This is a genomic window from Methanoculleus sp. 10 (assembly GCF_913757945.1).
GTDB lineage: Archaea > Halobacteriota > Methanomicrobia > Methanomicrobiales > Methanoculleaceae > Methanoculleus.
In genome coordinates this window covers 221,968-276,700 of record NZ_CAJYDP010000004.1, presented here as the reverse complement: position 1 = coordinate 276,700, position 54,733 = coordinate 221,968, and the positions used below count along the sequence as shown (strand labels likewise).

Genomic DNA, 54,733 nt, shown 5'->3' with positions numbered 1-54,733 from the left:
TCCTCGTCCTCGTTGTCCTCGCGACGCTTGGGATCGACGTCTCCTCTGTGGTGCTCGGGCCTCGGCGGTGATAGGGCTCATCCTCGGCTTCGGCCTCCAGGACACCATCACCAACCTCGCCGCCGGGGTCTGGGTGGCGGCTCTCCGCCCCATCGACAAGGGCGAGTTTGTCGAGATCAAGGGCATCTCCGGGACGGTCACATCTGTCGGGATCATGGCGACCGAGCTCGTGAAGGCCGACAACACCTACATCACCATCCCAAACTCCCTTGTCTGGGGAAGCCCGGTGATCAATTCCAGCCGGATGGATACCCGTCGTGTCGAGGTCAAGGTCGGGATCGCCTATAACAGTGACCTTGACCTGGCAATCAGGGTCGCCACCGACCTGATGGCAGCCCACGAAGCGGTACTCCCATCGCCAAAACCGGCGGTCGTCGTCAGCGAACTGGCTGACTCTTCGGTGAACCTCTCCCTGCGGGCATGGACAGCAACGCCGGACTTCTGGCGGGTGCGGGGTGACCTGACCCGTGACGTCCTCCGGGCATTCCGTGGGAATGGGGTTGAGATTCCCTTCCCGCAGGTGGACGTTCACCTGGATAGGATGCAATAGATCTCTTCTTTTTTGCGAATTCGCTACCGGGGTCCTCTCGGTCCGGCGGGACCTCCCATGGGCATCGTCTCCGGGATTTGAGGGGTCTCTCTCCCTCCAGGCAGGGGTTCTGACGACCCCTGTTCCCGGTATGGAATGCCTGTCACCGGGACATTATCTGAACAGGTCCATTCCTGCCTGCTTTGTGGGATGACGGACCGGGTTCAGGGTGCGGCGACCTGGACACCAAGCCGGGGCTGAAAAAACCCCTGGTCGCCCCCGGTGTGAGGGGGTGAAGTCACATATAGTTCCGTCTTCCAAAAGTTAAGCAGGCAACACCTGTTAGGAAAAGGAGCAATAATATTTGTTAAATTATCATAAAATGCTCTAAATTTATTTAATTAAAAGGAGGTTATTTATAGTGAAAAGGTGTAAATAGGTATAATAGAGGTAGATTTGTGGCAATAACCGCGATAATGAACATAATCGGTGGACTGGTACTGTGTGCAGGAATTATAGGGGCCCTGCCTGTTCTCGGTGGCTTCCTTGAGAAGGCAGGCAAGTTCCTGGGCGGTTTCCAGGTCATCATAGGGATTATCATGATGATCCTCGGACTGCTGGGGATCGCCTCACTGCAGGGCATAGTTGCCTTCCTGGTAGGGGTCATCCTCCTGACTGGTGCGTTCCACGTGATCCCGGGTCTCGGTGTGTATCTCGAGAAGTTCGGTACGTGGCTGGGCGGCTTCCAGACGATCATCGGTGTTATCGCAATAATCATCGGTATCCTGGGGCTTCTCTGAACGGTTCCACCTTCAGGAGTAGAAGGGGGCAGGGCGGGAACTCCCCGGGCTGAAAGCCCCCGGTTGAACGCTAAACCCTCCTTTTCGTATGAAAATGCCCCACCCTTTTTCATCCGGTATGCATGTGGCCCTGTGGGCATCATGTGGTTTTTTCAAGACCGGCATCGTCTTTGACGCTATTTTCTTAGTAGATCTAAATGGAGTGCCGGTCTTGAAGAGAGATGGGACACTATCATCGTGAATACTCGCCGCCCGGCCCCGACCAGGCCCCGGGAGGCCCCTCCCTCACCCGGCGCGTTCGAAGTCGATGAACCCCCGGTACGGGTCCGTCGCCACCAGGCGGACCCGCACTCTCTGGCCGACCCGCAGCTCGTGCTCGCCGAGCACGACCTTCCCTTCCGCCGGCGGGTCGATCAGCCTGACGTAGGTCCCCTTCTCCGAGGCACCGGTGACGAAGGCCTCGAACGTCTCGCCGATCCTGTCCCGGAGCAGGACCGCGGCGGCTGCCTTCCGGACGAAACGCTCGACCTTCTGAGAGGCTTTCTCGCGGTCGGTCATCCGGAGGGCGAGGTCGTCGAGTTCGGCGGGCGTGTAGGGCGGGTAGCGTTCTTTGCCGACGACCGATTTTATCAGTCGCTGGATGATGAGGTCGACGTAGCGCCGGTTCGGGGCGGTGCCGTGGGTATAGTCGGTGACGGCGAGGGCGAAGTGGCCGACCGGGATATCCCCGGGCCGGAACGCCACGTACTCGCCCGCCCCCATCAGTTTCACCACCGTGAGGGAGAGGTCGGGGAAGCGGTCGGGGTCGGCCGCCTTCTGCCGGATGAGGAACCGCGTGAGCGCCCCCGCATCCGGCCCGGCAGGGAGGATCTCGCCGCGTTCCGCCGCCTCCCTCGCGATCCCCTCCCAGTTCTTCGGTGTGCGGACGACCCGGTGGATCATGGGGAGGCCGGCTTCGCTCAAGAACACCGTCACGGTGCCGTTCGCTGCGACCATGAACTCCTCGATCAGGCACCGCGCCCGGTTCTGCTGCTGGATGGCGAGACCGCTGACCCGTCCGTCCGCCATGACCGGTTCGGCCTCGATCGTCTCGAGGGCGAGCGCTCCCTGCTCCGTCCGGCGCCTCTTCATGCGCATCGCGGCCCTGTCCTGGAGGAGGACCTGCTCCGCGAGGCCCGGCGTCTCCCTGACCGCCCGGGGGATAGGGCCGGTCCCTTCCAGCCAGTCCCCGACCTCCTCGTAGACGAGTTTCGCCCGGTTCGTGACGATCGCCCGGTAGATGTCGCCGGATTTTACGCTCCCGTCCGGGAGAACGGTGTACTCGATGACGATTGCCATGCGATCCTCTCCTGGGAGGAGCGAGGTCGCGCCCGCCGAGAGGCGGTCGGGCAGCATCGGGAAGGTCTCGACGCCGGTGTAGACCGAGGTCCCGTTGTGGGCGGCATGCCGGTCGACCGCCGATCCTACCGGGACGTAGAGGTCGACATCGGCGATCGCGACCCTGACCTGGATCTCGTCGCCCGGCCCTTCTTCGCAGACTTCTATCTGGTCGAGATCCCGGGAATCGTGGTTGTCGATCGACGACCAGAGGAGGGACCGGAGGTCGCGGGGGTTGCTGGGGGTGTCGGGAAAGACTCTCTCGCCAAGGGCGCCGACTTCGCGGAGGACGGACGGCGGGAAAGCGGGGATAAAGCCGTACTGGTCCATTGCCGCCCACGCGATGGCGTTCAGGTCGACGTAGGGATGGTTCTGCATCTGGTGGAGAGGTTCATCTGAGGGCTTATAAAGTGTCCGGGAACGTGAGCCCCTCCGGGAGAACCGGTCTGCCGTTTCATGAGCCTCTCCGGTGTCAGGGCTGCGAAGTGTCCCGGAGGTGCAAAGACTGTGGACGGTGGAGCGAAGACGCGTTCTCCGACGCTGATCGCTATCGGCCGGTCATCTCTTCATCCTTTACCCACCAGACCGCGGCGCTCGGCCTTACCGTCGTCTCGACGTACTTCCCGGACTCGCTCCGGGAGAGACCCGATCGAAGTACTCCCGACGGGCGTGAGGTCCTCCTGGTCGGGGCTGTGCCTCGCTGCCCAGGTCCGGGCGGCCTCTTCAGGGGAGTCGTAGACCGCGTCCCAGACGGCGTGGTAGATCCGGACGTTCGGATAGATCCTGGCGTCGTCGAGGATGTTGACGGGATGGATGTAGTCCGGGTACCCCTTCCGCATGGCTGCTTCTTCCCCGAGGATCGCCCGGTACAGCGCCATCTCGCCGGGGCCCCGCCACTCGCCCGCGTGCCAGAAGAGGTAGACCGCCCGGAGCGCCGCGGCGGCGAGGTCGTAGAAGTCGAGCGAGAACGCCGCGATGACGACGCCGTGCGGCTCGACATCTCTCCCGATCACGGCGTCCTCCCAGCGCATCGTAACTGTGGAGTAGTTGGTCAGCCCTGCGGCGGCCATCTGCTCCCGGATGACAGCGGGCGTGCCTCCCGAGGGGTCGAAGGCCGTCACGTTGGCGGCGGTGCAGGCGATCGGTGCGGCAAGACATCCCGTCCCCGCACCCACGTCGGACACGGTGTCGCCGGCCGCGAGGTTCAGGAGTGCGAGTTCCTGCTCCGCCGCCCGCTTCTCGCCGCGGGTGGCCCGCCGGTAGGCGGCGGCGCGTTTATCCCAGACGGCGGCGGGATCGCGATCCCTTGCGGCATGTTTGGGCGAGCTCGCATGGATCGCTTTCCAGAGCTCGTTCCAGGCGATGATCCGATGCATAACAGTTCCTCTCGCCCCGGAATGTTATAAGCGCTCGCCCGCGGCAGCGCCGGGAGCCAGGGGGGATGCCCATGGCTGTCGGGGATACGGGACTGCAATGTTCCATGCGGCCCTGGGAGTATGTTCATATCGGATGACGGTATTCTGTCGTGCGAAGGACCGCGTATGCCCCTCGCAGATTATATCGGCAGGTACTGGACGGGTGCCGAGGTCATGTACGGCGTGATCATCGCCATGACGTTCACCAGCGTGCTGCGGGGATATCCGGAGATATCCGGGCTTATCGTCGGGAGAGTCGTAGTTGCAGCCCTCTTCTGCTGCATCGCCTGGGGTATTGCGGACGGGATGTTTTACATCTGGGAGCGGAGCTACATCATCCGGCAGGAGAACCGCATCATCGAGTATTCGCGATCCGGTGAGCGGAGAGGTCCCGCCCTCTCCCTTATAGGAGAACAGCTGGATGATACGGTCCTCCGGAATATACCCGAGGGTGACCGGCTCCAGTTCTACGAGAGGCTCTCCCAGTTCCTGTCCGGCGTGGAGAACCGGAAGAAGATGTCTCCCCGTGAGGCGGCGACGATCATCCTCGGCACCTTCCTCCTCTCCGCGGGGGCCGGCGTGATCGTCGTCTTGCCGTTCTCTGTCATAGGTGATGTCGGGCAGGCCCTGGCTGTCTCGAACCTTGCAGGGATCTTCCTGCTCTTCGGTATCGGCTACATGAGGACGCTTGATCGGAATTTCTTCTCGAAAGTGCTGTACGGGTTCGGGTCATCGTCCATCGGGATCATAATCGCAGTGATAACGGTTGTGCTGGGCGGCTAGAGATGCCCGGGAGACAGTGAGTGCGGCTTCCTGTCGGGAGCAGGGATGCGATTACGTTGGCGAGTCTTCCCTGGTATTCCAGACATCTCTTCCGCGATCGGTGATCTTTCCCGGCAGATCTACGAGTTCGGCGGGGTATGGAGCGAAGAACGATTGGTGCATCAGGTATGGTTCCTGGAACCGGATCACCCACGAACGTAGCAGGTTGCGGGGTTCACTCAGCTTGGCGTGGCCGTGCCTGTAGCGCTCAATCAGTCTGATACGATACGCTCTCTCCTCATCTGAGATTCAGCCCCTGAAATATCCGGGGGTATGCCGGAGGACGTTGATGTTGCCGGTATAGCGGGGGACCCGCGCGAGCGCCGCCCAGAGCATCACCAGCGCTGCTGTGGGTTCGAGGTTGGCAGGTTCCGGCATGGTCGATGATAAGGCGAGGCGTGCTGTCGGTCCAGGGTTTGGTGGAGAGCGTCGACGTGCCGCCGGAATTTGGGAAAAAGTGGACCGAACCTCCTGCAATCAGTTCTTAAAACTGTGAATCGGCGCGGGGATCCGTCCGCCGCGGTTTATGAAGTCGGCGCAGCCGAACCTGTTTATCCTCTGGACGGGTGCATGCCCGAGCAGTCCGCCGAACTCGACGGTGTCGCCGACATCCTTTCCTATCACCGGGATCAGCCGAACAGCGGTCGTCTTCTGGTTGATCATCCCGATTGCAGCCTCATCCGCGATGATACCGGATATGGTCGAGGCGGGTGTGTCGCCCGGAATTGCGATCATATCGAGGCCGACCGAGCATACGCAGGTCATCGCCTCGAGCTTCTCGAACGTGAGGGCGCCACGGTTCACCGCATCGATCATCCCCTGGTCCTCGCTGACCGGGATGAATGCACCCGAGAGCCCGCCGACAAAGGAACTCGCCATGATCCCTCCCTTCTTCACCTGGTCGTTTAAGAGAGCAAGAGCGGCCGTCGTCCCCGGTGCACCGACCGACTCGAGCCCCATCTCCTCGAGGATCCCGGCGACACTATCCCCGACGGAGGGTGTGGGGGCAAGAGAGAGATCCACGATCCCGAACGGGATCCCGAGCCTCTCCGATGCCTCCTGGGCGACGAGCTGCCCTGCGCGGGTGACCTTGAAGGCCGTCCTCTTGACTGTCTCGCAAAGGACCTCGAAGTTCTCTCCCCTGACACCCTCGAGTGCATGCTTGATGACGCCCGGGCCGCTTACGCCCACGTTAATAACTGCATCGGCCTCGGAGACACCGTGAAAAGCCCCGGCCATGAACGGGTTGTCGTCGGGGGCATTGCAGAGGACGACCAGTTTCGCACAGCCAAGAGAGTTATGCTCCTTCGTCGCCTCGGCTGTCTCCCGTACAATCTCCCCCATCAGTTTTACGGCATCCATGTTGATCCCGGTCTTTGTCGAGCCGACATTTACCGAGCTGCAGACCCTCTCGGTCGAGGCGAGAGCCGCCGGGATTGAGCGGATGAGGGCTTCATCGGCCGGGGTCATTCCCTTCGAGACGATGGCCGAGTATCCCCCGAGGAAGTTGACCCCTGTATCCCTTGCGGCCCGATCAAGCGTCTTTGCAACCTCTACGAAATCCTCCGGGGACTTGCAGGCTCGCCCGCCGACAAATGCGATGGGGGTTACGGATATTCTCTTGTTTACAATCGGGATCCCGTAATCGAGTTCAATCTCCCTCCCGGTCGAGACGAGATCCTTTGCCAGCCGGGTGATCTTATCGTATATATTCCGGTTTAAGGTATCGAGATCGGGGTCGCAGCAGTCGAGAAGGCTGATGCCGAGCGTGATGGTTCTCACATCGAGCTTCTCCTGCTCGATCATCTTGTTCGTCTCGTTTACCTCGAAGATAGTGATCATAAATGTCCCTCAGATACGGTGCATTTTCGTAAAAATGTCCTCCCGCTGGCACCGGACTTTAACGCCGATATCATCGCCGAGGTCTTCAAGTTCGATCACCATTTCGGCATACGGTTTTGTTGATCCGCTGGTATCGACGATCATCATCATATTGAAGTACCCCTGCACGATCGTCTGCGAGATATCCTCGACATTGACTCGGTTTTCGGCAAGATACGTGCAGATCTTCGCGATAATTCCCACTGCATCTTTCCCGACGACGGTGATGATTGTCTTGCTCATGCTCTCTCCTGTCCTTGTGCTGGTTATTGATTGAATGTGCCGGTGATTCAAGGTTTGCCGGGGAGCATCGTCGCAAGATCGTTCACCCGCAGAGCCCTGACCGCGGAGCGGTGTTATCCGGCTTCTTCCGGTGCCCGCCGGGCCCGCCCGAAGACGATCGCGAGAAGGAGGAAGACGGCCCGGGCCGCCGTTCTTCTGAACAGGCGATGGTGCCGGGTGAAGCGTTCATGCACCATAATTCAATCCCTCTGCGGCTGCAGCTGTGGGGGATCGGGTGCCCTGTAGGAGGGCCTGCCTGTTCTGCGGAGCGGCGCTCGTACGTGAGGGCGGGTCCGTGTAAGTCAACTCGCGTTGACTTAGAAGAGGGGTGTCGGTGCTATGTCAACATAGGTTGACGTAGCCTTCCCTGTGGTATCTCAAAATACTGGAGGCTCATACCACCTGCTTGTGAAGAAGTACAGCAGAGAGGATCAGATGACGATGGCAGCCTGGGCCGCGGACTGCGCCGAGCGGGTGCTCCCGCTCTTCGAGACGGCGTATCCGGAGGATAACCGGCCGCGAAACGCCATCGAAGCATGCCGGGCGTGGGTCAGGACAGGTGTATTCAGGATGGCTGAGATCCGCGGGGCGTCTCTCGCCGCCCATGCCGCGGCCCGCGGCGCGAAGGATAACGATGCGGCCTGCTTTGCAGCGCGTGCAGCAGGCCAGGCGGTGGCGACCGCCCACGTCCCCCAGCACGCCTACGGGGCGGCCTACTATGCGCTTAAAGCCGTCGCGGCGGCGGACCAGGCCGGTGCTGCGGCTAAGGCTGCTGCGGAGCGGGAGTGGCAGGCAGGAAGACTTCCGGAGGGGTTGAGGGAGGAGATCATGGAGAGGATTGCCGTTCAGGTACGCGGGGGAAGGGTTTCTATCAAACTGAGGAAGGATGAGGGGTTTTGAGGATTTTGTTTTTGTTAATGATATGGGGACCGTTTTCCTGCGGTGAGATCGTGAGGGGAACGATACCATAGCGTTCTTTCTTCCTTTTCAGTGGTGCATTGCGAGGGAGGTTGTCCCAAAACACCGTTACTAGGAGGAGGGGTGTTCCCTCCCGGCCCCTCTTCTGAGTGGTGATACCCAATGGGAAGCCGTTTCACCCTCCTTGCCCTGAATATGGTTCAGATGGTAGAATCCTCGGAGGTGAGTGTCTCGATCAGGGTGTGCTGAAGGTTTATAGATCTTTTTGGGACGACCTCAGGTGTACCGTTGACCTTAGACCCGGCAAACGGCCTGAACTAAACGTTCTACGCGGTTGAACCCTCGTGTATTACTCTTATCTATGTGTGGGTTAATTGAGATTCATGGCGCAAGAGGAGCTCCCGAGGGATCAAGGGACTGATACTGCAAATGATGAGGTGGGGAATATCGATGTAGAAGAAGATCTTGAAGAATTGTCGATGACCAGAGTTTTGTACGAGGATTATGGGAACGAAGTGATTAAATTTTCAGAGTTGTTTGATTACTATTGTAGGACCGAAGAGGATCCCAAAGAAGGGGAGTATTTTGCCCTTTGTAATCTCTGTATTCATTTGTCTCCGCTTTTTTCAAATGAAGATATCCCATGGTTCATAGGAGGAGGGACTGACTATTTTGAAGCATGCAAAACGCTGGGGATCCCCCCCGATTCACCGAAACCCTTTCAGAAGCATTATCGTGTCATAGTCGACGACTATGATCTGGATGAAGATATGTTAATCCTTTACCTGCTTCGATAATTTTTAGGCAGGGCCTGCCTCTCCATCATGGATGGCGTCCAGGATCTCGAATTTCTGGTATGTCGAAGCGTCATGACCGTAGATGAGGGATGATCACCCGGACAACCTTCATCTTCCTCGGAATCCCACAGAGATATCAACGAACCCTCTGTCCCTCGGGTTCCGGGAGCAGTATGCATCACCACAACATCATTCTCATCGGCATGCCCGGTGCAGGGAAGAGCACCGTGGGCGTCATCCTGGCAAAATCCCTCGGGATGCAGTTCATCGATACGGATATCCTGATCCAGGAGCGGACCGGGAGGATGCTCCAGGAGATCCTCGACGGAGAGGGGCCGGATACGTTCAAGCGGATCGAGGAGGAGGCGATCCTCTCCCTGCATCCCTGCCGTGCAGTGATTGCGACGGGCGGCAGCGTGGTCTGCAGCGGGGCTGCGATGGCACACCTGAAGTCGGCAGGGGCGGTCGTATACCTGGAGATCGCGTACGAGGAGATGAAAAAGCGGCTCAAGAACATCACGACCCGAGGGATAGTCCTCCTTCCGGGCCAGAGCCTCCAGGGGATGTACGACGAGCGTGCGCCGCTCTACGAGAAGTATGCCGATCTCACCATCGCGTGTTCGGGTGAGGGTCTTGAGTCTGTGGTCGGGAACGTGATCGAAGCGCTGTGAAGAGTCCGGATGGCGCCCGGATTCCGGTCAGTTTGTGTACGACGTCAGAACAGGAATAGGCCGAGATTGTCTCGTTTCAACGCAAAAGCCGTTAAGGATGGGCTCGTCGAGATTCGAACTCGAGATCTCTGCCGTGTGAAGGCAGCGTCATAACCAGCTAGACCACGAGCCCCATGCATCGACCGGGAATTGAACCCGGGCTATTGGCTTGGAAGGCCAAAGTCATACCACTAGACCATCGATGCGTACTGGTATGTCTATACACCTCTGGCGCTATGCGTTATTAAGATATCCCTGAATGCAGGGGCCCCGCCCACCGCCGCGGAACCCGGCGCCTGCTCCCTGCAGCCCCCCGGCCGGTCTGACGGTAGTCCGCCCGGCGTGCCGCAGGCTGCCGGGCGGTTGGGCGGTTGGGCGGTTGGGCGGTTGGTTCACCCGGCCACCCCGGGTGCTGCAGGCGCGAGCGGGGGCGTCCCGTTCGCCGCGGTGCCGGCGGACCGGTTGCCCGCCTCCTCCGATACCGTCAGGACGAACGCCCCCCGGTCCTCAAGGGGCGAGACGACGATGACCGCCTCCCCGTCCCTGTTGACGACCTTCTCCATCCAGAAGCCCCGGTCGTTCGTGTACGAGACCAGGCCCGGGTCGCGTGTACCCACCTCGTAGTAGGCGGCAGACCAGGGCAGGAGTTCCTGCTCGGGGAACGAGTGCGACGACACGGTCTGCGTGCTGAGGTTGACCCACCCGGCCCCCTGTGGGTACCGAGTGATATCGATGCCTGCATACCCGAACGGTGGATTGGCCCCGTCTGCATCGAGGTAATTGGCGACCACCCAGCGTTTGAAGACGTCCTCAAACGACTCTGCAAACCCGTATCCCGCAAGCGTCGTGGTGACCCCCTGCATCCCGGGGAGTTCGTTTGCCACGAGGTCCTTTAAGAACACCTCGTGGCCGGGATACCCCGAACGATCTCCGTAGTTCTCCGCAAGGTAGAGGATCCAGAGGAAACTTGCCCCGTAGTGCGCCCCGGTTGTCTCGTCATCCGAATGGTGCCACTGGCTATCGGTCACCACGAGAGGGGTGTCGGGGAGACGGGTGAAAGACCGGACGTTTGCCCGGTTCTGGGTGCCGAAACAGAGGAGTTCCGCATACTCGCTGCATCCTTCGCTGATCCACGTCCTCTCATGGGCGTCGTGGGAGTGATGGATGAGGTGCTGGTACTCGTGAGCGAGCGTCGACTTCCTCTTGGTCCCCCACTGGTCGATATCCAGGAAGACGACATCTATCTTGTTTTTGGTGCTCCCATCAAAATATCCTGCCGTGGCGGCACTCGTGCTGTTGTAAAGGCTGTCGTCACGGATGTCGAGCAGCACGATGTACACCCTGGGATCCCTGTCGACGCCCGTCTCGTTGCCGAACGTCGCCGTAACCACGGGGTATATGGTATGATCGAAGGCGTTCATGAGGTCCGCAGCCTCCCTCTGTGCAAGAGGCCAGCCTTCCTCGACAAACACGTAGCAGTGCTCTCCGATCCCTACACACGTTGCGTTGACGATGTAGTCCTCGTTGGTCACAAAATTAGTGCAGATAAAGGTCCTCCGGTCGCCGGGCGTGTAGTTATATGCCACTCGCACGTCCCCGCTACTCCCGTTCACCGTATACGGAAACGGGTCTCCCTGGTCCTCGTGGACCGCACTGATGAGAGAAACTCCGTCAGGCCATACGGTATCGTCCGGATCAGGCGCCTGTTTGCTCCCGGATACAGTTCCAGCCAGACAGAGTACCAGAATACAGGTTATGATTATCGTCCATCTCCTGACGCCGCTCATCCCGCATCACCACCCTCAGCCGTTCTACCCGGCGTACCGCTCAAAAAGATACGGATCTCTCTCCTCCAGCATACCGTTGCGGAGCCCGGGTCCGCCTACCCCTGCCCGGCCCGGTATGCCATCTTCCTCCTGCAGCCCCGTGGCGGGGATCCCGGGGTTTGCTGGTGCCAGATTGCCGGACGATCCCGAGAAGCCCCCGGAAGGCATCCGGATCGGGCGCCATCCCGGGCCGGAAGACCTGTCATACCCCATCGCCGGCAAAGCCCTCTGCTCACGGAGCGCCTCCAGAGGCCCCCGCTTCCGGTTACCGTCGGGTGCAAAGAGGCGGAGGTGGCAGCCGTGTGCCGTCCCCGGACAGGCACGGGCCGCCGCAACCGGTGATGCCGGGGTCACCACTACCTCGCCGTGGGCATGGTCGGCATCGGTGTCACCACTGCAGGCATGGTCGGCCCTGGAGTCTCCACTGCGGGGGTCGGCGGCGGCAGTACCACCCCCGGGGGCATGGTCGGCTCTGGAGTCACCACCGCTGGTGTGGTCGGCGCCGGCCCCTCTGCTGGCAGGCCAAGGACCTCATCGATGATATGGACGACACCGTTACTGGCACTGATGTCCGGGACGATGATCATGGCGTTGTTGACGTTGAGCACGCTGCCGTTCGCGGAGACCGTCAGGTTCTCCCCGGCAAGGGTCCTGAGCGTCGTGGTATTCCCGCCCTGTGTCATATTCAGGAGATCGGCGGCCGTATAACTGCCGTTGACCACGTGGGCGGAGAGAACCCGCGTCCGCTCGTTCTCGTCGACGAGGATCCTGGAGAAGGCTTCGCGCGACAGGTTGCCAAACGCATCGTTGCTCGGCGCAAAGACCGTATACGGCCCGCCGCTCTGCAGCGTGGTCACCAGATCTGTTGCGTTGAGCAGGACTGCAAAGAACGACAGGTTATCGTTCGCGGCGATCACATCGATGAGGCTCTGCTCCTCAACGGGTGCTGGTGTGACGGGTGCTGGTGTGACGGGTGCTGGTGTGACGGGTGCTGGTGTGACGGGTGCTGGTGTGACGGATGCTGGTGTGACGGGTGCTGGTGTGACGGGTGCTGGTGTGACGGATGCTGGTGTGACGGGTGCTGGTGTGACGGGTGCTGGTGTGACGGGTGCTGGTGTGACGTTAGTACCATGCGTGACCTTGATCGACAACCCTGCAATGGCATGGTCCAGGCGTGATTCGTAGCGGGGCTCGTAATCCGTGAGATCGCAGTAGATGAACCAGATGGTTTCACCGTCGGATACGGAGTACCCCCACACATCAGTGTCTGACGTAATGTAACTCCCGTTCTCGTAGATTACAAACCAGAACTGGCCCTGCTGGTAGAGGTAGTCGTCGATGCTGTCGAGTATCAGCCGGTTATCGGCAGTGCGAAGGAATGTCGAGTAATTCAACGCCCCCGTCCTGGCCACTGCGTCCAGTGCGCCGATCGGCGTGTCTCTCTTAACCTCAATGGGGTTGTCGAGGTTGATAGGCTGGATCGTGAAAACCTCAGCCGGATCGATGGTGACGTTATACCTCCCCATGACCTTCATACTCTCCGGAAGGTTATCTGCGAGGGTATCCCCCTTCGCGAACGCTATCGTCGCCGGGCTCGCCTCCCGGGCATCGCCCGGAGGGAGGGGCTGCGACAGATCCTCCGCCGCCGGGACCGCGAGGACGGGACCGGCCAGGGCGAGGATGCACATAATGGCAAGGATGCTCAGGATTCGTTTTAAAGCCATTGTAATCACCTGTTTCTGCCGGACCCGGGTGCTCGTGACTGGGGCCGGGCCGCGATGAGGACGACGGTGGGAACGGGCTCTACCCCGGGACTGCCTCCGGCAGCCCCCGGGCTGCACCGGCGCGGTGCTGCGGGCCGATCCGCCGGTTCTCCCGGGGTATCCGGGGTCATGCCGTGACTGACAGAGCGGGCACCTCTTGGTAAAAGGGTGTTATATAATTTTGGGAGGATAAAATTATAGGTCCCTTAATACGGCGATTGGCTGCCAATAGTCCTGGATTCTGGGGTGCGGTGCTTTCCCGGCGGCGCGAGCACCGGCAGCAGTTCCCGGCCGCGAGAGAGGGTTCCCGGTACGGCGGCGCCACCCGGGAGTATGGGTATGAACCCCCGGCATCGCCGCAACGGAAGCGGGATCACGAAAAAGGTGAATCTTCTATGGCTCCAGGGGCCGTTACGGCGCCCCGACCGCCAGATCCTCAAGGGCGGCCACACGCTTCTCAAGCGACGGGTGCGTGGAGAAGAGCTCCATCAGGGTGTTCCCGGAAAGAGCCGGTATGATGAAGAAGGCGTTTGCGCCCTCCACTTCCTGTTTCTTCTCGGCCGGGATGTAATCCATCCGCCCGCTGATCTTCTTGAGCGCCGATATCAGCGCCCGGGGATTGTCCGTCAGTTCGGCGCTGCCCCGGTCCGCGGCAAACTCCCGGTAGCGGGAGAGCGCACGGGTGAGCAGGGTGCTCACCAGCCAGACGACGATCGAGACGACGTAGACCAGGATCAGGGCGCCCATGTTGTTGTCGCGGTTGCCACCGCCGCCGAAGAGGCCCATGAAGAACCAGTTGCGCATGATCAGGAAGGCAAGCATCGATAGGAAACTCGCCATCGTCAGCGTCAGCATATCCCGGTTCTTCACGTGCGCCATCTCGTGGGCGAGCACCGCCTCAAGCTCTTGTGGGGTGAGCATCCGCATGATCGAGTCGGTCACCGCCACGACGGCATGGCTCGGGCTTCTCCCGGTCGCAAACGCGTTCGGCACCGGGGAGGGCATGACCCCCACCTGCGGTTTCGGGAGGCCGGCTCTCGCGGCGAGACGCTCGATCATCCGGTGCAACTCCGGGTACTCGTCTTCTTCGACGATCCGGGTGCCGGTACTCCAGAGCACGAGCTTATCGGAGAAGAAATACTGGAGGAACGCCATCCCGGCGGCGACCAGCAGGAGGAACTCAAAGGGGAATCCAAGGGCGTAGAGGACGCCCAGGAAGATCAGGTAGACTATGAGGAGCAGAAACGACGTCAGAAGCATCCTCATCGTCAGACCGAAATCGCGCGTCCACTTCATGACAGAGATGTATTGGATCGGATCGCTATTAAGATATATGCCGGAATCGCTCCGGGTGCTCACGTTTGAACCGGTCTTTGGCGCATCCGGCACCACGCGCCAGTGCCCTTATGAGATCGGGGCGATATACCTTATGAACGGATGACGCTCAACGAAGTGACCATCAGCAGGGCCATCCTCGAGGAGCAGCACCGGGCGCTCATCGACTACCTCGAGATGGATGCCGCCGTCGTCGGCGGCGGACCTTCAGGGCTCGCCTGTGCGGCCCTCCTCGGCGAGAAGGGTGTCCGGTGCGCACTCATCGAGAAGAAACTCAGTACCGGCGGCGGCATGTGGGGCGGCGGCATGATGTTTCAGAGGATCGTCGTCCAGGAAGACGCACGGCGGCTCCTCGACCGGTTCGGGATCGCCTCCCGTGAGTTCGAGCCGGGCTACTACGTCGCGAAATCGGTCGAAGCCGTCGCCAAACTCACCGCAGCGGCCTGTGACGCCGGTGTCGAGTTCTTCAACCTCACCACCGTCGAGGACGTCATGATCCGGGGCGACGGCAGGGTCGGCGGCCTCGTCATCAACTGGACGCCGGTCGACATGGCCGGGCTGCACGTCGACCCGCTCACCGTGGCCTGCACCTGCACCGTCGACGCGTCCGGCCACGACGCCGTGGTCGCCCGGATGGTCGAGCAGAAGGGCGGCCGGATCACAGTGAAGGGCGAGAGTTTCATGTGGGCCGACCGTGCCGAGTCACGGATCCTCGATCATACGCGTGAGGTCTTCCCCGGCCTCTTCGTCACCGGGATGGCGGCAAACGCCGTTGCCGGGGAGTGCCGCATGGGACCGATCTTCGGCGGGATGCTGCTTTCCGGGGAGCGGGCCGCAGAACTGGTCCTCGGGCGGCTGGGCCGATAACACTACAGAACCCTTTTTACGGTCCCGGCAGTTACCAGTAAGTATGGAAGAGATCGATCCGGAGTCCTTGGGCGAGGTCGCGTACGGGATCTTTGAGGTCTACCTCAACCGTGAACTCCGTCTCCGGGGTCCTTACCTGTTTGAACTCGTCGAACAGGGTACCGATTTTGAAGTTGACGTCGCTTCAGTCTTCAAGCAGTTCCGGGAGGATTACCCGGATCTCGCCGGAGCGCTCCTTCGCCGGTTCGGCGGGATCGATGCCGTCTACGCATCGCTCAGGGCGGGCGAGGGTGTCCTCCCCTCAAAGACGACCCGGATGTACTGGATCGTCCAGGATGCGCCGGGACCTCTCGCGCGGGGCCTCGACGACGAGCAGGTGGGAAAATGGCTCATCTTTGTCCCCCAAAAAGAGGCCGACGAGGCGTGGAGGAAGATCCGGGACGAGACGGCGAAGGGGTTGCTCGGGATATCCGCAAAGGTCAGCACCGCCAAACCGAACCCGGATTCGCGCGACGAGCGGGCCGTCATATACGTCTACACCCGGGACTGGGCCGACGAGGCAGACGTGATGCGGGTTCGCGAACGGCTCCGCGATCTCGGCTTTACGGAGCGGATCGGCTACAAGCGCAACATCGAGACCTACCGGGGCGAGTACAGCGAAGAGGGCCGGAAGGTCACCTACTACAGTGCCTGAAGGGCGGCGGGCAGCCCCCGCTCCCCATGTATCGCACCGAACGCGTCAAAAAGAGTATACCGGACCCCCGGCCCCGCCGTGGCCCGGAGCCCGCAGTTGCGGCGGCGTTACGCCTTGCGCTCCTTGGACTTGGGCCGGAGTTCTTCCGAGCCGCATTTGCGGCAGCGGGTCGCACGGATTGCGTTCCGGGCGTTGCATTTCATACAGACCTTTACATTGAGCAGACGTGCTTCAGCTTCGGGAAATCGTGCCATGTTGAAAACACCACTTGTCGATTGGGTACTATTCGTTCTTGGTGCTATTAACAGTTCTGTCAGGAGGCGCGCTCCTGCGTGATCCATGCGCGAAACGCCTCAAGCGCCCGTGTCCGGTGCGATATCCGGTTCTTCTCCGGGAGCGGCATCTCGGCGAGCGTCCTTCCTTCGCAGGCAAAGATCGGGTCGTAGCCAAACCCCCCGGTCCCCCGGGGAGCGACGATCGTGCCGAGCAGGATCCCGCGGAAGATCCGGATGCCGTCCTCCCGGGCAAACGCGATCGCCGTCTCGAAGCGGGCGTCGCGGTTCTCCACGCCCTCCATGAGCTTCAGGACCCCTGCGTTCCCGATTGAGTCGTGGACGTACGCGGCGCACGGGCCCGGGAACCCGCCGAGGGCGTCGATGAAGAGCCCGGTATCGTCGACGATCAGCGGCCGGGAGAGGACCCCGTAGGCGAACTCCGCCTTGCCGCGGGCGATCTCCCCGATGTCGGCGTGGCGGAACTCCGGGCATTCCAGCGCGACGTGCTCGACCTCCAGCACCCCCGCGAAGTATGCGGCCGCCTCCCGCGCCTTGTTCGCGTTGCTCGTCACCACCGCGAGCCTCACAGGTAGCGCCCCCGCAGTTCCACCTCGTGCTCGCGGGAGAGGACCTCGTCCGCCCCCGGGAACGCCTCTGCATACCCCGCGACGAAAGCCTCCCTCAACTCCCCGAAGTTCTCCGTGGTGCTCTCGAGCGTCTGGAAGAAGACGTGGAGGTCGACTCCCCGGCTCTCGACCTCCGCGGACGTCGACGCGAGCCCGAAGTCGATCAGGACGCACTGATCGCCGCGGACGATCATGTTGCTCGTCGTCAGGTCTCCGTGGACGATCCCCGCCCCGTGCAGCCTCCCGACCGCTTCGCCGGCAAGGCGGACGTTTTCGGTGGAGGTGACGTACTTCAGCACGTCGCCTTCGACCCGCTCCATGACGATCGTATCGGCCGTGATATCCCGGATCACCGGGGTCGGGACGCCCGCGCGCCGCGCCGTCGCTATCAGGCGGGCCTCGGCCCGGGTCCGCTCCGCGATCAGCCGCCGGTCGAGGCCCGGATTCCGGTAGCGCTTGCTCGTCCGGCGCTTGACCACGTCGTCTTCCCGGATCTCCACGACCGCCTCCGCGCCCCGGGTGATCCCCCCGCCGGGCTGCCCGGCGGCGAAGACCTCGCCGGGCCCGGTCCGCCAGGTGACCTCCACCTCGTCCGCCCGGTAACCCGGCCGGATCTGCGACTCTTCGAGGGGGAGCGTGACCCCGTGCTCCAGCATGACCTTTCCCGTATAGGCGATCATCGCACCGTTGTCGCCGAGATAGGTCCGCTCCGGGACGGCGAACGACGCTCCCCGGTCTTCACACATCGTCCGGAGCATCTCCTGCAGCCGCGCGTTCGCCCCGACCCCGCCGACGAGCAGCACCTCGTCCTTGCCGGCATGCGCGAGCGCCCGCTCGGTCACCTCGACGCACATGGCAAACGCGGTCTCCTGCAGGCCGGCGCAGACGTCCCCAAGCGGAGCTGTGCTCTCCTGGGCGGCGCTGACAAGCCCGGAAAAGGCGAGATCCATCCCCTTCACCGTATACGGGAGCTCGATGTAGTCACCCTCGCGGGCGAGCCTCTCGATGGCCGGGCCGCCCGGGTGCGGGAGGTCGTGGCTCCGGGCGAACTTGTCAAGCGCGTTCCCAAGCCCGATATCCAGCGTCTCTCCAAAGATCCGGTAGCGGCCGTTTAAGAAGCCGAGCACCTGTGTGTTCGCGCCGCTCGCGTAGAGGACGATCGGATCGGCAAATCCGGTCGCCCACCTCCCGATCTCGACGTGCGCGACGCAGTGGTTGACACCGACGAGCGGCACGCCGAGCGCGATCGAGAGGGCCCGTGCGGCGGTCGCCACCGTCCGGAGGGAAGGGCCGAGGCCGGGGCCCTGGGAGAAGGCGACCGCCCGAATCCGGTCCGGCTCCGTGAGCACCCGGGAGACGACCTCCTTCATCATCGAGGCATGGTGCTGCGCGGCCTCCCGCGGGTGGATCCCGCCCTTCGGCGGGACGTAGGGGGAGGAGTGGAGGGCGACCAGATCCTCCCCGAAGAGGGCGGCGCTGAGGTTCCACGCCGTCCCCTCAAGCCCCAGCACCAGGCCGTCTCCGGATCTCATATCAGGCATAAAACAGGTATCGCTCCGTTGAAAAAGACCGGCCGCGGCCGGGATCTCCCGCCGTGACCGTATTGGTATCAGAGGGTGAGGACCTACTTCCGGAACTCGGTGTAACCGCACTTACCGCAGGCCACCCGGTCCTTGTGCTCGGCCATCAGGACGCCGGGGCCGCACCGGGGGCAGTGGCGCTTCTGCAGAACAACCTTGTCCCCCTTGACTTCGTAGCACTCGTGCCTCTTGACCGCCATGCCCTTCACGCCTCACTCTCGGCCTTCTTCGGCTCGCCGCGCTTGAGCAGGTATTCCCGCTCGGTCGACTTCTTGCTCTCCTCGTCGTCGTAGATCCGGGCACGGCCGGAAAGTTCCATCGCCCCGAACCGGGTCCGCTCAAGGTCCAGCACGACGAGGCTCTCGTTTTTGTTCAGCATTGCGGCGAGCTTCTCCTGGATGCTCTTCCGCGAGGGGGTCGGGCCGTCGAAGGTGAGGGTAAACGCAAGTTCCCTCCGGCTCAACACCTCGTTCCTCACGTCACGGGTAATTTCGAAATCCATCGATATCCCTAAAATGTTGTTGGCGGATTTATTTAAACTCTGGTATGGGGCCCGGGTTGCCGCACTCTCACTCGCGCACAAAGCAGTTCAACATGGACGCGGCCTCCTGTTTCGCCGGCTCATCGACGATCCGGAGGACGACGCCCTCTCCCGGCTGGCCGTAGAGGATGGCGGCGCCGGGTGGCGCCGCGAGGACGAGCGGGATGACCGCAAGGTCTTCCTCGCCGTCGACGAATATCACCCCCGGCGGGTCGCGGACCACATCGGCGATCGCGCCCACGAGTTCGTCGGTGATCGTCCCGGCGGGGTTCCTCGCCACGAGGCGCCTTCCTGTCAGGAGAAGGGGCAGACGGGTACAGGGCAGGCGCATCGTGTAGCCGTCGATGATGGCGATCTCCGGGACGACCCCTGCATCGAGGAGGTTGTGGGTCACCACATCGCCGACGGCGTAGACCGCCCGGCCCCGGAGCCGGGGAAGGAGTTCGCCGATATTTCCATAGAGGGTGCCGAACGGTTTTTTGAAGAGATCCCGGTGCGCTTCGGGGAGCCGGAGCATCAGCGGACCTTCAGTGCGTACCGGCCGGGTAGGGTGATGTTCATCTTCTTTGCTATATCCGAGTGCTCGGGATCGATGATCACGACGTAGCCTGTCCAGTCTTCGCTCAGGTTAGCCGTGCCGCAGATGACACAGGCCTCCCCTTCGACGACCCGGTGGCACTCGCGGCAGACCCTGACCACCTTCTTACGGACGACCATGTTATGCCGCTCCTTTCTGCTTCTCCTCTGCAAGGTCCTCTTCCAGCCAGACCGAGGTGCCGAGCCCCGGCTGCCGCATGGTGAGGCCGATCTTGCTCTCCCGGGGTTCGCGCTCGTTCAACGAGAGCGCAACGACCCGGGCCCGGACGCCGTCGCCAACGGCAATGTACCGCTTCGAGTCCTGGCAGATCAGTCTGCCGTTCTTCTCGTCGTAATTGATGTATTCGTCCGATATCTGGCTCACGTGGAGCATGGCGTCGATCGGCCCGAGGCTGACGAACGCGCCGAAACTTGTCGTCTCGACCACCTCGCCCTCGATCACCTCCTGGAGCCCCAGGCGGAGCACCGCCGCCTCAAACCTGACATCGTAGTAGACGGCACCATCCCCGGGGATCAGCTCCCCTTCGCCGACATTAAGGATCTTTGTGACCGCGATGAAGATACCGATCTCCTTTGCGATGCTGCCTTCCAGCTGTTCCTGCAGTACATTGAGGATAACCTTCTCCAGGTCCTCCCCGAGGCGGTGGGGCGGAACCCGCACCTTGTCCTCCAGCGTCATCTTATAATACATAATTTATCCCCTCAGCAACTCCAACGTCTTCTGTCTTCGCATCGAAACGACGTCGACTCCCTCACGAAGGAGAGCGTTCCGGAGTTCCCGGTCGTTCGTCACCACGGTACACCCTTCCCGCCGGGCATACTCGATCACCCGGTTATCCACGCCTTCGGCGGTACTGCCGCTCGGCACGACCGTCGAACGCCGGACCAGCGCGAGACCCACGCGGGCGGCAGCCGCATCGCGACCCCGGCCCCGGGCAAGCCCCGAGAGCTCACCGACCACCTCTTCGAGCGTGATCGGCTCGAAGTCCCCGAAGAGGGCCAGGAGCTCGTCATACAGGTCAACCCCGAACTGGGCCGGCATCAGGAGGGCGTTCGTATCGAGGAGCACCCTCACTCGACCAGAACGCCCATGCCGATCAGCCGCCATCGCCCGCCGACCTGCCTGCTGATGGCAATCCGTGCGCCGACCTCTGCACAGACCGCCCGCTTCAGCTGGACCTCCACCTGGTTCTTCTTCGTGTTCACGATCACCCCGACGGTGACGGCGGTGCCGACCGAGAGCATCAGCGGCTCTTTATGCTTCAGGGGCTCGATGATCTGCTCGCTGTCCGCACCGACCACCCGGTCCATGAGCGTGACGTCGAACTTCAACCGTTCCCATACCGGCGGCAGTCTCCCCACGAGCCCGGCCACCTGCCCGGCGAGGGCGTCGCTCTTCGTCAGCGCCGGATCGAGTTTCGTCGCAACGCCAAGGAGACCCCCGGGCCCGGCCTCGGTCACCCGGATCTTGCCGGCGTTGATGGAGGTGATCTTCGTCTCGACGGGCTCCCACTTCATCCGGTTCTCCACCTGGACCTGCCGCCCGGGCCGGATCTCGATGTCGTCACCCTCGTGCAGGACGCCGCGGATGAGCGAGCCTCCGATGACGCCGCCCTTCACGTCCCGCCAGCTGCAGCCGGGTTTGTTGATATCAAACGATCGTGCGACGAACAGCACCGGGTCTATCTCCGGGTTGCGGGCAGGCTCCGGGACGACCGAATCAAGGGTCTGGATCAGGGCACCGATATTGACGCCTTTCTGTGCGGAGACCGGGATGATGGGTGCGTTCTCGGCGATCGTGCCTTTGATGAACCGTTTGATCTGCTTGTAGTGCTCGAGCGCCTCTGCCTGGGTGACCACATCGATCTTGTTCTGGACGATGACGATCTTTTTGATGCCGATCAGCTCGAGCGCCATCAGGTGCTCCTTGGTCTGGGGCTGCGGGCAGACCTCGTTTGCAGCGATAACGAGCATCGCGCCGTCCATCAGCGCCGAACCGGAGAGCATCGTCGCCATCAGTGTCTCGTGGCCGGGAGCGTCGACGAACGAGACCGTCCGGAACGGGACCGCTTTTCCTCCACAGTTCGGGCACTCGGGCTGGGAGGTATAGGCCTCCGCCCCCTCACACTTCTCGCACCGGTAAAAAGTTGTATCCGCGTAACCGAGCCGGATGGAGATGCCGCGCTTGATCTCCTCGCTGTGCCGGTCAGTCCAGGTACCGGTCAGCGCGCTGACCAGGGTGGTCTTGCCGTGATCGACATGACCCACGAGCCCAATATTGACACCGGGAATGAATGCATCTCGCAAAAGTTTTCGAACCTCCTTATCCAATATAGAGTGACACTACTTATACATAATCGGTGGGGATCATCTCTTTGGCCCCGGGTCGCATTCTTATCGCGCACCCGGGCGGCCTCTCGTCTGCTGTCACCCCAGGAGCATACGAAGTGTGAATAATGCACCCTGATGTTAGCGAAAATTTATACCCTATGAATAGAGATATGAGAACTGGTTACAGTATGTCAGGTGATACCGAACTTTCACGTATCGGGATCTCTCTACCCAAGAATCTTCTTGATAAATTCGACGAGATCCTGAGCCTCCGGGGGTACTCCTCCCGTTCAGAAGGGATACGGGACTCAATACGGAGTTATATCACTCATTACCAGTGGATCTCCGATGTGAAAGGAGAGCGCCAGGGCGTCATCACCATGGTCTACGACCATGACCAGCGGGGGCTGCTCCAGACGCTCACCGAGATCCAGCACCAGTATGCCCATATCATCCAGGCGTCCCTTCACTCGCACGTGACCCACAGCAAGTGCCTTGAGGTCATCCTGATCCGCGGAGACGGGACGGTGCTGAAGGATATCACAGAACGATTGATGGCGCAGAAGGGCGTCGAGGCGGTGAAACTCACCACCATACCGATCGAGGGTTAATCTCAACCGGGGATCAACTGCCCCGGTTGAGACGGGGGGTTCCGCGCTACGATCCGATGAAAAAGGTAGCGGAGGATGGTTCACCCGCCGCCTTCACAGCTCTGGTCGGTCCCCTTCTCCCACACCTTTTCCAGCTGCTCTTTGAGTTCCTTATGCTCCTTGAGGTAGTCCTCCAGGGAGCGCTCCTCTCTCTCCACCTGTCCGGTCGTGCGGTCGGCGCCGACCAGCTCGTCCACCCGGTAGTAGAGTCCGGTGCTGTCGAGTTCGGCATACTGCCGGCCGTCGATCTCCTCAACCCGGAGGACCTTTCCGGTCGTGCCGGTGCGGGGGTACCGGACGACTGCCCCCACTGCTACGTCATCCGTGCTCATACGTTGGTAGGGTACATCTGCCATACTATTAAGGTATCACCTCCAAGGTATCTTGAATGGCAATCACGATTCGTCCGGTAGAGAAAGAGTACTTTGACGGAACGCACCGTTCCCGGTCTCCCGAGGGGACCTGTGCTGCCGTGGAGCCGTTGATGGCAGAGATCGGTGTTACGGAGATCGTCGATGTGACCCCTCTTGACCGCCTCGGGATCCCGGTCTTTGCGGCGGTCCGGCCGGGAGCGGCCCGGGGGGCGGTCCGCGTCCACGCGGGGAAGGGAAAGGAGCCCGTCCACGCCCGGGTCTCGGCGATGATGGAGGCGCTCGAGCGGTACTGCGCCGAGTACCGGGGTGACCGGATGGAGTATGCGACCTACGAAGAGATCGGTCCCGGGCGGGCGGTGCACCCTGAGGACCTGTTCCTCCCGCGCAAACTCGAGCAGGGGGAGAAGGTCCATTGGACGCCGGCGTGGGATATCCTGAACGACGAGGAGGTCTATGTCCCGAGCAACGCCGTCTTCCACCCTTATGACTCGCTCGGGATGACTGTACCGCTTTTCCGGAGTGACTCGAACGGGCTTGGATCGGGAAACGTCATGGAGGAGGCGATCCTGCACGCCCTCTTTGAGGTGATCGAGCGGGACGCGCTCAGCCTCGCCGACCAGAAGCGCGATCTCGGCCGCCGCCTCGTCATCGGGGGTGACTGCGCTGCCCGGCAGATCCTCGACCGGTTCGAGGAGAACGGTATCGGGATCCACCTCTGGCTGCTCGACGGGAGGACCGGCATCCCCACCGTCGCGGCCGCCGCGGATGATACCGTCACGAAAGACCCGGCGATGATCGTCATCGGGTCGGGGACACACGCATGCCCGGAGATTGCGGCGCTCCGCGCCCTGACCGAGGTTGCCCAGAGCCGCGGGAGTTACCTCCAGGGCGGCCGCACCGATCCCCGGCGGGAGATGGTCATCCGGAAGGCGGGGTACGAGCGGCTGAAGCGGATCAACCGGATGTGGTTTGCCGCCGCAGAGGCCATCGATATCGGGGATGTCCCCGACGTGAGCACCCGCCGGTTCGATCTCGACATCGAGCGGGTGCTTCGAGAGGTCAGCCCCTATACGGACCGGGTCTGTGTCTGCGACCTCTCAAGAACCCCGGTGCCGGTGGTGCGGGTCGTCGTTCCCGGGTTCGAGGTCTCCTACATGGACCCCGACCGGAAACGCTCCGCGCAGGAGTGATGGGCTCTCCGGCGGGGAAACGCCCGGAAGATGCCGCGGGATCTCCCCTCCCCGCAGGCGGGCTACTCATACGCTGCTCTCCGGCACCCCCCGCCCCGGGTGGGGGCGGGGGCAGTGCTTGCAATAGCCAGTGGGAAGCCGTGCCCCGGGAGCGGCGCAGATGTCGGTTTTCCGGGGTAGGCAGGGGAGAGCAAGCCCGTGCCCGGGGAGCACGAGCATTCCAGACCCTGGTTCCGTTACTGATATGTTCCCCGGGATACGCCTGTCATGCGCTGGTTCAGGGCGGACGGAGGACCGGATCCATGTCTCCGGGCCTGTCCCCTCCCCGCCCGGCGCCGGGCGTGCCGCCGATACAACCTTCCGGAACGGACAGGGAGTGTATCCGTCGTGTGAAATCCGGGCGGTACTCTCTGCCCTTGAAGGCACTGGCTATTGGGAATCGCTGCAATCGTGATGAACGGGGGGCACGATGGCGGTAACCGGCAACCTCATGGCTCCGAGCCCTGCGTTCCCGCGGGGCTGAACCTTCCCTTCGCGGCGGCGCGCAAGACCGCATCACCACGAACGCACGCGGCGGCCGTGGGGGTTTCCCTCAACAGAACCGGACTTTCTTTAAGATCTCGACAACCCTCTTCGTGGTCCGGTGCAGGGATCTCTCTGCGGGCGTGGGCCGCTTCCCCGAGAGTGCCCGGAATATCGCGGCGATCGCCTTCCCGTGCGACGGGCCGTACCCGCCTTCGAGGGTCAGGGCGAGGGGGAGATCCGTGCCGTCGATCAGCATCCCGGCGAGCACGCTGTAGTCTTCGGGCTCAAGGTCCATCCGCCCGTGCTCGTCGTCGGAGAGGGCGTCCTGCCCGGCCGAGACGATCAGGACGTCGGGCCGGAACCGGGCGAGCGCCGGGACGAAGACCTCGTCAAAGACGTGCTGGTAATCGGCGATGGTGGACCCTGCCGCGAGCGGGGCGTTCAAGGTGTAGCCCCGGCCGGCACCGGTGCCGATCTCGTCCACCCACCCGGTCTTCGGGAAACTGTCGGCCTCGTGCACCGAGCAGAAGAGCACCCGGTCGCTCCCGTAAAAAGCCGTCTGCGTGCCGTTGCCGTGGTGCAGGTCCCAATCCACGATGGCGACCCGGTCAACCGACAGAAGAGCTTTCGCCGCCGCGACGGCGGCGTTGTTGAAGATGCAGAACCCCATCGCCCGGTCGGGTTCGGCGTGGTGGCCCGGCGGGCGGACCAGGGCGAACTGGTGCTCGCCGTCGAGTGTCCGCTCCACCGCTGCACAGGTCGACCCGGCGGCGTACGACGCCGCATCGAAGGAGTGGCAGGTGACGTAGGTGTTCGGGTCTAAAAAACAGGTCCCCCGTGCGATCTCCTGCACCCACCGGATATACTGGGGACGGTGGACCCGCTCCAGGTCTCTCTCGGTAGCGCGGACCGGGGCATGCCACCGCACAGTATCGGGGACTCCGGCGAGGGCCCCCAGTAACCGGGAGCCCGACTCGGGGTGCGCCTCCATATCGTGCCGGGTGAAGACGTCACCGTAGATGACCGAAGCTCGCATCCTCGTTTTAGTTGATGGTGCGCCCCTGCTGGATATCTTCTTCGGTGACGTCAAACGTCTGCCCGGTGCCCACGATCCGGTACGGTCCCGTCGTCTTTACCTCGCCCGACCACCCGGACGTCGCATACGGGACAATGAACGTGCCGTTCACGCTCTCCTGCCGGTAGGTGAACGTCCTGCCGGCGTTCGTCGTGATCGGCACCTCGATGATCCCGTTGCCCTTGACGTGAGCTCCCGGGACGTACTCGAAGATCTTGACGGCTTTGAGGTCCGGCCCGCTCGCGCCGACGTTGGTGAAGACGTTTTTGGGCGTCTCATGGACGAGCCGATAGTGCTGGAGCGCCGGCACCCGCTCGACCGGGTGGAGGAGCGAGTCTCCCCGGTACTCGTAGTACCAGTTCAGGAGCGTCGCGTGAGATCCTGCCGGTGCGCTCTTGTTGTAGGCCTCCGCCGCCGCCGCCGCAGCGGTGGCGTTCATCTGCTCGGTGCGCGTGATGACCGGGAGAGAGGCGTTCGCCGTGCCCGCGTCACGGTACTCGGCGTAGATCACCTGCGATGCCGGGTCGGTCATGGATCCGTCGAAGTTATGGAGGCGCGAGATCATCGTCAGGTAGTACTGCTGGCTGTGGAACGTCATCGCCTGGTAGTTCGTCGAGCCCGCGCTCACGGGGATGAAGAATTCCGGCTCATACCGGCCCTTCCCCACGCCGGGGTCTGCCCACGTCGCCGGCGCGTGGAACTTCAACGTGTCGAGCTCAATATCGGTGACGACGTAGCGGGTGCCGATGTTGTCGAGGATCCGGTTCGCGGCCTCCTCGTCAGTCGAGACGAGGTAGGTCGCCGATCCGTTCGGCCCGGCGACCCCGTGCTGGAAGGGGTTGTTGTTCGGGATCCGCTTTGAGACGAAGGTGATCCAGTGCCCGTAGTCCCACCAGGACATGACGCCGTAGGACCCCTCGGGGTAGGTGAACGTATCCTGGTCGTAGATGGCGTGGAAGTCGACCCCGGGGTCGGGAGTGTTTGCGCCCATCCACTCCAGGGCCTCCATCCACTGCGAGTCGATGCCGCTGTACTTCGCACCGGCGGCATAGGCGAGGTTGGTCTGGAGTGAGGTTCCGGCGAAGATGAGCGTGATGACGGCGACCGCGGCGAAGGCTCCGACCTTGATGTAGTCCGGCTGATCTCTCGACGAGGCTTTCGTTTTCCGGGTATCCTGGGCTCTTGCTCCCTTCTTTCCCTTCCGCGGCGGCTCCTCCCGTTTCTCGCCGGCCCCGGGGCTTTGAGGTGCCCCGCCGCTCCTCGCCCCAAAGAGGCGCGCGACGTCCTTCCAGGTTGCTTCGAGGACCGCCCCGGTAAAGACCGCGGCGAGCAGCGCGATATTTGCCGCGAGGTAGTACTCGTAGCGGACGTGCGCGGCGGTCGATGCCAGGATGACCGCCGTCCAGACGAGGATGAATACGTGGGCCGGGTTCACCTTCTCGCGGCTCCACCAGAGCAGGGCGGCAGCGCCGCCGGCCGCGAGCACGAGGCCCCAGTGGAACGTCGCCCAGGCCGCCTCGTACGACCAGGCCCGCGCCTCCTGGACGGTCGTGGTGACGGGCGCCTCACCGAAGAAGGCGAAGAGGCTCGATATGAGGAGGTTGTAGACGTCCGGCAGGGCGATGGAGAGCACCGCGACGGCGACGGCCGCGAGGCCCGCAATGGCGGCCGGGAAATAATACTTCGGGCGCCCCCGGAGGTAGACCGAGAGCCCGTAGAGCGCGAGCGTGCCTGCGATGAGGGCGGCGCAGGCGACGACGTGCCCGACGGTGTAGCGGGAGAGGTCGAGGCCGGGGTGCGGGAAACCGAACGCCGCCGTACCGACGATCACCACGCCGAACGTCACGGCGTTCACGAGGATCAGGTAGTCGCTCGGCCGGTCCTGGAAGAAGTCCAGGAGGAACTGGATCAGGGTGAACCCCGCCACGATGAGCGCGAGAAGGATCATCGTCGGCATGTTGAAGAAACCGAGGAGGTAGGCGACGCCGGCCGCGGCCGCCGTTATCGCCGGCATCTTCAGGGTTTCGAGGTTCTTCCTGGAGAGCGATATGTCGCGGGAGATAAGCAGCGCCGTGATGTAGGCGAGGACGAAGATCGTCGAGAAGAGGGTCTCTGCGATGTGGTGGTCGACGAAGGCGAAGAGGGAGCGGTGGGCGAAGCTCCCGGAGATGACCGCGATGAGGCCTGCCGCGATGAGGCCGGTCTTCCAGTCCGTGATCTTTCTCGCGAGCAGGTAGGTGACCGGCACCATCGCCGCGCCCATCAGCGGCGGGACCCAGGATGCCACCACCATGATCTCGGGGCGCGTCGTTGCGCCGACAAGCACACAGAGCGCCGATATGATCTGGACGAAGAGCGATCCCCAGTAGACGACGTCGCCGCTCGGGTAGAGCGTCATGGCGTCGAACCAGGCGTAGTTCGGGAAGTTCGCGACGGTCTGCTCGACCTGACGGACACTATACCAGGGGTCGTTGCCGAGGAGATTGACCCCTTCGGGGGTCACCATGTCAGCCGCCGGAATGAAACCCCGTACCCAGAGCGGGAGCAGGGTGAACAGAACGATAACACCAATGATGATATATGGTCGATACTTATCGAGATCCACGTGAGCCATCGGACCCTCCTTGCTACGTTCCTGTTTCCCTTCGAACCATTAATAATATTGGCGTATCCGCGGTGCTGGAAAATAGGGTGAGTCTCGGGATTTTCACGTCAGTCGTGCAAAGACCTTCTCAAACGCTTCCGCCTTCTTCTTCCAGCTGTGCTCCTCTATGCCGGCGGGCGGACCAGAGCGAAGAGGCGCTCGCCGTCGAGTGTGCGCTCCACCGCTGCACAGGTCGACCCGGCGGCGTAGGATGCCACGTCGAAAGAGTGGCAGGCGACGTAGGTGTTTGGGTCTAAAAACAGGTTCCCGTTGCCATCTGTTGCACCCACCGGATGTAGCGGGGATCGTGGACCCGCTCCAGGTCATCTTCGGTGGCCAGGACCGGGGCACGCCATCGCACGTTGTCGGGAACTCCCGAGAGGGCTACCCGCAACCGGGAGCCCGACTCGGGGTGAGCCTCCATGTCGTGCCGGGTAAAGACGTCACCGTAAATGACCGAAGAGCGCATCCTCGTTTTAATTGATGGTGCGTCCCTGCAGGATATCTTCTTCGGTGACGTCGAACGTCTGCCCGGTGCCCACGATCCGGTACGGTCCCGTCGTCTTCACCTCGCCCGACCACCCGGACGTCGCATACGGGACAATGAATGTGCCGTTTACGCTCTCCTGCCGGTAGGTGAACGCCCGACCGGTGTTCGTCACGACCGGCGCCTCGATGATCCCGTTGCCCTTGATGTGAGCTCCCGGGACGTACTCGAAGATCTTGACGGCTTTGAGGTCCGGCCCGCTCGCGCCGGTGGTGCCGTAGACGTTCTGGGGGCTCTCGTGGACGAGCCGGTAGTGCTGGAGCGCCGGCACCCGTTCGACCGGGTGGAGGATCGAGTCGCCCCGGTACTGGTAGTACATGTTCAGGAGCGTGGCATGAGAGCCCGCCGGCGCGTTCCTGTTGTATGCCTCCACCGCCGCCGCCGCAGCGGTGGCGTTCATCTGCTCGGTGCGCGTGATGACGGGGAGCGAGGCGTTCGCCGTGCCTGCGTCGCGATACTCGGCGTAGATCACCTGCAACGTCGGGTCGGCCATGGACCCGTCGAAGTTGTGGAGGCGGGAGACCATCGTCAGGTAGTATTCCTGGCTGTAGAACGGCACCGCCTGGTAGCTCGTCGCGGCCGTACTCGTGGGGACGAAGAACTGCGGTTCGAAAGGACTCCTGCCCACGTCCGGGTCTGCCCAGGTCGCCGGGGCGTGGAACTTCCCGGTATCGAGCTGGATATCGGTGACGACGTAGCGGGTGCCGATGTTGTCGAGGATCTTGTTCGCGGTCTCTTCGTCGGTCGCGACGAAGTACCGGGCCGATCCGTTCGGGCCGGCAACCCCGTGCTGGAAGGGGTTGTTGTTCGGGATTCGTTTTGCGATGAGGGTGATCCAGTGGCCGTAGTCCCACCAGGACATGACCCCGTAGGCGTCCTCAGGGTAGGTGAAGGTGTTCTGGTCGAGGATGGCGGTGTAGTCGACACCGGGGTTGGGGGTGTTTGCACCCATCCACTCGAGCGCTTCCATCCACTGCGAGTCGACGCCGCCGTACCTGGCGTTGTTCGCCAGGGCAATGTTCGCCTGGAGGGAACACCCCGCGAAGAGGAGCGTCACGACGACGACCGCGATGAACGCTCCTGCTTTCAGGTAGTCCGGCTGGTCTTTGGAGGAAGCCTTCGGCTTTCTGGCCTCCGGGGCTTTCCCTCCCTTCTTCCCCTTTCGTGGCGGCTCTTCCCGCTTCTCCGCAGCTGCCGGGCTTGCATGAGCGGCTGACGTTGCCGTTCCCGCGAAGCGCGTGACGTCTTTCCACCCTATGTTCAGGACTGCGCCTGCAAAGACGGCGGAGAGCAGGGCGACGTTGACAGCAAGGTAATACTCGTACCGGACGTGCGCCATCGTCGAGGCGAGGATGATCAGCGTCCAGACGAGGATGAAGACGTGGGCGGGGTTCACCTTCTCGCGGCTCCACCAGAGCAGGAAGGCGATCCCGCCCGCCATAAGGAGGAGGCCCCAGTTGAACGCTGCCCAGGCCATATCGAACGACCAGGCCCGTGCCTCCAGGACGGTTGTGGTAACCGGCTGCTCGCCGAAGAACGCGAAGAGGCTTGCGATCAGGAGGTTGTAGACGTCAGGCAGGGCGATGGAGAGCGCCGCCACGACGACGACCGCGATGCCGGCGAGCGCTGCCGGGAAGTAGTACTTCGGGCGCCCGCGGAGGTAGGTAGCAAGACCGTAGAGCGCGAGCGTCCCTGCGATGAGGGCGGCGGAGGCGATGACGTGCCCGACGGTGTAGCGGGAGAGGTCGAAGCCGGGGTGCGGGAAGCCGAACGCCACTGTCCCGATGATCACGACACCGAAGGTGACGACGTTCACGAGGACCAGATAGTCGCTTGACCGGTCCTGGAAGTAGTCCAGGAGGAACTGGATCAGGGTGAACGCCGTCACGATGAGCGCGAAGAGGATCATCGTCGGCATGTTGAAGTACCCGAGGAGGTACCCGACGCCCGCGAGCGTCGAGGCGAGCACCGGGGCCTTCAGGCTCTCGACCGTGAGGGTTCCGCGATCCTTGAGGGAGAACGGGTGGTCGCGGGTGACGAGCAGCGCCGTGACGTAGGCGAGGACGAAGATCGTCGAGAAGAGCGTCTCCGCGATATGGTGGTCGACGAAGCCGAAGAGGGAGCGAAAGGCGTAGTTCCCGCTGATGACCGCGATGAGGCCTGCCGCGATGAGGCCGGTCTTCCAGTCCGCGATCTTCTTTCCGAGCAGGTAGGTGACCGGCACCATCGCCGCGCCCATCAGCGGCGGGACCCAGGACGCCACCACCATGATCTCCGGCCGTGTCGCTGCGCCGGTGAGGACGCAGAGCGTCGATAGGATCTCGATGAAGAGCGGCCCCCAGTAGATGACGTCGCCGGTCGGGTAGAGTGTCATCGCGTCGAACCAGGCGTAGCCGGGGAAGTTCGCGACGGTCTGTTCGACCTGACGGAGATTGTACCAGGCGTCGTTTTCCAGGAGATTGACGCCGTCGGCGGTCACCAGACCCTCTGAAGGGATACCTCGCGTCCAGAACGCGAGCAGGGTGAACAGGACGATAAAACCTATGATTATATACGGTCGGTATTTTCCGAGATCCACGTGAGCCATTGGACCCTCCTTGTTACAAACCAGTATCCCTTCGAGCCATTAATAACCTTGGCGTGCCGGGGGTGCTCAAAAACGAAGTGATTTCCGGAGTTTTCACGTCAGTCGTGCAAAGACCTTCTCGAACGCCTCGGCCTTCTTCTTCCAGCTGTGCTCCTCCACGCCGGCGGGCGTTCGGCCCGGGTTGTGGGCCAGTTCGTCAACCTTCTCGATGAACTCCTCTCTCTCCCGGTAGACGGCGATGCTGCCGCCGCCCATCCGGAGCATATCGGGGATGGGGGTGGAGAGGATCGGTTTCCCGCAGGCCGAGTACTCGAAATACTTGTTGGGGAGAGCGATATCGACCCATTGGGGGGGCGAGAGCGGGATGAGGCAGAGGTCCATCGGCGCGATGTAGCCGGGGAGGTCGCAGTAGTCGACGGCGCCGGTGAAGTGCACCTGCCGGCTGACACCGAGGTCCGCCGCGAGGGCGCGCAGTTCGTCCAGGTAGCCGGTGAAGAGCGAACCGCCGACGATCAGGAGTTCTGCGTTCCCGTGCCGCGCGAGGATCTCCGGGAGCGCCCGGATCACCTCGTCGAGGGCGTACCACCGCTCGACGGCGCCTGCAAACCCGAGCACGAAGGCGTCCGGGGCAATCCCGAGGGCTGAGCGCATCTGCCCACCGTCCATCGGCCGGAAGAGGTCGGTGTTGACGCCGTTCGTGATCAGTTCCGCCTCGTAGCCGTAGCTGTGGAGTTTCTCGACAAGCCCGGGCGAGACCGTCGTGATGACATCGCTATGGTTGAGGTTGTAGCGGGTTACGGCGAGGACGCCTTCCCGGAGCAGCCACTGCACGGCCGGGTTTTTGTAGTAAGCGGCGGCGGAGTCAGGGAACCAGTCTTTGAGGTCGAAGACCACCGGCACGCCGGACTTCTCCGCCGCACGGACCATCGCCGTCCCCGCGAGGACGTGGGCGCCGACGACGACGTCGATATCGTAGTCGCGGATGATACCGCGGATGACCCGGTAGTGGCAGGGCGCGTTCAAGGTGTAGTGGAGGAAGGGGCTCTCGACGGCAAACCGCGTCGCTTCGTGGACGTGAAGGCGGGTCTCACGTTCCTTTCCCCTGCTGACGTGGAAATGGGGGACGTGGATCTCATGCCGCGTCGCGAGCTCCTCGAAGATATTGTGGTGCCTGGAGGGGATCGGGTGGTGGATGTAGTCCTGGGTGGAGACGAGCAGAATTCTCATGGGTATCGAGTTATGGGCCCCGGAGTTCCCGGATCACATCGCAGATGTACGCCAGTTCATTGTCCGTCACCGACGGGTGGACGGGCAGGCTCACGACCGAGGCCGCAAGGTCGTCAGATACCGGGCATACGACGTCCCCGGACGCACTCCGGTAGACCGGCTGCCGGTTGACGGGGATGGGGTAGTGGACGGCGGTGCCGATCCCCCAATCCGCAAGCGCGCTCATGAACGCGTCTCTCGTGAGCGGGTAGCCGGCGGGGATCTTCACCACATACTGGTGGTAGACGTGCCGGACGCCCGGCGCCACGTGGGGCGTGACGAGTCCCGTGCCCGTGAGGTGGTGGTCAAGGTACCGGGCGTTCCTGGTCCGGCGCTCGTTGAACCCCTCGAGGCGGTCGAGCTGCACGAGGCCGATGGCGGCGGCGATGTTCGTCATCCGGTAGTTGTAGCCGACGACCGAGTGAAGGTACTTCCGGCTCTGCCCGTGGTTGATGAGGAGCCTGACCCGCTCGGCAAGGGCGTCGTCGTCGGTCGTAACCATGCCCCCTTCCCCGGTGGTCATGTTCTTTGTCGGGTAGAACGAGAAGCAGCCGATGTCGGCAAGGCTCCCCGCCCTTCTCCCGTGATACTCCGCGCCGTGCGCCTGGGCCGCGTCTTCGATCAGGGTAAGATCATGGTCATCACAGAGATCGCGGACGGCACCGACGTCGAACGGCTGCCCGAAGAGGTGGACCCCGACGATTGCCCGGGTGTCGGGCCGGACGAGGGCTGCGATCGATTCCGGGTCGATGTTGAACGTCGCGGGGTCGACGTCCGCAAAGAGGGGGGTCGCCCCGCACATCGAGACGCTTGACGCCGTCGCAAAGAACGTGAACGCCGGGACGATCACCGAGTCGCCGGACCCGATGCCCGCGGCAAGGAGGGCTGCATGAAGCGCCGCCGTCCCGGAGTTGACGCCGACCGCGTGCCGGGCACCGCAGTACTCCGCAAAGCCCGATTCGAACTCGGTGACGACCGACCCCTGGGCGAGCATCCCCGACCGCATCACGCGGCCGACGGCCTCGACCTCCTCCTCCCCGACGAGCGGCCGGGCGACGGGGATCTCCAGCGTCACCGTCTTGCCCCCGGAGGCAGCGGCCGGAACCGTGCCGGCGTGCCCACCGCAAGCATCCCCGGCGGGACGTCCTTCGTCACCACCGCGCCCGCGGCGACGAACGCCCCCTCCCCAACGACAACGCCGGGAAGGACCGTCGCGTTCGCACCGATGACGGCATCGTCCCCGATCACCGGTCCGCGGAGCCCCTCGCGGGGGCCCGGCGGGTAGCGGTCGTTCGTCAGCACGGCGTTCGGGCCGACGAAGACCCGGTCGCCGATCCGGGCGCCGGTCGGGATGTAGACCAGGCTCTGGAGGCGGACGTCGTCACCGATCGTGCAGTCCCCCTCGATCACCGCCGCCGTCCCTATCGCGACACGGTTGCCGATGGTGGTCTTCTCGCGGATCAGCACATTATGGCCGGTCTGGAAGGCGTCGCCGATCACGACGTCGCAGTAGATGACGGTGCCCGACCGGAGAACCGCATTCCTCCCGATGGTGACGCCCGGGTAGCCTTCCTCTCCCATCCGGTCGCGGGAGGGAAACCCGAGCGTCACCGGCTCAAATATCGTCGCCCCTTCGCCGAGGGCGTTACGTCCATACTCAATCATTCAACGGTCACGCTCTTTGCCAGGTTCCGGGGTTTGTCGACATCCCGCTGCAGGGCGCACGCGGTGTGGTAGGCAAGCAGCTGGAGGGCGACCGATATGGTCAGGACCTGCACCAGAAGGTGTGTGTTCGGTATAGGGATGAAGATGTCCACGATCTCGGCGAGTTCTTTATCGCCGTCCACCCCGAGTGCGATGACCGGGGCTTTGCGGGCTTTCATCTCCTTGATGTTCGAAGCCATAACATCGTAGGTCGGTCCGGGGGTGCAGATGGCGACCACCGGCGTCTCCGCGGTGAGGAGGGCGAACGGCCCGTGCTTGAGTTCTCCCGCCGCATACCCCTCGGCGTGGACGTAACTGATCTCCTTCATCTTCAAGGCGCCCTCCATCGAGACCGGGTAGAACGGCCCCCTCCCGACGAAAAAGACGTGCTCCGCCTTCGAACAGAGGGCAACCGCCTCCCTGATCTCGCGGATGAGGACTTCGCCGATAGCGAGGTGCGCGTGCGACAGGACGTCGTCGAACACCCCGTCGCAACGCGCGTTGACGATCTGCATCAGCGCCGCAAGCTGCGCCGTGTAGGACTTGGTTGCTGCGACGCCGATCTCGGGGCCGGCCCGCATCAGGAGGGTCTTATCCGCAACCCGGGTGACCGTGCTCCCCTGCACGTTGGTGATCGCAAGCGTTGGACAGTTGCGGGCTTTCGCCATCTTGAGGGCGGCGATCGTATCCGCGGTCTCCCCCGACTGCGAGACCGCGATCACGAGGCCGTGAAGGGGCGGGGTGAAATACTTGAACTCAGACCCCATCTCGACCCGCACGGGGAGATTACAGAGCGGTTCGGCCAGGTATTTGAAGACAAGGGCGGTGTGGTAGGACGTCCCGCACGCGACCAGCGTGATCTCGTCGGCCTCCGTGACCATCTGCCGCACGTGGTCGTCGATGCCCGCCCGGATGGTCTCGTAGAAGGACTGGGGCTGTTCGAAGATCTCTTTCAACATGTAGTGGGCAAACCCACCCTTCCGGGTATCCTCGACGCACCAGCTGATCAGCTCGACCGGGCGCTCCACCTCCCGGCCGTCGTGGTAGATGGTGTAGCGGTCGGGGGTGAGATCGGCAATGTCGCCGTCCTCGAGGTAGACCACGCGCTCGGTATACTCGAGAAGCGGCGTCATATCCGAGGCGGCGAAGACCTCGGCGTCGCCGACACCGAGGACGAGCGGGCTCGCGTTCCTTGCGGCGACGATTCTCTGGGTGTCCGCTGCAATCGCGAGGACGGCATACGAGCCCTCGAGCAGGGGGAGGACTGCGTTGACCGCCGCGAGGAGATCGCCGTCATACCGCTCCTCGACGAGGTGGGCGATCACCTCAGTATCGGTCTCGGACCGGAAGGTGTGGCCCCGCCCCTGCAGTTGCCGCTTCAGTTCGCTGTAGTTCTCGATCACCCCGTTATGCACCAGGGCGATCCTCCCCGTGCAGTCGGTGTGCGGGTGGGCGTTGATGTCGCTCGGTTCTCCGTGGGTGGCCCACCGGGTATGCCCGATCCCGGTATACCCGGCGAGATAGGCCGCCCCCGCCTCCCCGTCGGAGATCCGGCCCACCTTCTTGTAGATCTCGATCGCGCTCCCGACCGTTGCGATGCCAAACGAGTCGTAGCCCCGGTACTCAAGCCGCTTCAACCCCTGGATCAGGACCCCTGTTGCGTCCCGCCTTCCGATGTAGCCGACAATCCCGCACATCTACATCACCCGGGTGCCGTCTTCGATGAGGCCGACCACTGTCTTTCCCCGTTCAATGGTAACATTGTTACCGGCAATGCAGTTCTTAAATGTTGTGAAGGGTGCCGCGCGGACCCCGTCGCCGAGGACTGCGCCGAATTCCTCCTTCTGGACCCGCTCCCCGACCTCGATGAAGCTTGCTGACGGATAGGTGGTGGTGTGGTCGGCGAGGATGCATCCCTGGCCGAAGACCGCCGAGACGATCCTCGAATGGGACCCGATCCTCGCGTCGCTCATGATGAGCGAGTCGCCGACGTAGGTGAACGGCTCAACCTCCACCCGGTCGCCGATGCTCACATCCGGCATGATCACGCAGTTCGGGCCGATGGTGCAGTTGTCTCCGATGGTGACAGGGCCGTAGATCACGGTGTTCGGGCCGACGGTCGTTCCGGTGCCGATACGCACCGCGCCCCGGCGGACGACGGATGCATCGACCGTCCCGCCGATCTCGGGCGCGATCCCTTTGAGCATGCGGCTGTTGAGTTTCAGGAGGTCCCAGGGGTAGATGGCATCCTGCCAGTCATCCGCCGGGATTGCGCGTATCCGGCGGCCCGACGCGATCATCGCGGCGAGGGCGTCGGGGATCTCGTTTGTCCGGAGGTAGGAGAAGACGTCGGGCGCAAAAGAGTAGATTCCGGTCGATACCGTGAACGTCGGGGCATCCTCGGGTTTCTCGATGATCTCGCGGGCGAGGCCGTTTCTGATCACCACGACCCCGAAGTTCGAGGGACTCGGGTGCTCGGCCACGAGCATGGCGTTTCGCTCCTTCTTGATCCGGGCGATCGATTCCGCGTTGATGTAGTTGTCGCCGGGGAGAACGAGAAAGTCGCCCGTGATCTCCGATTCGGCCGCCCGGAGGGCGTCCGCGGTCCCGAGCTGCCGTTCCTGCACGACGACCTGGATCGGGGCGTCGAGCTTGTTGAGGTGCCGGATGACGTCCTCTTTGCGGTACCCGACCACCACGACGATGTCGCGGATCCCGTTCTCCAACAGTGCGTCGATGACATACTCGATGATCGGCCGGTTTGCGACCGGGAGCATGGCTTTGGGCTTGCTCCGCGTGAGCGGCCGGAGGCGGCTCCCCTCTCCTGCTGCTAGGATGACTGCCTGCATCATATCACCTGATGACCGACCCTTCCTCGATGCACCCCTCCACGAGGGAGTGGGGGGCTACTCGCGTGTTGCTGCCGATGAGGCTCCCGACGTTGACCGAGCAGTTGATCCCGAAGAGGACGTTGTCGCCGATGATGGCGCCGAACTTCCTCCGGCCGGTCGTCTTCCCGCAGACCTTCACCGCCGCGTTGTCGTGCCTGAGGTTCGCGACCTTGGTGCCGGCGCCGAAGTTGCACCCGCTCCCGACGATGCTGTCGCCCACGTAGTTGAAGTGCGGGATGTTCGTGGACGCCATGATGATGGAGTTCTTGATCTCGGTCGCGTGCCCGATGTGACAGTTATCGCCGATGGCGGTTGAACCCCGGAGATAGGCATGAGGGCCGACGACGCAGTTCTCGCCGATGACACAGTGCCCCTCGATGTAGGTCCCGGCCCGGATAATGGTCCCTTTGCCGATGCTGACCGTGTCGGGGACGGTGCACCCTTCCTCGACGGTGCCGCCCTGTTCGTGGTGCAACGAGGAGAGGAGCGCCTCGTTTGCGTCGAGGAGGTCCCACGGCTGCCCGACGTCGAGCCAGTATTCCAGCGGGTGCGCGGCGAGCGTTCCCTCCCTGATGTAGGACTCGAGGGCGTCGGTCAGCTCGAACTCGCCCCGGCCCGATATCCTGACCCCGGCGAGGAGGTCGAAGATATCAGGGTCGAAGAGGTAGGCGCCCGCGTTGATCAGGTTGCTCTTCGGGTGCTCCGACTTCTCCTCAAGACCGGTGATGCGGCGCCCCTCCACGGTCACCACGCCGTAGTCCTGCGGGTGGTCCGTCTCGTGGATCCCCATGCAGGGGGCGCTCATCCGGCAGAGTTTCTCGATATCGCTCCTCTTGAGGACCATATCGCCGTTGAGGAGGAGGAACCGGCCGTTGACCATCCCTGTCGTCGCCCGGAGGGCGTCTGCGGTCCCGAGCTGGTGCCGCTGGGTGACGTACGCGATCTTCACGCCGAGAGCGCTGCCGTCCCCGAAATGATTCCGGATCTCACGTTCGAAGTACCCGACGACGAAGACGAAGTCGGTGATCCCTGCGTCCCTGGCCGCGACGACCAGATGTTCCATCATCGGGCGGTTGGCGATGGGAAGCATCACCTTCGGGCGCCGGGCGGTCAGGGGGCGCATCCGTTTCCCCTCTCCTGCTGCCAGAACGACACACTGCATACTATTCACTCCTCCTCTCTCCTGAAACACGTTTCGCTCTCTCGAGGGCGGTGTGCCCCGCATCGAGCATCTCTTTTGCTTTTTCGGGCGTCTTTCCTTCGGCCGTGATCCGGACCTTCGGTTCGGTGCCGCTTGCCCGGATCAGGTACCAGCCGTCGTCGTCGTCAAAGCGGACCCCGTGCGTCGGTTCGTCGGCCCCGATCGCCGCCATGATCTCCCGGGGCGAGGCGACGCGGTAGGACTCCCGGAGGAGGGTATACCGGGGCATCCGGTCGAGCTCTTCGGCGATCGACCACTCCGACGCGATCTCGCAGAGCAGGGCGGCGGCGTAGATCCCGTCCGGGCAGTAAGAGTGCCCGGGGAAGATCCAGCTCCCCGACGCCTCTCCGCCGAAATCTCCCCAGGAGAGGAGTTCTTCGGAGACGAAGGTGTCGCCGACCGGCGTGCGGCGGACCTCGGCAACCTCCTCGATCGCCATCGAGGCATCGACGGTGGTAACCACGTGCTTCCGGTCGAGGTATTTCGCAAAGAGCATAAGGAGGTGGTCTCCGTCGATGTAGCGGCCCCGCTCGTCGAACGCCATCATCCGGTCGGCGTCGCCGTCGTGGATCACCGCGCACCCGGCTCCCCGCTTCCGGACAATCTCGCCGATGTAGGGGAGGTTTGCCTCGAGCGGTTCCGATGGACGGGCGAACCGGCCCGAGACGTTGCAGTTCAGCCCGATGACGGTCGCCCCGGCCTCGCCAAGGAGATCGGGGGTGATGACGCTCCCCGCACCGTTGCCGCAGTCCAGCACGACCGTGACCGGCCGGGAGAGGCTGACTTCGCCGAGGATCGCATCCCGGTGCATGGCAAGCGCATCGACGGGAGAGACGTGCCCCTGCTTATCCCACCCCTCCCAGTGCGATCCTTCGAGCGTCTCCTCGATCGCCGCCTGCTGCCGGCGGGTGAACGACGACCCGTCGGGGTTGAGCAGTTTGACCCCGTTGTAAGGCTCGGGGTTGTGTGAGGCGGTGATCATGCACCCTGCATCCGCATCACGCGTCGCGTAAGCGACCGTCGGTGTGGGCGCGATGCCGCAGGTGAAGACGGTTGCACCGGCCGAGAGCATACCGGCGATGACGCAATGCTCCAGCAGTTCGCTTGTTGTGCGGGTATCCCTGCCCACGACGATGCCCGGTGTGCCGTCTGCAGCGGCGGCTCCGATGCGGAGCGCGAGATCGATGAGGCCGGGGCCGAACTCCTGCCGGATTCCGGAAGAGCCGAATAGCATACTCCTGTATAATCCTTTCTTTCCTAAAAAAAGGTATTCATCGCCCGTAGGGGCACCAGTGCTCGAGATTGATGAGGCCGCTGACCCCGGCGGTCGACGGTCCGAGAAAGATTATCCGTTTCTTCCCCCGGCAGTCGTCGATGCAGGCGACTCCGGCGTCTGTCGTCATGCCGTCGCCGGCGACCAGGAGGAGGTCGGCAGCTTCCGGAGAATCGACCACCTGGTCTTTGAAGGCCCGCTCGAGCACCGGCATCGGGCCGACAAGGTAGACGCGTTTCCCGGCAATCTCGCGGGAGAGGTCTGCAAGGCAGGGGGCGTAGCAGTCGGGGGTGCAGGGGCGGAGTTTCCGCGCGAGACAGAGGAACGCCGAGACGGCGTTGATGATCACGCTCGCCGCCGCGCGCTGCTTCTGGTCCGTGAGCGGCGCGCCGAACATGAAGGAGATCCGGGTCCTGGCCCGGACCGGCTCGTTCGTGACGAACTGCCCGATCTGTCCGCCGAAGTGCCCCTCCATGCAGACTCCCCTCGGGTACTGGCAGACGTCCGTGTCGTAGTTCACGCCGAGTTCGACGATACCGTCCTCGCACCCGCTGTCCGCGAGGACATGCTCAAGTCTCCTGATCGCATCGTGGAAAAAACTCATGCTACTCCTCTCTATCTTTGTTGCAGAGGATCGCCCGCACCGGCGACCCGTCGGCGCCGGCAAGGCGCATCGGGAGTGCCACCATATGGTAGTCTCCTTCCGGCACGGCTGCAAGGTCGAGCAGTTCGAGAACGACCATCCCGCTCCCGAGCAGCCGGCGGTGGACCGAACCATCGCCGCTGAACGCCTCGATCGATGGTGCGTCGGTCCCAAGGCAGGTGATCCCTGCTTCAACGATGAGGTCTGCCGCTTCAAGGGAGAGCGCCGGGTACCCGGGGTCGAACTGCTCCCGCCTCGAGAACCATGTCTTCAGGAGAAGCGTCCGGACGCCCGCGAGGCGCCCGGCGAGGCTGCCGGGACCGATGACCGTCTCCACGTCGCTGCAGTCGAGCACCCGCGCCGATCCTGTCAGGACATCGAGCGGGATCTGGTCGACCGTCCGGCCCCCCTCCAGGTAGTGCGACGGCGCGTCGATGTGCGTCCCGGAATGCGTCCCGATGGTCATCTCCGTCACGCGATACTGCCCGTTGTCGATCTCGCGGAACCGGGGCCGGATATCTCCCGGGTAGAGGATTGCGTCCGCCGAGAGGTCGCGGGTGATGTCGTAGATCATCACAGGAACCCTTCCCCCCGCCACCCGAACTGCCCGATCAGCGGCACGAAGCAGACGCCGCCGAGCGGGATCGTCTCCACCACGCCTCCTCTTCTCACGAGTTTAATGAGGTCCTGGCAGTCTCGCGGGCCGATGGGAGCGATCAACCGTCCCCCTTCGGCGAGCTGGTCGATCAGGGGTTCCGGGACGGCCGGCGATGCCGCCGTGACGATGATTGCGTCGTAGGGCGCTTCCGGGGGATAGCCCTTCGTGCCGTCGCCGACGACCACCCTGACACCGGTGACCCCCGCCCGGGCGAGGTTCTCGCGTGCCCTCTCAGCGACGCCCCCCAGGCGTTCGATCGAGATGACCGTCCCGGCGAGCTCGGCGAGGAGCGCCGCCTGGTAGCCGCTGCCGGTCCCGATCTCGAGCACCCGGTCCTGCGGCGCGAGTTCGAGCTGCTCGGTCATGACGGCGACGATGTAGGGCTGGGAGATGGTCTGCCCCTCCCCGATCGGGAGCGGCCGGTCCTCGTAGGCGGCACGCTCGCAGCCCTTCGGCACGAAGAGGTGGCGCGGGATCTTTCGCATCGCGGCAAGCACCCGTTCGTCCCTGACTCCCCGGGCCCGAATCTGGCACTCCACCATCTCCTCGCGCTCCCTCTGGTAGGGGTCGGTCTCCGTCATCTCTTCTTCACCGTCATCTCCTGTTCTTCGTCAGAACCCGGATTCTGCTTTATCGATCGCGGCGTCGATCTGCTTCTGCAGGACGGCAGGCAGACCGCTGATCTTGACATCCAGGAACCCGCGTATAATGGTTGCGGTAGCCTCCTCTTCGGAGAGCCCCCGGGCCATGAGGTACTCGATCTCGTGACGGGCGATCTTGCCGACCGCGGCCTCGTGGGAGAGTTCGGTGCCGGTCAGCGTCCCTTCGATCTCGGGGATGGCGTGGATGATGCCGTCTTTCAGGATCAGCCCCTTGCACTCGATGTGGCCCCGCGTGTTATCCTTCTCGCCGAGGATGTGGCCCCGGGAGATGATGGTGCCGCCGGTGGTGATCGCCCGGGTGATGAGCTCGGCGCTCGTGTGTTCGGCGCCGAGGATGGCCCGGGAACCGAGGTCGAGGAGCGAGCCCGGGGTCGCGACGACGATGCTCGAGAACCGGGCCACGGCGTTCTTCCCGACCAGGCGCGCCGTCGGGTACATGTTGATCTGGTGAACCGGCTGCATGCAGACGTAGTTTGAGAGGAAGATGCCATCCTCCTCGATGATGGTGGCGCTCCGCGGGAAGACGCTGATCCCCGGGTTCCAGTTGTGGATCATCGTGGACGTGACCCTGGCGCCTTTGCCGACATAGATCTCGGTCACGCCGATGTGTGCTCCGTGCTCTTTCTGCCAGGAGCTCGCGCAGCCGGAGATGATGTGGATCTCTGAGCCCTCTCTTGCGATGAAGATGTTGTGGACGTGCTGCACCGGCTCCTCGCGGAGGAAGAGGCAGGCCTGGAGGGGCATCGCGACCTTCACGCCCTCATGAGCGATGACGACGAGGCCCTGCGGGCTCTCCTGCTTTGCCAGGTACTGCGTATACTTGTCCTTGTCCTTTGAGACGGCGTTCCAGTAGTAGTCCTTCACCCAGTCGTACTTCTCGAGGGCGGCCTTGATGGGGAGCATCTCGATCCCCTCGGCCCCGCAGGTGGTCTGGACCACCTTCTGGTCGATCTGGAAGAAACTCCCGCACCGGTTCTGCATCCCGACCTCAAGGCCGGTCAGGGCGAGGCGTTCCCGGTCTTCTATCGAGAGGTGCTCCATGTCGGTTATATCTGTTTGCAACGCAGACACTCTCCGTATCCTTTCTCTTTGACTACGCGCAGGATCTCGCGGGGGTTTCCGTGACACCGTATCTGGCCGTCGATCATCACGTGGCCCTGGTCGGCCTCGAGATAATCGAGGATGTAACCGGTGTGGGTGATGATCAGGCCGCTCCGGCGCCGGTTGACGATATGGACGTCTTTCTCGAGCAGACCTGCGATCTCCTTGCCCATCAGGTTCATGTTCTCGAGGTCGACGCCGCTCTCCGGTTCATCCAGCATGATGAAATCGGGCTGCTGGACCTTCAGTTGCAGGACTTCACTCCGTTTTATCTCGCCGCCGGAGAACCCGACGTTGATGTCCCGGGCAAGGAAGTGCTCCATGTTGACCGACTGCGCGAGCGCCTCTATCGCGTCTTCCCCCATATGGGATGTGGCGGCAAGCAGTTTCCCGAGTTTCAGCCCGGATATTGCAGGCGGGTGCTGAAACATCATGCCGATCCCGAGGTGGGCCCGCTCGTGGATCGGCATGTTGGTGATATCCGTTCCCTTGAATATGATAGACCCGGCCGTGATCGCGTAGCCGCCGAACCCCATGACGGCTTTGAGCAGCGTGCTCTTCCCCGAGCCGTTCGGGCCCATCAGGACATGGGTCTCCCCCTGCCCGATGTGGAGGTTGATATCGTGGAGCACTTCGGTGCTATCCACGCTCACGTGCAAATCACTGATATCCAGCATACGGCACTCCGTTCCATGTATTTGTCAGGGGATACATTAACACTTGCCAACGGAACAATTGCCGTTTCAGCCGCTATGGGGGCAAATCCGGGAGATAAATGGTATTTTCGATAAACGTCCTCCGATGCCCCGGATTAATGCGGAATGGAGCCCAAAAATCCGGTTGTCATCCCCGACTTTCACTTTCACCCCGCACGGCCCATGGTTAAATAGCGACCTCACTCCTGTTCTTTGTATGGAAGGAACTGCGTTCACCACGTTTGCCTGCCTCGCCGAGCGGGCCGCCCGGTATCAGACCATTATCCGGCGGAGCCAGATGCGTAAAGCAGCGTATACCTGCATCGCTGCTCCGGCGAACCGCACTCCCCTTGAGGCAGAGGGCCACGCTTAAGCCATCCCGCGATCCAACGGCACCCCGGAGGACCAGACCGGGATGCCGCGGGAAGGCATACCGAACCGGGACGAGAAAAAGCGTATCCGGCGGGAGTGTTGCCGTGTTCTCAAACCGGGACGACGACGCTTGTTGCCCGCCGATCCGGCCGCCGCTTCATCGGCATCGAGATCTCCCCGAGGTACTTGCGAGACCGCTCTCTCCCGGTTCCGGGGAGAGGGGGCGGAGGCCCACTACATTGTCTGGAGGTAGCCTTCGTGCATCACTCCGCGAGATACGCCCGGGCGCGGAGGTACGACCCGGGCCGGTCGTGGGCGTGGGTGACGAGGTGGTTATGGACGTCTACGGCAGCCCTCGACTCCGCGAGCAGGGCGTTGTAGGACTGCGCCGCGTCGTTGTACTCCCGGGTTTTCCGGTTGTATTCCGGGACGAGGCGGCTGTACTCCTGGCTCTCCCCCGACCGGGAGAGGGCTTTCAACCGCGCACCGAAGGCTTCGAGGGACTCCCGCTCCGCCTCAAGTTCCCGTGCGCGCGCCGCAAGTTCGGGCGCAAGCACCCGAACCCGGGCGAGGGATGAGGAGAGGGCGCGTTCGATCGTCCGGACCTGGTCGCACCCCCCATAGAGGCGCGGCCCGTCGCCGGCCGGGATCACGAGCGGATCGGAGGAGAGGACCGTTCCGTTCGAGAGGGCCGCAGGCGGGATGCCCACGTAACTCGTGTTTGTGGTCTCGATGTAGGCGTAGGTGGTGTTTCGGTAGTGGCACCCGGCGCTCCGCACGCCAACCGCCATGTGCGCCTCGTCCCCGAAGTAGAAGAGCGCGACCCCGTAGCCTTCCCGTGCAAGGAGCCCGGCGAGGAGGAGGCTTTTGTCGTCGCAGTCGCCTTCCCCGTCCACATAGGTCTCGATGGGAAACTTCGGTTCGGTGATCGAGGCGTCGGTCCTGTAGGGGATGGACTGCACGAACGTGGCGATCAGTTCGAGGTACCGGTCGTCGTCGAGGTCTTGTTGGTCCCGGATCCCGCGGAGGGCCGCGAGCAGGTCCGCGTAGAAGGGCTCGAGGTGGGGTTCGCTCTCGAACGCCCGGTAGTAGATGGAGATCCACTCCTCTTCCGGGAGGTCTTTGTAGAGGTGGAGCCTCCGGTCCGCCTCTTTCGCCCCGGCATAGACCGCCGGATCGGGATCGATCCGGAGAGTCTCCTCCCCATCCTCGAAGGGGAAGGTGTAGACCGGGAGGTCGTTGAGGCTCGCCCCCTCGACCGGGACGATCGCCGGCGGGGCGGCCGGCGGGCCCGGGAGGATGCCCGCGCACCCGGCCCCGAGGGCCGCGGCGACGAGGACCAGGAGCAGGACCGGGAAGGGTCGTCTCCTCATCATGGTATCAGAGGTGATCGGGGAGGTCGGCAAGCGAGTCGATGACGAGGTCAGGCGTGATGCCCGACTGGCGAACCGCCTCTTCCCGGTACTTGCCGGTCCTGACCAGAATGCCCTTCATCCCGCAGGCCCGGGCGCCGCCGATATCGGTGACGATGTCGTCGCCGACCATCGCCGCCTCGCCCGGGGTTACCCCGGTCTCCCGGAGCGCACGGGTGAAGAACGCCGGAGAGGGTTTCCCGATCACCTCCGCCACTTTTCCGGTGGCGAACTCGAGCGCAGCCACGAAGGGGCCGGCTGAGAGCATCAACCCGTCCGGCCCCATCCAGTAACGGTCTTTCTCAAGCGCGACGAGGTCTGCGCCGGAGAGGAGGAGACGGAACGCCCGGTTCATGCGTTCGTAGGTGAGACCGTCGGCCGCGTCGGCGACCACGACCGCATCGGCATCCTGCTCTACCGCGAGGAGGCCGGCCTCCTCGAGGTCGGTCCGGGCATCGGGGGTGGTGAGGAGGAAGCACCGGGTCCGGCCTCCTTCCCGCAGGTGTGCCGCGGCCGCGACCGGGGCGGTGATGATCCACGCCTCCGGGATGGCGTAGCCGAGGTCCGCGAGAAGGCGGGCAACCGAACGGCGGGAGCGGCGGGTGGTGTTGGAGACGAACCGGTAGGGTATCCCCCGCCGGTCAAGTTCCCGGAGCGCCCGGTCCGCCCCAACGACCGGGCGATCGCCGACGTAGAGGACACCGTCGATATCGATCAGGACTGCTCCGATCATCATATCTCCGTGTTGGCCGCGGGGGTATTTATGCGCGCGCCGCCCCCGGGCGAACGTTCATGTGGGTTGCAGGTACAGCCACTTCCGACGTGGAAACCGTCACGAGGTGGAGGGAGAGCATATGGACGGATTCGAACGAATCCCGGTGGACGTGAGATGGAAACTGGCCGCCCGGGAGGTCTCCGCGCTACCGCTTGCCTGCCGGAGAGCCATCAGGGACGGCGCCGACGACCAGCTCTACAACGAGGTCGAGCGGGCCGTGTGGCGGGAGCAGGGCAGGGAAGCGGGCGTCATCGCCCGTGCTTTCGGGATGCCGATCCGGGATGCGCGGGAGGTTGCGGAGGCGTTTGCGGTGGCAACCCGGGTCTTCTTCGGGCCCGAGTACCGGTACGAGATCCGGGACTCCGGGCCGGACGAGGCGGTGCTGACCGTCCGGGAGTGCGCGATGGTGGCGAGGGCGAACGAACGGGGGGAGGACCCGCTCACCGCCTGCAACGCCTGCCACGCCTACGCGAACGCCGCCGTACCGGCCCTGAACCCGGATTACGTGCTGAAGTACCAGAACAGCATCTGTGCCGGCGACCGCACGTGCTCGATCACGGTGAGGCCGGCACGCCGGGAGTGATACGGCCCCCCGCTCACGTTCATCCTGCGGTGGATACCTTTGAATGCCGCGAGGGTCTAACCCTCTGCCGGGGCAGGATGAAGTATCCGTTCGATCAGGCAGGGAGAGGATGGCGGGCCCGGTCAGCCCGGGCCGGGGAGCGCGCCCCCTCTTTTAGGAGCATCTCATCCGGCTGCGATCGGGTCCGGCACCTCCGGGACGATCTTGTCGCCGGCTACCAGGGCCGGACCGTCGAGGACGTCTTCTGCGGCCGGGAAGTTGCGTGCCCCTCCGGGAGGTGCTACGTCCTCGAATCCCGGAGCCCCATCACGGACGATCTCGACGACCGCGACCCGAACCGGGCGGCGGCGGCTATCCTTGCGGACCTCACCCTGGTCCCCGGTATCGGCGAGGCGACCCAACAGAGGTTGCAAAGGCTGGGCTACCGGACAGTCGCCGATCTCGTGCGGCACCCCCTCTACCGCCGGGATGCCGCGCGGCTCCTTGACTCGGTGGCGGGGAGGGATACCCGCGGCCTCGTGGAGTGGATCGGGCGGCGGCACCGGCGTTCCGATCCGCTCCTCCTTGAGGCCAGCCGGTTCCATGCTCCGGAAACGCTCGTCTTCCTCGATATCGAGACGCTGGGGCTCTCCGCCCGGCCGATCGTCCTCATCGGGCTCGCGCGGGTGGAGGGTGGGGAGATCGCCGTCCGCCAGTACCTGCTCCGGTCCCTCGATGAAGAGGAGGCGGCGCTCACCGCCGCCCTTCCCGACCTGGAAGCGGAGGGTGCGGCCCTCGTCACCTTCAACGGCCGGGCGTTCGACCTCCCTTTCATCCGGGAGCGGCTCGCCTGCTACGGTATCCGGGCAGACCTTGCGGCGCCTCACTTCGACGCCCTCCTCTTCGCCCGGCGGCGCTGGAAGGGCCCGGTTCCCGCCTGCCGGCTCAGCACGCTCGAGACGGAGGTCCTCGGGGTCGAGCGCGAGGACGATCTCCCGGGCCGGATGGTGCCGGAGTTCTACAATCTCTACCGGCGGACTGGAAACCCCGGCCCCCTCGTCCCGGTGGTGGAGCACAACCGGCAGGATCTCATCTCGCTTGTCCGGCTCTTTGCGCTTCTGCGGGGGGATGGCGGCAGGTGACCTCGCCGGTCGGCCTGCAGCCATACTCATCCCCGGCGACCGTGCCGGGTGGTCCTCGTTCGCGGGGCCTGCTCCCGGAACTCAGGCCGAAACCATCAAATTCTTATCTGCTGTTACCCGGTACCGGGATATCGCCATGAGTATCATTCTCGTTCCCATCGGAAAGGTCGATCCGGTAGAGATGCAAGCGCTCCAGGCCTCCCTGGCGACGGCGTTCTCCGGGGATGTGGTGCCCAAAAAGAAGATCCCGCTTCCTGCAACCGCGCGGAACACCGCCCGCGACCAGTACGACGCGGAGGTGGTGCTCGAGTATCTCTCGCTCTCCGGGGAGATCGGCGGCTGTGACCGGGTGCTGGGAGTCACCGACGTCGACCTCTACCTCCCGGGCATGAACTTCGTCTTCGGCCTCGCGGGCCGGAGGAACGCCGTGATCTCTCTTTACCGCCTCCGGCAGTCGTTCTACGGCCTGCCGGAAGATGTCGGCGTCTTCCGGCGCCGGGCCACCGTGGAGGCGGTGCATGAACTGGGGCACACCTTCGGCCTTGCCCACTGCGATGACCCCCGGTGCGTCATGCGCTTCTCAAACACCATCTCCGAGACCGACGTAAAAGGGCCGGCGTTCTGCCCGGTCTGCCGTCCAAGGGTCCGCGCCGGGGAGGCCACGGGACGGTGACCGGGAACCTGCTCATCACCGGGCAGCCCGGTTCCGGGAAGACCACGCTCATACGCCGTCTCGCGGAGCGTTTTGCCGGTTGCTCGCCGGTCGGGTTCTACACCGCCGAGGTCAGGGAGGGGGGAGTGCGGGTGGGGTTTGACCTCGTGAGCCTTGCCGGGGACCGGCGGTCCTTCGCCCGCACTGGATATCCTGGTCACTGCCGTGTGGGCCGGTACGGGGTCGATATCGAGGGGTTTGAGGAGTTCCTCTCATCGGTTCCCTTCACTGCGCCAGGTGTCCGTCTCGTGATCGTCGACGAGATCGGGAAGATGGAGTGCTGCTCAGGGGTTTTTCACAGGGTTATACGGGAGGTGCTCGATGCCGCCGCTCCCTGTGTGGCGACGATCGCACAGCGGGGCGCCCCGGGGTTCGACCGGATCAGGACCCGGGCGGACGTCCGGGTCGTGAAGGTGACCCGGTCGAACCGTGACAGTCTCCTCCCTGAGGTTGAGAGGGAGGTGCGGCGCCTGGTGGGGGAAGCGGGGTAGGGTGGAAATGATCGGCGCAAATCCGGCGAGAAACCGAAGTAACCTTCCGGGACACTGCGCCCATCCCGAATATTCGGGAGATGGGGGGATTGTATATTTACCGCGTGATTAAAATGTATTTTTTACAAATGTGCTTATATTTCGGTTTTAAAGCGAATTTGAGGCAAAATTGTAAGAATATAAAAACGCAATGTTTTTAGCCTGCCGTTCCAACCTTAACGATTGCCCCCAATATATTTTTCCGACTCCTTCTCCTGAACCACTGCATTAAGCGTTCTATACACCCTTCCGCGAACTTCCGCATGAGCTCCGATCCCGGTCTCCACCGCGGGTTGACTTACGCGGATGTTTGCGAAGGTGGCGAAGGGGCGACACAGGGCTGAAGAATCCTCAGGCAGATGGAGCACTCTGCTCTGCCGCACCGTCATGGGCTGGATGCCTGCTGCCGCGCCTTCTCCCGCTCCCGCATTTCATGTGCCGGCCGCGTCACCGGTCCGCATCGCCTCCCCAACCCTGGTGGCGACGGCGCCACGGGTGGGGTTCTGCTCCCCGCTCCGCCATCCACCGGCTCCGGCGTGGTCACGCCAGGTTCTCGTCCTCGAAGGTGAAGACCTCTTCGATGGGAGTGCCGAGCACCCGGGCCACCTTGTAGGCGAGCTTTAAGGAGGGGTTGTACTTTCCCTGCTCGAGGAAGACGATCGTCTCCCGCCGGACGCCGACTTCTCGCGCCAGTTCCTCCTGGGTGAGCCCTGCCTTCGCCCGGAGTTCCCGGATCCGGGTCTTCACCCGACGTCCCCCTTCTGGAGCAGGTGCCATTCGGCCGCGCTCGCCGGTCTCACGCCACATCCCCCTGCCGGAAGAAGTACCACTGGAAGATGCGGGCAGAGAGCCCCATCAGCAGGATGGTAGAGAGAAGCACGGTTTCGACCGTGAGGGGGAAGACGCCGAGGTAGTCCACCCAGAAGAGGATCGCGAGGAAGACGAGGGTGAGGAGCCACGAGTAGGAGATGCCGTATGCCCCGATCTTCTGCGTCCGCTCATCGCTCTCCGGTTCGTCCTGGAACCTCCAATGCTGCATGACAACAACCGCGATGGTCACAAGACCGATCGTCACCAGAATTGAGGAGAGTGCCTCGATTCCGTCTATGAGGAACGGAAGGAGGATCCCTGCCGCCGCGAGAACCGCTCCCGCTGCAATCTTTATTGCGTATCGCGCCTTCATCGACCCACCTGTTAGATATATCTAACGTTGTGTTAGAAGTATATAACATTTTGTGCCGGTAGGGCGGAGCGCGCCCGTCCGGGCGAACAGGGTCGTGAAGGTGCCGTATACTCCAAGATGGGGGGGGCTTGCCAGGGTCCTCCCGAGAACGCGTGAGCTCTATCAGGCGGCGGCCTTGTCACAAATGCGAGTATCTATGTGGTTGGATGGCAAACCCACTGTTAGCATTGGTTATGATAGAAACGAACGACCCGGGGTGGAGAAAATATCGGATATAATACCCTCTCCTTCCGGAGTTAATATCTACATCGACGAGTCCGGGGATCTTGGGTTTACAGGGGAGAGTTCACCCTACTTTGTCATCGGAGCCATCATCGTAAGAGGGCCAGAAAGGGTCCAACGAATAAAGACCTGCATGAGCAGGGTCAAGAAGAAACTTCCAAAAAAGTATAAAAACATCCCTGAACTGAAGTAGCACAACACCGACGACACATATCGTAGACGCGTTCTGGAGTGCATCTCCAAAACAAACGTCGATATCGCGTATCTACTGCTGAGAAAAGGGCAGGTTTATCATTACCTCAGAGATCGGCACCAGATATTGTACAACTATCTCACCGGGTCTCTCGTCTCGACAATAATAACAAATTACGGATTCTCATCAGATGTTAATGTGATTATAGACAAGTCGCTGGACGGCGTAGTCAGAGAAGAGTTTGACAGATATCTTGTTTTCCGTTCGCTTGAGAACGGCCCGTCCCGCCAATCAGCAATGTGCCGACTGGAGATTAAGCATGCCGACTCAAAACAGAACCTCTGCGTTCAGGCGGCTGACTTCATTGCCGGAACCCTGCATCGCCATTTCAGGGACTACCTGCCCAATGAGGATCACTACTCTGTGATTGAAAAAAACATCACGATCGGGCTGGATTTCTTCAATAGGCGCCAGAAATAGATTTGTGATCCCTTCCCTACTTTGTCCCACCCGCCTCAAGGCGGCCTCATCCTTTTCAGGAAGGATTTACTCACAGCATATGGGTGTATGTCGTGGGATATATAGGTTACGATACCCCGTGTGCGGTGCACCCGGCCTCAAGGGTCGCCTGCCCGGAGCCCCTTCGGCAGGCTCCCGCTGAGCAGATCTCTTTTGAGTGATCGAAGGGTTAGATGCCGATCTCAACATTGGTGCCGAGGTCCTCCCGAGAACGCGTGAGCGCTGCCGGCCGGCGGCCCGGTTTGAGGGGTTCGAGGCAGTCTCGCAGGCCATAATCATCGTTCACTCTCCCACCCCGGCCCACCAGAACCCGGTGTTCCTCCCCCAACCACCACCGCAGATACCCTGACAGGATCGCCCCGAAGGGCTATGCGCGGGATCTCCGGCGCCCGCATACCAGGGGCAGACCAGGAACGAGGCCTGCCTGCCGAAACTACGATATCCATATTTTTTCGAGATTTCGCCAAAACCTTAATTTTGGTTGAGATTCTTTGGGTGGTGATCAGCCTCGGATTGTGAACAGGGTCAAACCATGAACAGGTTACTGATAGTCTCAAACAGGCTGCCGATCAGCGTCACCCGGAAGAACGGCGACTTCCGCCTGCAGCGGAGTGTCGGCGGTCTTGCCACTGGAGTCGGCTCTTTTTACAAGTCTTACGAGAGCCTCTGGATCGGTTGGCCTGGCATGAACGTTCAGAGGAAGCAGGATGAGGAGAAAGATCGGATCGTCGATACGCTCAAGAGAGAGCGGTGTCACCCGGTCTTCCTCTCTCCGTACGACATCAAGCACTACTATGACGGGTTCTGCAACAACACCCTCTGGCCGCTCTTCCACTACTTCAATCTCTTCGCAGACTACGACCCGAAGACGTGGACCGTCTACCAGAGAGTGAACGAGAAGTTCTGCGACGCCGTGATGGAAGTCGCGCGGCCCGATGACGTCATCTGGGTCCACGACTACCACCTGATGCTCCTGCCGCAGATGCTCCGGGAGCGCCTGCCCGATGCAGAGATCGGCTACTTCCACCACATCCCCTTCCCGTCGTTTGAGGTGTTCCGGGGCCTGCCCTGGAGGCGGGAGATCCTCGCCGGCCTGCTCGGGGCGGACCTCATCGGGTTTCACACCTACGGCTACGTCCGCCACTTCCTCTCCAGCGTCCGGCGGATCCTCGGGCACGAACACTCCTTCGGGGAGGTCAGGACCGGCACCCGGGTGGTGCGAACCGATCTCTTCCCGATGGGCATCGATTACCACCGGTTCGCCGACTCCGCGGGCAGCACCCCGGTCCAGAAGGAGATCGCAGGGATCCGGCATAAGTACGGGAGGCGCAAGATCATCCTCTCGTTCGACCGCCTTGACTACACGAAGGGGATCCCGCTCCGGCTCGAGGCCTTCGACACACTCCTTGAAAAGAAACCGGAGTACCAGGGGAAGGTCTCTCTCGTCCTCGTCGCCGTCCCGTCCCGGGCCAGCGTCGGCCGCTACCAGGCGCTGAAGAAACGGATCGACGAACTCGTCGGCCGGATCAACGGGAAGTATGGAACGACCGACTGGGTCCCGGTCCGCTACTTCTACAACTTCCTCCCGTTCGAGACGCTGGTGGCGTTCTACAGTGCCGCTGACGTCGCTCTGGTGACGCCGCTCCGGGACGGGATGAACCTGATGGCCAAAGAGTACGTCGCCACCCGGACCGACGGCACCGGGGTGCTCATCCTCTCCGAGATGGCGGGGGCGGCCGAAGAACTCGGCGAAGCGATCATCGTCAACCCAAACGACCAGGACGCGGTGATCGAGGCGATCGAGGCGGCGCTTGCTATGCCGGAGAAGGAACAGGTCGAGCGGAACCGGACCATGCAGAGGCGGCTGATGCGCTACGACATCGAGCGCTGGGTCGGCGATTTCCTCACCCGCCTCGGCGACGCCCGGGCGATCCGGGTCGAACGCTCCGAACAGATCGTCACCCCGGCCATCAGGGACCGGCTGGTCGCGGACTACACCGCCGCCGCTGATCGGCTCCTCCTCCTCGACTACGACGGCACCCTGGTGCCCTTCGCCGCAAAACCGCAGAAGGCGGTGCCCGGCGACGCCACGAGAGAGGTGCTCGAGGCCCTCTCCCGTGTGCCGGGAAACGAGGTGGTGGTGATCAGCGGCAGGGACCGGTACACGCTGGACGCCTGGTTCCGGGGGATGGAGATCGGGCTCATCGCTGAACACGGCGTCTGGACAAAAGAGCGTTCCGGGGAGTGGCGGATGCACGAAGGGCTCTCCAGCGACTGGAAGGGGGAGATCTACCCGCTCCTCGAACTCTACACGGATCGCACGCCCGGCGCGTTCATCGAGGAGAAGGATTACTCTCTCGTCTGGCACTACCGGAGGACCGAACCGATCCTCGGCGCACAGCGGGCAAAGGATCTCAAAGATGACCTCCTGCACCTGACGTCGAACCTCAACGTCGGCGTCATGGAGGGGAACAAGGTCATCGAGATCAAGAACACCGTCGTCGACAAGGGAAGAGCGGCGTTGAACTGGCTCTCCCGGCACGCCTGGGACTTCATCCTCGCCATCGGGGACGACAGGACCGACGAGGATCTCTTTGCGGTGGTGCCGCCCGACGCGTACTCGATCAAGGTCGGGCTCGCCCCGAGCAAGGCCCACTTCAACCTGGTCGCCCAGCGGGACGTTCTGCCCCTGCTCCGGAGGTGCATCGAGTCCGGCAGGGAGGGGGTGACCGGGAAAAAAGAGAAACCGGGGCGGGAAGAAGGTCTTATCGGGTCGATTGCTCCGGTATGACGGATCTCACCGTCAGGAAGACCGGGCCCCGGAGGTCCACCTTCTTGTTGTGGTCGGTGATGTACCGCATCGCATACTCCTCGATGCGGAGGTTGATATCTGAGGGCAGTTTTGCCATCTTCACCTGGACGCGGGTCTCCTCTCCGCACCGCGCCGCCTCCTCGATCCGGGCGGCGGCGAGGCTTGCTACGGCATCAAGGTAGGTGATGCCGGTGGACACCCCGTCCCGCCGGACCTGTGCCCACTTCTCGATATCGGGGACCCCGAGCACCGAGCCGTTGTGGACGAAGATCTCGTTTGCGCACGCCGGTCCGCAGAGTTTCGTGTTGGACTCGGGCTCCTCGACGATCACCTCCACCTGCCTTCCCGCGATCTCGCCGGTCCATGCGGTGAATGCGCACGGGCCCGGGGCGGCGGCGTGCTCGGCGGCTGTATCACGGATCGCCTCCGCCATCCGCTTCCCGGTCGTCGACGCCGGCTCCATGCGGAGATGAATGGCACCCGCGATATCGCGGTCGGAGAGGGGTTGCGGGTAGAACTGCGGGTGG

At 63.1% G+C, this 54,733-nt stretch carries 61 protein-coding genes and 2 tRNA genes (2 of these 63 running past the window's edge); 19 read left to right on the top strand and 44 right to left on the bottom strand.

Going from position 1 to position 54,733, the window contains the following annotated elements:
• From QZ408_RS06695 to QZ408_RS06685, 3 genes are all read left to right on the top strand, one after another.
• Positions 1-71 carry the 3' portion of a hypothetical protein gene (locus tag QZ408_RS06695; RefSeq protein ID WP_292490452.1) on the top strand. 127 nt of this gene lie to the left of the window's left edge, so only the last 71 of its 198 coding nucleotides appear in the window; its start codon lies off the left edge, out of view; its stop codon occupies positions 69-71.
• Positions 68-610, top strand: coding sequence for a mechanosensitive ion channel family protein (locus QZ408_RS06690; protein WP_292490451.1), 543 nt, complete (start codon positions 68-70; stop codon positions 608-610). The genes QZ408_RS06695 and QZ408_RS06690 overlap by 4 nt, the downstream gene beginning before the upstream one ends.
• A gap of 437 nt (positions 611-1,047) precedes the next feature.
• Entirely contained in the window at positions 1,048-1,389 is a 342-nt protein-coding gene (locus QZ408_RS06685; protein ID WP_292490450.1) for a hypothetical protein, read from the top strand.
• 285 nt (positions 1,390-1,674) lie between these two features.
• Here the strand turns inward: QZ408_RS06685 and QZ408_RS06680 are convergent, their stop codons facing one another.
• On the bottom strand, positions 1,675-3,144 hold the full coding sequence (locus tag QZ408_RS06680) for an RNB domain-containing ribonuclease (protein WP_292490449.1): 1,470 nt from the start codon (positions 3,142-3,144) through the stop codon (positions 1,675-1,677).
• Between the two features lie 188 nt (positions 3,145-3,332).
• On the bottom strand, positions 3,333-4,142 hold the full coding sequence (locus QZ408_RS06675; RefSeq protein WP_292490448.1) for a class I SAM-dependent methyltransferase: 810 nt from the start codon (positions 4,140-4,142) through the stop codon (positions 3,333-3,335).
• Positions 4,143-4,307: 165 nt separating this feature from the next.
• Between QZ408_RS06675 and QZ408_RS06670 the strand changes: the two genes are divergently transcribed.
• A complete protein-coding gene (locus tag QZ408_RS06670; protein WP_292490447.1) occupies positions 4,308-4,964 on the top strand; it encodes a hypothetical protein in 657 nt (218 codons plus the stop codon).
• Positions 4,965-5,015: 51 nt separating this feature from the next.
• Here QZ408_RS06670 and QZ408_RS14860 read toward each other — a convergent pair whose 3' ends face one another.
• The 5 genes from QZ408_RS14860 to QZ408_RS06650 all read right to left on the bottom strand — a co-directional run bounded on the left by QZ408_RS14860 (position 5,016) and on the right by QZ408_RS06650 (position 7,363).
• On the bottom strand, positions 5,016-5,252 hold the full coding sequence (locus tag QZ408_RS14860) for a DUF1722 domain-containing protein (RefSeq protein ID WP_365995708.1): 237 nt from the start codon (positions 5,250-5,252) through the stop codon (positions 5,016-5,018).
• On the bottom strand, positions 5,253-5,381 hold the full coding sequence (locus tag QZ408_RS06665; RefSeq protein WP_292490446.1) for a hypothetical protein: 129 nt from the start codon (positions 5,379-5,381) through the stop codon (positions 5,253-5,255).
• A gap of 99 nt (positions 5,382-5,480) precedes the next feature.
• Positions 5,481-6,845, bottom strand: a complete 1,365-nt coding sequence (locus QZ408_RS06660; RefSeq protein ID WP_292490445.1) for a PFL family protein — start codon at positions 6,843-6,845, stop codon at positions 5,481-5,483.
• Positions 6,846-6,854: 9 nt separating this feature from the next.
• Complete coding sequence (locus QZ408_RS06655; protein WP_292490444.1) at positions 6,855-7,127, bottom strand: ACT domain-containing protein; 273 nt, start codon at positions 7,125-7,127, stop codon at positions 6,855-6,857.
• 113 nt (positions 7,128-7,240) lie between these two features.
• A complete protein-coding gene (locus QZ408_RS06650) occupies positions 7,241-7,363 on the bottom strand; it encodes a hypothetical protein (protein WP_292392383.1) in 123 nt (40 codons plus the stop codon).
• 211 nt (positions 7,364-7,574) lie between these two features.
• Between QZ408_RS06650 and QZ408_RS06645 the strand changes: the two genes are divergently transcribed.
• From QZ408_RS06645 to QZ408_RS06635, 3 genes are all read left to right on the top strand, one after another.
• Positions 7,575-8,066 carry a putative immunity protein gene (locus QZ408_RS06645; RefSeq protein WP_292490443.1) on the top strand — a complete coding sequence of 164 codons (492 nt, stop codon included), beginning with the start codon at positions 7,575-7,577 and terminating at the stop codon, positions 8,064-8,066.
• Positions 8,067-8,467: 401 nt separating this feature from the next.
• Positions 8,468-8,881 (top strand): hypothetical protein, encoded by a 414-nt coding sequence (locus tag QZ408_RS06640; protein WP_292490442.1) that lies wholly within the window; start codon positions 8,468-8,470, stop codon positions 8,879-8,881.
• A gap of 173 nt (positions 8,882-9,054) precedes the next feature.
• Entirely contained in the window at positions 9,055-9,552 is a 498-nt protein-coding gene (locus QZ408_RS06635) for a shikimate kinase (protein WP_292490441.1), read from the top strand.
• A 98-nt stretch (positions 9,553-9,650) separates the two neighbouring features.
• Here QZ408_RS06635 and QZ408_RS06630 read toward each other — a convergent pair.
• The 5 genes from QZ408_RS06630 to htpX all read right to left on the bottom strand — a co-directional run bounded on the left by QZ408_RS06630 (position 9,651) and on the right by htpX (position 14,476).
• Positions 9,651-9,724, bottom strand: a tRNA-Val gene (locus QZ408_RS06630).
• Positions 9,725-9,726: 2 nt separating this feature from the next.
• A tRNA-Gly gene (locus tag QZ408_RS06625) sits at positions 9,727-9,797 on the bottom strand.
• A gap of 186 nt (positions 9,798-9,983) precedes the next feature.
• Complete coding sequence (locus QZ408_RS06620) at positions 9,984-11,177, bottom strand: hypothetical protein (protein ID WP_292490440.1); 1,194 nt, start codon at positions 11,175-11,177, stop codon at positions 9,984-9,986.
• Between the two features lie 596 nt (positions 11,178-11,773).
• Positions 11,774-13,141: a fasciclin domain-containing protein gene (locus QZ408_RS06615; RefSeq protein ID WP_292490439.1), complete on the bottom strand. Its 1,368-nt coding sequence runs from the start codon at positions 13,139-13,141 to the stop codon at positions 11,774-11,776.
• Positions 13,142-13,591: 450 nt separating this feature from the next.
• On the bottom strand, positions 13,592-14,476 hold the full coding sequence (gene htpX / locus QZ408_RS06610; RefSeq protein ID WP_292490438.1) for a zinc metalloprotease HtpX: 885 nt from the start codon (positions 14,474-14,476) through the stop codon (positions 13,592-13,594).
• Positions 14,477-14,617: 141 nt separating this feature from the next.
• Between htpX and QZ408_RS06605 the strand changes: the two genes are divergently transcribed.
• Both QZ408_RS06605 and QZ408_RS06600 read left to right on the top strand, forming a co-directional pair.
• Positions 14,618-15,382 (top strand): sulfide-dependent adenosine diphosphate thiazole synthase, encoded by a 765-nt coding sequence (locus tag QZ408_RS06605; RefSeq protein ID WP_292490437.1) that lies wholly within the window; start codon positions 14,618-14,620, stop codon positions 15,380-15,382.
• A 43-nt stretch (positions 15,383-15,425) separates the two neighbouring features.
• Entirely contained in the window at positions 15,426-16,076 is a 651-nt protein-coding gene (locus tag QZ408_RS06600) for a putative phosphothreonine lyase domain-containg protein (RefSeq protein WP_292490436.1), read from the top strand.
• 107 nt (positions 16,077-16,183) lie between these two features.
• On the opposite strand, the gene QZ408_RS06595 is transcribed toward QZ408_RS06600, so the two are convergent.
• The 10 genes from QZ408_RS06595 to QZ408_RS06550 form a co-directional block, all read right to left on the bottom strand.
• Positions 16,184-16,330 (bottom strand): 50S ribosomal protein L40e, encoded by a 147-nt coding sequence (locus tag QZ408_RS06595; protein ID WP_248535191.1) that lies wholly within the window; start codon positions 16,328-16,330, stop codon positions 16,184-16,186.
• 59 nt (positions 16,331-16,389) lie between these two features.
• Positions 16,390-16,938: an RdgB/HAM1 family non-canonical purine NTP pyrophosphatase gene (gene rdgB / locus QZ408_RS06590; protein WP_292490435.1), complete on the bottom strand. Its 549-nt coding sequence runs from the start codon at positions 16,936-16,938 to the stop codon at positions 16,390-16,392.
• Positions 16,935-18,518 (bottom strand): bifunctional N(6)-L-threonylcarbamoyladenine synthase/serine/threonine protein kinase, encoded by a 1,584-nt coding sequence (locus tag QZ408_RS06585; protein WP_292490433.1) that lies wholly within the window; start codon positions 18,516-18,518, stop codon positions 16,935-16,937. The genes rdgB and QZ408_RS06585 overlap by 4 nt, the downstream gene beginning before the upstream one ends.
• Before the next feature lie 83 nt (positions 18,519-18,601).
• A complete protein-coding gene (locus QZ408_RS06580; protein WP_014867313.1) occupies positions 18,602-18,757 on the bottom strand; it encodes a 30S ribosomal protein S27ae in 156 nt (51 codons plus the stop codon).
• A gap of 5 nt (positions 18,758-18,762) precedes the next feature.
• Positions 18,763-19,059 carry a 30S ribosomal protein S24e gene (locus tag QZ408_RS06575; RefSeq protein WP_292490432.1) on the bottom strand — a complete coding sequence of 99 codons (297 nt, stop codon included), beginning with the start codon at positions 19,057-19,059 and terminating at the stop codon, positions 18,763-18,765.
• Between the two features lie 67 nt (positions 19,060-19,126).
• Positions 19,127-19,615 (bottom strand): GTP-dependent dephospho-CoA kinase family protein, encoded by a 489-nt coding sequence (locus tag QZ408_RS06570; protein ID WP_292490431.1) that lies wholly within the window; start codon positions 19,613-19,615, stop codon positions 19,127-19,129.
• Positions 19,615-19,815: a transcription elongation factor subunit Spt4 gene (spt4, locus tag QZ408_RS06565; protein WP_292490430.1), complete on the bottom strand. Its 201-nt coding sequence runs from the start codon at positions 19,813-19,815 to the stop codon at positions 19,615-19,617. Before spt4 ends, QZ408_RS06570 begins: the two co-directional genes overlap by 1 nt.
• 1 nt (position 19,816) lies before the next feature.
• A complete protein-coding gene (locus QZ408_RS06560; protein WP_292490429.1) occupies positions 19,817-20,386 on the bottom strand; it encodes a DNA-directed RNA polymerase in 570 nt (189 codons plus the stop codon).
• A 3-nt stretch (positions 20,387-20,389) separates the two neighbouring features.
• Positions 20,390-20,770 carry a PIN domain-containing protein gene (locus tag QZ408_RS06555; RefSeq protein WP_292490428.1) on the bottom strand — a complete coding sequence of 127 codons (381 nt, stop codon included), beginning with the start codon at positions 20,768-20,770 and terminating at the stop codon, positions 20,390-20,392.
• Positions 20,767-22,002 (bottom strand): translation initiation factor IF-2 subunit gamma, encoded by a 1,236-nt coding sequence (locus QZ408_RS06550; protein ID WP_292490427.1) that lies wholly within the window; start codon positions 22,000-22,002, stop codon positions 20,767-20,769. Before QZ408_RS06550 ends, QZ408_RS06555 begins: the two co-directional genes overlap by 4 nt.
• Positions 22,003-22,214: 212 nt before the next feature.
• Here QZ408_RS06550 and nikR point away from each other — a divergent pair, with 212 nt between their 5' ends.
• The gene (gene nikR / locus QZ408_RS06545) at positions 22,215-22,637 is read left to right on the top strand and encodes a nickel-responsive transcriptional regulator NikR (RefSeq protein WP_292490426.1); all 423 of its coding nucleotides are present in this window, start codon (positions 22,215-22,217) and stop codon (positions 22,635-22,637) included.
• Between the two features lie 80 nt (positions 22,638-22,717).
• Here the strand turns inward: nikR and QZ408_RS06540 are convergent, their stop codons facing one another.
• Positions 22,718-23,008: a DUF2098 domain-containing protein gene (locus QZ408_RS06540; protein WP_292490425.1), complete on the bottom strand. Its 291-nt coding sequence runs from the start codon at positions 23,006-23,008 to the stop codon at positions 22,718-22,720.
• A gap of 56 nt (positions 23,009-23,064) precedes the next feature.
• On the opposite strand from QZ408_RS06540, the gene QZ408_RS06535 reads away from it, so the two are divergent.
• Positions 23,065-24,240 carry a YcaO-related McrA-glycine thioamidation protein gene (locus QZ408_RS06535; protein WP_292490424.1) on the top strand — a complete coding sequence of 392 codons (1,176 nt, stop codon included), beginning with the start codon at positions 23,065-23,067 and terminating at the stop codon, positions 24,238-24,240.
• A 592-nt stretch (positions 24,241-24,832) separates the two neighbouring features.
• On the opposite strand, the gene QZ408_RS06530 is transcribed toward QZ408_RS06535, so the two are convergent.
• The 16 genes from QZ408_RS06530 to QZ408_RS06455 form a co-directional block, all read right to left on the bottom strand.
• Complete coding sequence (locus QZ408_RS06530; RefSeq protein ID WP_292490423.1) at positions 24,833-25,801, bottom strand: histone deacetylase; 969 nt, start codon at positions 25,799-25,801, stop codon at positions 24,833-24,835.
• 7 nt (positions 25,802-25,808) lie between these two features.
• Positions 25,809-28,454 (bottom strand): oligosaccharyl transferase, archaeosortase A system-associated, encoded by a 2,646-nt coding sequence (locus QZ408_RS06525; RefSeq protein ID WP_292490422.1) that lies wholly within the window; start codon positions 28,452-28,454, stop codon positions 25,809-25,811.
• Positions 28,455-28,609: 155 nt separating this feature from the next.
• Positions 28,610-28,774 carry a hypothetical protein gene (locus tag QZ408_RS06520; protein ID WP_292490421.1) on the bottom strand — a complete coding sequence of 55 codons (165 nt, stop codon included), beginning with the start codon at positions 28,772-28,774 and terminating at the stop codon, positions 28,610-28,612.
• Positions 28,775-28,960: 186 nt separating this feature from the next.
• Positions 28,961-31,618, bottom strand: a complete 2,658-nt coding sequence (locus QZ408_RS06515) for an oligosaccharyl transferase, archaeosortase A system-associated (RefSeq protein ID WP_292490420.1) — start codon at positions 31,616-31,618, stop codon at positions 28,961-28,963.
• 93 nt (positions 31,619-31,711) lie between these two features.
• Positions 31,712-32,845 carry a glycosyltransferase gene (locus QZ408_RS06510; RefSeq protein WP_292490419.1) on the bottom strand — a complete coding sequence of 378 codons (1,134 nt, stop codon included), beginning with the start codon at positions 32,843-32,845 and terminating at the stop codon, positions 31,712-31,714.
• A 10-nt stretch (positions 32,846-32,855) separates the two neighbouring features.
• A complete protein-coding gene (locus QZ408_RS06505) occupies positions 32,856-33,953 on the bottom strand; it encodes a DegT/DnrJ/EryC1/StrS family aminotransferase (protein WP_292490497.1) in 1,098 nt (365 codons plus the stop codon).
• A gap of 2 nt (positions 33,954-33,955) precedes the next feature.
• Positions 33,956-34,549, bottom strand: coding sequence for an acyltransferase (locus QZ408_RS06500; protein ID WP_292490418.1), 594 nt, complete (start codon positions 34,547-34,549; stop codon positions 33,956-33,958).
• Positions 34,546-36,285 carry a glutamine--fructose-6-phosphate transaminase (isomerizing) gene (gene glmS / locus QZ408_RS06495; RefSeq protein WP_292490417.1) on the bottom strand — a complete coding sequence of 580 codons (1,740 nt, stop codon included), beginning with the start codon at positions 36,283-36,285 and terminating at the stop codon, positions 34,546-34,548. Before glmS ends, QZ408_RS06500 begins: the two co-directional genes overlap by 4 nt.
• Positions 36,286-37,440, bottom strand: a complete 1,155-nt coding sequence (gene glmU, locus QZ408_RS06490; protein WP_365995680.1) for a bifunctional sugar-1-phosphate nucleotidylyltransferase/acetyltransferase — start codon at positions 37,438-37,440, stop codon at positions 36,286-36,288.
• 1 nt (position 37,441) lies between these two features.
• The gene (gene glmU, locus QZ408_RS06485) at positions 37,442-38,641 is read right to left on the bottom strand and encodes a bifunctional sugar-1-phosphate nucleotidylyltransferase/acetyltransferase (RefSeq protein ID WP_292490416.1); all 1,200 of its coding nucleotides are present in this window, start codon (positions 38,639-38,641) and stop codon (positions 37,442-37,444) included.
• Position 38,642: 1 nt separating this feature from the next.
• Entirely contained in the window at positions 38,643-39,914 is a 1,272-nt protein-coding gene (gene glmM, locus QZ408_RS06480; RefSeq protein ID WP_292490414.1) for a phosphoglucosamine mutase, read from the bottom strand.
• A 37-nt stretch (positions 39,915-39,951) separates the two neighbouring features.
• The gene (locus QZ408_RS06475; RefSeq protein WP_292490413.1) at positions 39,952-40,557 is read right to left on the bottom strand and encodes a hypothetical protein; all 606 of its coding nucleotides are present in this window, start codon (positions 40,555-40,557) and stop codon (positions 39,952-39,954) included.
• A 1-nt stretch (position 40,558) separates the two neighbouring features.
• Positions 40,559-41,170: a cyclase family protein gene (locus tag QZ408_RS06470; RefSeq protein ID WP_292490412.1), complete on the bottom strand. Its 612-nt coding sequence runs from the start codon at positions 41,168-41,170 to the stop codon at positions 40,559-40,561.
• Complete coding sequence (locus tag QZ408_RS06465) at positions 41,170-41,835, bottom strand: protein-L-isoaspartate(D-aspartate) O-methyltransferase (protein ID WP_292490411.1); 666 nt, start codon at positions 41,833-41,835, stop codon at positions 41,170-41,172. The genes QZ408_RS06470 and QZ408_RS06465 overlap by 1 nt, the downstream gene beginning before the upstream one ends.
• Before the next feature lie 30 nt (positions 41,836-41,865).
• Complete coding sequence (locus QZ408_RS06460) at positions 41,866-42,957, bottom strand: SufD family Fe-S cluster assembly protein (protein WP_292490410.1); 1,092 nt, start codon at positions 42,955-42,957, stop codon at positions 41,866-41,868.
• Between the two features lie 5 nt (positions 42,958-42,962).
• Positions 42,963-43,694: an ABC transporter ATP-binding protein gene (locus QZ408_RS06455; RefSeq protein WP_292490409.1), complete on the bottom strand. Its 732-nt coding sequence runs from the start codon at positions 43,692-43,694 to the stop codon at positions 42,963-42,965.
• Between the two features lie 235 nt (positions 43,695-43,929).
• On the opposite strand from QZ408_RS06455, the gene QZ408_RS06450 reads away from it, so the two are divergent.
• A complete protein-coding gene (locus tag QZ408_RS06450; RefSeq protein ID WP_292490408.1) occupies positions 43,930-44,085 on the top strand; it encodes a hypothetical protein in 156 nt (51 codons plus the stop codon).
• Between the two features lie 262 nt (positions 44,086-44,347).
• Here QZ408_RS06450 and QZ408_RS06445 read toward each other — a convergent pair whose 3' ends face one another.
• Positions 44,348-45,460: a hypothetical protein gene (locus QZ408_RS06445; protein ID WP_292490407.1), complete on the bottom strand. Its 1,113-nt coding sequence runs from the start codon at positions 45,458-45,460 to the stop codon at positions 44,348-44,350.
• 4 nt (positions 45,461-45,464) lie between these two features.
• A complete protein-coding gene (locus tag QZ408_RS06440; protein ID WP_292490405.1) occupies positions 45,465-46,232 on the bottom strand; it encodes a TIGR01458 family HAD-type hydrolase in 768 nt (255 codons plus the stop codon).
• Positions 46,233-46,350: 118 nt separating this feature from the next.
• Between QZ408_RS06440 and QZ408_RS06435 the strand changes: the two genes are divergently transcribed.
• The 4 genes from QZ408_RS06435 (at position 46,351) to QZ408_RS06420 (ending at position 49,178) form a co-directional block, all read left to right on the top strand.
• On the top strand, positions 46,351-46,854 hold the full coding sequence (locus QZ408_RS06435) for a hypothetical protein (protein WP_292490404.1): 504 nt from the start codon (positions 46,351-46,353) through the stop codon (positions 46,852-46,854).
• Between the two features lie 29 nt (positions 46,855-46,883).
• Entirely contained in the window at positions 46,884-47,975 is a 1,092-nt protein-coding gene (locus QZ408_RS06430; RefSeq protein WP_292490403.1) for a ribonuclease H-like domain-containing protein, read from the top strand.
• 136 nt (positions 47,976-48,111) lie between these two features.
• Positions 48,112-48,648: an archaemetzincin family Zn-dependent metalloprotease gene (locus QZ408_RS06425; RefSeq protein ID WP_292490402.1), complete on the top strand. Its 537-nt coding sequence runs from the start codon at positions 48,112-48,114 to the stop codon at positions 48,646-48,648.
• Positions 48,645-49,178, top strand: coding sequence for a nucleoside-triphosphatase (locus tag QZ408_RS06420; protein WP_292490401.1), 534 nt, complete (start codon positions 48,645-48,647; stop codon positions 49,176-49,178). Before QZ408_RS06425 ends, QZ408_RS06420 begins: the two co-directional genes overlap by 4 nt.
• Positions 49,179-49,757: 579 nt before the next feature.
• On the opposite strand, the gene QZ408_RS06415 is transcribed toward QZ408_RS06420, so the two are convergent.
• A complete protein-coding gene (locus QZ408_RS06415; RefSeq protein WP_292490400.1) occupies positions 49,758-49,964 on the bottom strand; it encodes a helix-turn-helix transcriptional regulator in 207 nt (68 codons plus the stop codon).
• 49 nt (positions 49,965-50,013) lie between these two features.
• Positions 50,014-50,400 (bottom strand): hypothetical protein, encoded by a 387-nt coding sequence (locus QZ408_RS06410; RefSeq protein WP_292490399.1) that lies wholly within the window; start codon positions 50,398-50,400, stop codon positions 50,014-50,016.
• A 202-nt stretch (positions 50,401-50,602) separates the two neighbouring features.
• On the opposite strand from QZ408_RS06410, the gene QZ408_RS06405 reads away from it, so the two are divergent.
• From QZ408_RS06405 to QZ408_RS06395, 3 genes are all read left to right on the top strand, one after another.
• Positions 50,603-50,875, top strand: a complete 273-nt coding sequence (locus QZ408_RS06405) for a DUF3800 domain-containing protein (protein ID WP_292490398.1) — start codon at positions 50,603-50,605, stop codon at positions 50,873-50,875.
• Between the two features lie 33 nt (positions 50,876-50,908).
• A complete protein-coding gene (locus tag QZ408_RS06400) occupies positions 50,909-51,355 on the top strand; it encodes a DUF3800 domain-containing protein (protein WP_365995706.1) in 447 nt (148 codons plus the stop codon).
• A gap of 571 nt (positions 51,356-51,926) precedes the next feature.
• A complete protein-coding gene (locus QZ408_RS06395) occupies positions 51,927-54,185 on the top strand; it encodes a bifunctional alpha,alpha-trehalose-phosphate synthase (UDP-forming)/trehalose-phosphatase (protein WP_292490397.1) in 2,259 nt (752 codons plus the stop codon).
• On the opposite strand, the gene sepS is transcribed toward QZ408_RS06395, so the two are convergent.
• Positions 54,160-54,733, bottom strand: the end of a protein-coding gene (sepS, locus tag QZ408_RS06390; protein ID WP_292490396.1) for an O-phosphoserine--tRNA ligase. It continues 1,022 nt past the right edge of the window; the window shows 574 of its 1,596 coding nt (coding positions 1,023-1,596); its start codon lies off the right edge, out of view; it ends in the stop codon at positions 54,160-54,162. The genes QZ408_RS06395 and sepS overlap by 26 nt on opposite strands.

Bases quoted from the DNA above. Each gene is read 5' to 3' on its own strand.
- QZ408_RS06680 (WP_292490449.1), bottom strand. From the start codon at position 3,144: ATGCAGAACCATCCCTACGTCGACCTGAACGCCATCGCGTGGGCGGCA.
- QZ408_RS06675 (WP_292490448.1), bottom strand. From the start codon at position 4,142: ATGCATCGGATCATCGCCTGGAACGAGCTCTGGAAAGCGATCCATGCG.
- QZ408_RS06670 (WP_292490447.1), top strand. From the start codon at position 4,308: ATGCCCCTCGCAGATTATATCGGCAGGTACTGGACGGGTGCCGAGGTC.
- QZ408_RS06665 (WP_292490446.1), bottom strand. From the start codon at position 5,381: ATGCCGGAACCTGCCAACCTCGAACCCACAGCAGCGCTGGTGATGCTC.
- QZ408_RS06660 (WP_292490445.1), bottom strand. From the start codon at position 6,845: ATGATCACTATCTTCGAGGTAAACGAGACGAACAAGATGATCGAGCAG.
- QZ408_RS06655 (WP_292490444.1), bottom strand. From the start codon at position 7,127: ATGAGCAAGACAATCATCACCGTCGTCGGGAAAGATGCAGTGGGAATT.
- QZ408_RS06650 (WP_292392383.1), bottom strand. From the start codon at position 7,363: ATGGTGCATGAACGCTTCACCCGGCACCATCGCCTGTTCAGAAGAACG.
- QZ408_RS06640 (WP_292490442.1), top strand. From the start codon at position 8,468: ATGGCGCAAGAGGAGCTCCCGAGGGATCAAGGGACTGATACTGCAAAT.
- QZ408_RS06635 (WP_292490441.1), top strand. From the start codon at position 9,055: ATGCATCACCACAACATCATTCTCATCGGCATGCCCGGTGCAGGGAAG.
- QZ408_RS06615 (WP_292490439.1), bottom strand. From the start codon at position 13,141: ATGGCTTTAAAACGAATCCTGAGCATCCTTGCCATTATGTGCATCCTC.
- htpX (WP_292490438.1), bottom strand. From the start codon at position 14,476: ATGAAGTGGACGCGCGATTTCGGTCTGACGATGAGGATGCTTCTGACG.
- QZ408_RS06605 (WP_292490437.1), top strand. From the start codon at position 14,618: ATGACGCTCAACGAAGTGACCATCAGCAGGGCCATCCTCGAGGAGCAG.
- QZ408_RS06600 (WP_292490436.1), top strand. From the start codon at position 15,426: ATGGAAGAGATCGATCCGGAGTCCTTGGGCGAGGTCGCGTACGGGATC.
- QZ408_RS06595 (WP_248535191.1), bottom strand. From the start codon at position 16,330: ATGGCACGATTTCCCGAAGCTGAAGCACGTCTGCTCAATGTAAAGGTC.
- QZ408_RS06585 (WP_292490433.1), bottom strand. From the start codon at position 18,518: ATGCCTGATATGAGATCCGGAGACGGCCTGGTGCTGGGGCTTGAGGGG.
- QZ408_RS06580 (WP_014867313.1), bottom strand. From the start codon at position 18,757: ATGGCGGTCAAGAGGCACGAGTGCTACGAAGTCAAGGGGGACAAGGTT.
- QZ408_RS06575 (WP_292490432.1), bottom strand. From the start codon at position 19,059: ATGGATTTCGAAATTACCCGTGACGTGAGGAACGAGGTGTTGAGCCGG.
- QZ408_RS06570 (WP_292490431.1), bottom strand. From the start codon at position 19,615: ATGCTCCGGCTCCCCGAAGCGCACCGGGATCTCTTCAAAAAACCGTTC.
- spt4 (WP_292490430.1), bottom strand. From the start codon at position 19,815: ATGGTCGTCCGTAAGAAGGTGGTCAGGGTCTGCCGCGAGTGCCACCGG.
- QZ408_RS06560 (WP_292490429.1), bottom strand. From the start codon at position 20,386: ATGTATTATAAGATGACGCTGGAGGACAAGGTGCGGGTTCCGCCCCAC.
- nikR (WP_292490426.1), top strand. From the start codon at position 22,215: ATGTCAGGTGATACCGAACTTTCACGTATCGGGATCTCTCTACCCAAG.
- QZ408_RS06540 (WP_292490425.1), bottom strand. From the start codon at position 23,008: ATGAGCACGGATGACGTAGCAGTGGGGGCAGTCGTCCGGTACCCCCGC.
- QZ408_RS06535 (WP_292490424.1), top strand. From the start codon at position 23,065: ATGGCAATCACGATTCGTCCGGTAGAGAAAGAGTACTTTGACGGAACG.
- QZ408_RS06530 (WP_292490423.1), bottom strand. From the start codon at position 25,801: ATGCGAGCTTCGGTCATCTACGGTGACGTCTTCACCCGGCACGATATG.
- QZ408_RS06525 (WP_292490422.1), bottom strand. From the start codon at position 28,454: ATGGCTCACGTGGATCTCGATAAGTATCGACCATATATCATCATTGGT.
- QZ408_RS06515 (WP_292490420.1), bottom strand. From the start codon at position 31,618: ATGGCTCACGTGGATCTCGGAAAATACCGACCGTATATAATCATAGGT.
- QZ408_RS06510 (WP_292490419.1), bottom strand. From the start codon at position 32,845: ATGAGAATTCTGCTCGTCTCCACCCAGGACTACATCCACCACCCGATC.
- QZ408_RS06500 (WP_292490418.1), bottom strand. From the start codon at position 34,549: ATGATTGAGTATGGACGTAACGCCCTCGGCGAAGGGGCGACGATATTT.
- glmS (WP_292490417.1), bottom strand. From the start codon at position 36,285: ATGTGCGGGATTGTCGGCTACATCGGAAGGCGGGACGCAACAGGGGTC.
- glmU (WP_365995680.1), bottom strand. From the start codon at position 37,440: ATGATGCAGGCAGTCATCCTAGCAGCAGGAGAGGGGAGCCGCCTCCGG.
- glmU (WP_292490416.1), bottom strand. From the start codon at position 38,641: ATGCAGTGTGTCGTTCTGGCAGCAGGAGAGGGGAAACGGATGCGCCCC.
- glmM (WP_292490414.1), bottom strand. From the start codon at position 39,914: ATGCTATTCGGCTCTTCCGGAATCCGGCAGGAGTTCGGCCCCGGCCTC.
- QZ408_RS06475 (WP_292490413.1), bottom strand. From the start codon at position 40,557: ATGAGTTTTTTCCACGATGCGATCAGGAGACTTGAGCATGTCCTCGCG.
- QZ408_RS06470 (WP_292490412.1), bottom strand. From the start codon at position 41,170: ATGATCTACGACATCACCCGCGACCTCTCGGCGGACGCAATCCTCTAC.
- QZ408_RS06465 (WP_292490411.1), bottom strand. From the start codon at position 41,835: ATGACGGAGACCGACCCCTACCAGAGGGAGCGCGAGGAGATGGTGGAG.
- QZ408_RS06460 (WP_292490410.1), bottom strand. From the start codon at position 42,957: ATGGAGCACCTCTCGATAGAAGACCGGGAACGCCTCGCCCTGACCGGC.
- QZ408_RS06455 (WP_292490409.1), bottom strand. From the start codon at position 43,694: ATGCTGGATATCAGTGATTTGCACGTGAGCGTGGATAGCACCGAAGTG.
- QZ408_RS06450 (WP_292490408.1), top strand. From the start codon at position 43,930: ATGGAAGGAACTGCGTTCACCACGTTTGCCTGCCTCGCCGAGCGGGCC.
- QZ408_RS06445 (WP_292490407.1), bottom strand. From the start codon at position 45,460: ATGATGAGGAGACGACCCTTCCCGGTCCTGCTCCTGGTCCTCGTCGCC.
- QZ408_RS06440 (WP_292490405.1), bottom strand. From the start codon at position 46,232: ATGATGATCGGAGCAGTCCTGATCGATATCGACGGTGTCCTCTACGTC.
- QZ408_RS06435 (WP_292490404.1), top strand. From the start codon at position 46,351: ATGGACGGATTCGAACGAATCCCGGTGGACGTGAGATGGAAACTGGCC.
- QZ408_RS06425 (WP_292490402.1), top strand. From the start codon at position 48,112: ATGAGTATCATTCTCGTTCCCATCGGAAAGGTCGATCCGGTAGAGATG.
- QZ408_RS06410 (WP_292490399.1), bottom strand. From the start codon at position 50,400: ATGAAGGCGCGATACGCAATAAAGATTGCAGCGGGAGCGGTTCTCGCG.
- QZ408_RS06395 (WP_292490397.1), top strand. From the start codon at position 51,927: ATGAACAGGTTACTGATAGTCTCAAACAGGCTGCCGATCAGCGTCACC.